The sequence below is a fragment of the Streptomyces sp. MNU89 genome, from assembly GCF_020982505.1.
GTDB lineage: Bacteria > Actinomycetota > Actinomycetes > Streptomycetales > Streptomycetaceae > Streptomyces > Streptomyces xinghaiensis.
Genome location: NZ_JAJKLL010000001.1, coordinates 6884248 through 6940979, shown reverse-complemented (window position 1 = coordinate 6940979; position 56732 = coordinate 6884248). Strand labels below are relative to the sequence as shown.

The following is a 56732-nucleotide window of genomic DNA, read 5'->3' as shown; positions in this document are numbered from 1 at the left end:
GCCGCGCGGAGGTGTCGTTCTACGACTACAAGGACGACCAGCTCGTCCTGAAGACCGTCAATCTGTCGACCGGGGAGGTCGAGAAGACGGAGACCCGCGAGGGCGAGCAGCCGCCGCCCACCCGCGCGGAGGCCGTGGAGGCCGTCGAGGTGCTGCTGGCGGACCCGCTCGGCGCGGGGCTGAAGCAGGACTACAAGGCCGCCACCGGCAAGGCGCTCACCGGGCCGGGGCAGCTCACCACCACCGCGATGATCTACCGGGTGGACGGGGAGAACGCGGGGCCCGACCGGGTGCGCGCCTGCGGGGAGCACCGCTGCGTGCGGCTGTTCACCAAGGTCACGGACGGCCCGTGGATCGACGTCCGGCATCTGGTGATCGATCTCAGCGCCGGCACCGTCAGCCGGATCGGCTGACCTCCCCCCTCACCGACTTCACCGGGTGCCGGCCGGCCCCGGCAGACCAGAAAGCAGTCATCACGCATGTCGACACGACGACTCAGCCCTGCCCGTCAGCGCGCCCGGGCGGCCCTCGCCCTGACGGCCCTGGTGGGCGGCGCCGCGGCCGCCGCCGGCCCGGTGGCCAACGCGGCCGGCACCGCGCCGCAGGCGCCCTCCGCACCGCAGGCGGCGCCCTGCAGCGCGGCCTACACGATCGAGAAGAAGCTCTCGGGCGGCACCACCTGGCGGATGTGCTGGCACTACACGACCAAGGCCGGTCTGGTCCTGGACAAGATCACCTATCAGCCGAAGGGGGAGCCGCGGCCGATCCCGGTGCTCACCACCGCCAAGCTCGCCCAGATCCACGTCCCCTACGACGACGGCCGGGCCGAGTACGACGACCTCACCGGCTACTCCTTCGGCGAGGGCGTGGCGAACCTCGGCACCAAGGAGTGCCCGGGCGGCACCCTGAAGAAGGTCACGTTGCCGGACGTGCCCGCCGTCAACGGGGTGTGCGTCACCACCCGCGCCCGCGGCCACGCCTACCGGCTGGCGTCCGACGACGGCAGCAGCGTGTCGACCGCCCAGGGCACGGACCTGCTGGTCTACACCGTCAACAAGGTCGCCTACTACGAGTACATCACCGAGTGGCGGTTCTCCGACGACGGCACCATCTCCACCCAGGTCGGCGCGACCGGCGAGCTGTCCCCCGGTGACTACGACGCGGCCGACGGCTACGGCATGCCGCTCGGCAAGAACAGCAGGGACCGCGCGCTGAGCCACAGTCACAACGTCTTCTGGCGGCTCAACTTCGGTCTCGACGGCTCCCCGAAGGCCAAGGTGGAGCAGTTCGACTCCACGACGACCCCGGTGGCCGGCGGCACGCCGCGGACCAAGACCAAGCGCACCACGGTCACCAAGGAGCTCGCGGGCAACGCGGCGGACCAGCGCTGGTGGCGCGTCGTCAGCACCGCCGGCAAGAACAAGGACAACCACCCGCGCAGCTACGAACTCGCCCTCGGGCACGGCAGCAAGTACCCCGGGCGTCCGTACACCAAGAAGGACGTGTTCTTCACCCAGTACGACGCCTGCGAGCAGTTCGCCAGCCACAACCGCTCCTGCCCCGGCAAGAGCGTGGACAAGTGGGTGAACGGCGAGACCCTCAAGCACCCCATCACCTGGGTCAACGTCGGCTTCCACCACCACGCGCGGGACGAGGACCAGGCCCCGATGCCCGTCCACTGGCAGGGCTTCCAGATCGTGCCCCGTGATGTGACGGCGATGAGCCCGCTCACCCCGCCGGACTTCGCCGGGCACAACGGCGCACCGCACTGACCCACAGCCCCCCGCGGTCCGCGGTCCGCGGTCCGCGGTCCGCGGACCCGCCACGCCCCGGCCGGCGTCCGGCCGGGCACCGACCGCCCCGGGCCACCGGAAAACCCCCTTCCGGTGGCCCGGGGCTCCGCCGTCACCCGCGTTCCACCCGGTTCGCCCCGTCCGCCCGTCCGCCCCGTTTCCGCCCTCGAACACCCCCGTGCCTCCCGGCGGATTGCCACGTCCGGACCCTGGCCGGTCAACCCGCTTATCGGCCAAGGTGGTTGGGTGGGCGGAAACACCGAGTCGCGGCTCCGCTGCGGCTACGATTCCGAACACGATCGATCACCTGATTGAAGGGGCGCACATGGGCGGCAACATCCAACCCGGCGGACGGACCCGGCCGGAGGGCACAGGCCGTGACCTGGGCCTGGACCGCCATCACAGCGCACGCATCTACGACTACTTCCTGGGCGGCAAGACCCACTACCCGCCGGACCGGGAGGTCGCCGAGAAGCTGCTCCAGGCCTTCCCCGGTTTCCGCACCGCGGCCCGCACCAACCGCTCCTTCATGCACCGGGCGGCCCGCTACCTCGCCGAACGCGGCATACGCCAGTTCCTCGACATCGGCACCGGCATACCCACCAGTCCCAATCTGCACGAGGTCGTGCAGGCAGTGGCGCCGGAGTCCCGGGTCGTCTACGCCGACAACGACCCGATCGTGCTCACCCATGCCCGCGGTCTGCTCAGCAGCACCCCGGAGGGCCGCACCGCCTATGTCGAGGCGGACATCACCGACCCGCGCTCGATCCTCGAATCGGCCGAACTCCGCGACACCCTCGACCTGGAGCAGCCGGTCGCGCTGAGCCTCGTCGGCCTCTTCCACTACATCACCGACGACCAGGACCCGCACGGCATCGTCAAGCACCTGCTGGAGCCACTCGTCCCCGGCTCGTACCTGATCTTCACCCAGTGCACGCCGGACTTCGCCCCGGAGGAGTGGGAACAGGCCATCAACGTCTACAAGGCCGACGGCGGCAACGCCCAGGTGCGCAGCAAGGCGGAGGTGGAGCGGTTCTTCACCGGACTGGAGCTGGTGGAGCCGGGCCTGGAGGTGCCGCACCGCTGGCACCCGGACGAGGAGACCGAGGAACTGGTCAGGCTGGGCGAGCTGACCGACGCGGCCGTCAGCCTCTGGGCCGGAGTGGCCGTCAAGCGCTGAGGGTCGTCACACCGGTGGTGCGGCAGAACCCTCTTCCGCACCACCGGAAACGCGCGTGCCCGGCCCCGGGAGGACCGCCTACCGTGCGGGCATGACGACGACCATGACAGCAGGGGCCGCGGGCCACGGCGGCTCCGGCATCGAAGTCCGCCTCGTCGGCGAGAGCGAGGGGCCCGAGTGGCAGCGCGCCCTCCACACCGGTTTCCTCCGGCACGGGCCCGGGGCGGAGCCGTCCGCCGACTGGTGGCGCCGGCACCACGAGCCGGGGCGCTTCCTCGGCGCCTGGGACGGCGAGCGGTGCGTGGGCACCTTCCGCAGCATCCCGATGGAGCTGACGGTTCCCGGGGGCGCCGTGCTGCCCGCCGACGGGATCGCCGACGTCACCGTCACCTCCACCCACCGCCGGCGCGGGCTGCTCACCCGGATGATGCGGCGCGATCTCGCGCTCGCCCGGGAGCGCGGCGATGTCTTCGCGCTCCTCACGGCCGCCGAGTACGGCATCTACGGGCGGTTCGGCTTCGGCCGGGCGACCCGGTTCGGCGGCTGGACCATCGACGTACCGCGCTCCGGCGGTCTGCGGCCCGGCATCGGCGAACTGGACCCGGGAGCCCGGATCGAGCTGATCGGGATGGCCGAACTGCGCCGCGTGGCACCGGAGTTGTACGACCGCTACCGGCGTACCCGGCACGGCGCGATCAGCCGTCCGCCGGACCACTGGGAGGAGATCACGGGTGAGGCGGCCCTCGCCGGCGGCCCGCCCGTCCCGTTCTTCGCCGCCGCCCACCGGGACGGGGACGGGCGCGTCACCGGACTGCTCACCTACCACGTCGAGCAGCGCACCACCGGCGGCGACCCGGACGCCACCCTCACGGTCCTCGACCACGTCGCCCCCGGCCCCGCGGCCGCCGCCGCGCTGTGGCGGTACGCCCTGGAGACCGATCTGGTGCGCCGGATCGCGATCGGCAATATCGCCCCGGACGACCCGCTGCCGCTGTGGCTGGTCAATCCGCGCGCCGCGGTGCGGACCGAGCGGCCGGGCGACGATCTGTGGGTCCGCGTCCTCGACGGGCCGCGCGCCTTCGCCGCCCGCCGCTACGACGTGCCCGGCCGCACCGTGCTCGACGTCTCCGACCCGGAGGGCCATCTCGCCGGGCGCTGGCTGCTGGAGACCTCGGAGGACGGCACCGGCCGCCTCTCCCCCACCACCGCCGAGCCCGAACTGCGCCTGGACGCTGCCGCGCTGGGCGCCGTCCACCTGGGCGGGGTGACCGTGCCACAGCTGGCGGCGGCCGGCCTGGTGACGGAGCTGCGGCCCGGCGCCGCCGCCCGCGCCGGTCTCCAGCTCCGCACGACGACGGAACCCTGGTGCCCGGACCGGTTCTGAGCGGACCCCGGCTCATTCCTTGCGGACGGCGGCCGGGGGGACGTGCACGACCGCGCCCGGCGGGGCGTGGTGGCCCTCGCGCCCGGCCGTCGACCGTCCGGAATGTTTCCGAAAATTTTCGATGACGTCGACCGGGTCCCTGGCCACTGATCGGGCATCAGATGAACTGCCGTCACCACGAAGCACACCATTGGAGCCCTGACCAGGCACAATGCCGTCTGCGGAACTTCCCTATCAGGACAGTGTTTCCGCAATGCTTCCGGAAACTGTTGACAACATGACAGCCCGGCTCAACACTATCGGCATCGACGGGCCCAGCCCCGCCGATCCGGCTCACCCGCGCGACCCGGTCCTCCCCGGTCGCCGACCGCAGGACGACCGGCCGATCCCGCGCGTGCCGCCCGACCCCGGCGCACGCGGTCGGCGCCGCCCCGGCCACCGACGGGCCCGCCGGGTCGTATCACGCTGCCTGGCCTCCGCCAGCCCCCACCAGGAGGAATCATGCACAAGGACAACACCCCCGGCCGCCCGCTCAGCCGCAGGGGTTTCATCGGCGGCACCGGCGCCCTGGCGCTGGCCACGTCCGGACTGGTGCTGCCCGGGACCGCCCAAGCCCGCGCCCTCCAGACCATCACCACCAACCAGACCGGCAACCACAACGGCTACTTCTTCTCCTTCTGGACCGACGCCAACAACACGGTCTCCATGACCATGGGCTCCGGTGGCAACTACAGCACCCAGTGGCGCAACACCGGCAACTTCGTCTGCGGCAAGGGCTGGAGCAACGGCAGCCGCCGGACGGTGCAGTACTCGGGCAGCTTCAACCCGTCCGGCAACGGCTACCTGTGCCTCTACGGGTGGACCTCGAACCCCCTCGTCGAGTACTACATCGTCGACAACTGGGGCACCTACCGGCCCACCGGCGAGCACCGGGGCACCGTCTCCAGCGACGGCGGCACGTACGACATCTATAAGACGACGCGGTACAACGCCCCCTCCATCGAGGGCGACAACAAGACCTTCGACCAGTACTGGAGCACGCGGCAGCAGAAAAAGACCGGCGGGACCATCACCACCGGCAACCACTTCGACGCCTGGTCCCGTGCGGGACTGCGGCTGGGCAGCTTCAACTACTACATGATCCTGGCGACCGAGGGCTACCAGAGCAGCGGCAACTCCAACATCTACATGAGCTGACCAGCGCTCCGGCGGACTGGTCCCCGGACGGCACCCTCACGTACCGCACCTGTGGCGCGGCGGCCCCGGCCGCCGCGCCGCACTGCGTCCCGGCAGTGGCCCCGTCCGCTTCCTCCGACCCTTTTCCCAACCGCTTGTCGAACCCCGGCCCGGACGCATAGCCTGGCGCTTCGCCGGGGAGGGCGAGGGCGCGAGGGGCGGAGGGCCACGCCGTGAGACGTACGTCCCGGGACATCCGCACCGCGAACCGTTACGGGGTGCTGCGGCAGATCATCGCCCACTCCCCCGTCTCCCGGCAGGAACTGGCCGCCGCCACCGGTCTCAGCCTGGCGACCGTCGCCAACCTCGTCGGGGAGCTGCTGGCGCTCGGGCTGCTCACCGAGGTGGGCTTCGAGGATTCCGCGGGGGGCCGGCCGCGCGGCCTGGTCGCCGTCAACACCTCCGGCGGCGCGCTGGTCGGGGTCGACGTGGCCGAGACCTACGTCCATGTGGAGCTGTTCGACCTGGCGTTGAACGTCCTTGCCCGGGCCGACGAGGAGCTGCGCCCCGGCGAGAGCGGGCCCGATCAGGTCGTCGGCCACATCGCGGCGGCCGTCGAGTCGGTGACGGGGCGGGCCGGGAACGGGGCCGGAGCCGGGGCGGGCCGGATCCTCGGCGTCGGCGTCAGCGTGCCCGGCCAGGTCGACCGCGAGGGCGGCGTCTCGGTCTACGCGCCCAACTGGGACTGGCACGACGTCCCGTTGCTGAGCCTGCTGGCCGGTTATCTGCCCCACCCGCTCCACCTCGACAACCCGCTCCGCGCCTGCACGGTGGCCGAGTTGTGGTTCGGCGCCGCACGGGACCGGGGCGACGCCGTCGTCGTCAACCTCGGTACGGGGGTGGGGGCCGGGCTCGCGCTCGGCGGCTCGCTCCACCGGGGTGTCACCAACAGCGCCGGCGAGTGGGGCCACACCACCCTGGTCCTGGACGGCCACCCGTGCCACTGCGGCAACCGCGGCTGCGTGGAGACCTATGTCGGCGCGCCCGGCATCATGCGCCGGCTGCGGGATCTCGACCCGGGCAGCCCACTGCTGCGCCCGGGCGACCAGACCGCCACCATCGCGGCGCTCGCGCGGGCGGCGGCGGAGGGCGATCCGGTGGCGGTCGCGGCGGTCCGCGAGACGGCCCGCTTCCTCGGCGCCGGCATCGCCGACCTCGTCAACCTGCTCAATCCGGAAGTGATCGTGCTCAGCAGCTGGGTCGCGTCCCTGCTCGGGGAACCCCTGCTCACCGGGGTGCGGGAGGTGGTGGCCCGGCACGCGCTGGCCCGGCCGCTGGCCGGCACCGAGATCGTCCTCAGCCCGATCCCCACCAACCCCGTCAGCCTCGGCGCCGCGACCTTCGCCCTGGAGGGCTTCCTCGCCTCCGTCGGCCGCAGGACGCCGGGGCCGGACGCGCCGCCCCTCCTCCCGGGCCCCGCCGGCGGCACGGACGCGGCCGCCCGCTGAGCACCCGGCACCGCCCGGAACTCTCGTACCGCTGCGCCGTGGTGACCCCGCGCCGGGTGGGCCGGGGCGCCGGCGTCCCGGGCCGCCGCCGTCCGCTCGTCCGGGATCCCGAACCGCCCGTGCTGATCCGCGTCCCTCCGGCACACCCCGGCGAGAAGACTTCTTCCAACCCCTTGCCGAACCCCTGGACGATGGCTAGCGTCCCGCACCACGACGGCAGTACCGCACCACGGCACCACCTCGACCGCACCTGAACGCGCGTCGGGAAGAAGTGAGTTGAGCCGCTACAGACGGGACGTCACATGCCGGCCATCAGCAGCAGAGAGTGGGACCGCCGCGATGTCCTCCGCGCCGCCGGGGGGATCGCAGCCCTGGGCGCGCTGACCGCCTGCGGCTCGAACACCGGCCGCGGCGGCGGGGGATCCGGCCGGTCGATCAAGCAGATGTACCACGCCTACGGCGAGCCGGGCACGCAGCAGGCCGCCCAGAAGTTCGCCAAGGCGTACAAGGACGCGGACGTCTCGGTGCAGTGGATACCGGGCGAGTACGAGAAGAAGCTGTTCACCGCACTGCTCTCCTCCGACGGGCCGGACGTCTTCGAGTTCCACCCGCAGATCCACATGGCGCACGAGCGGCAGATCGTGCCGCTCGACGACATCCTCGAAGACGTCAAGGACGACTACAACGAGGCGGACATCGCCTCCCACACCATCGACGGCAAGGTCTACGGCGTGCGGATGATCGACGATCCGCAGTTCCTGTACTACCGCAAGTCCCTGCTGGAGAAGGCCGGGATCGAGCCGCCGGACACCCTGGACGCGCTGATCGAGGCGGCCGAGAAGCTCACCACGGACAAGGTGAAGGGCCTCTACCTCGGGCAGACCCTGCAGCCCATCCAGAACCCGCTGATCTGGTCCACCGGCGCCGAACTCCTCACCCCGGACAACGAAATCGCGTACCACACCGATGAGGTGGTCGAGGCGCTGCGCAAGCTGCGCCGGCTGTACGCGGGCAAGGCGCTGCTCAAGGGGGCACCCACCGAGCACTGGGACCCGGCCTCCTTCAACCAGGGCCTGTGCGCCATGCAGTGGTGCGGCATGTGGGCGATGCCGCAGATCCTGGAGGCCCACGGCGACGACGTCGGCATCATGCCCTGGCCGTCCTCCGGCGATCCGAAGGGCCGCCCGGCGGTCTACAACGGCGGCTGGTCGGCGTTCGTCTCGGCGAAGGCGAAGGACGTCGACGCGGCCAAGGCGTTCGTCAAGTGGCTGTGGATCGACCAGAAGGAGTTCCAGCGCGAGTGGTGCCTGGACTACGGCTTCCACATCCCGCCGCGCAGATCGGTGGCCGCCGGTGCGGAAGAGCTCAAGTCGGGGCTGGCGGCGGAGGGGGTCGAACTCTTCAACACCGCCGGCATCTTCGACAACCCGTCCTGGACCCAGTCGATGATCACCACTCTCACCGACGTGATGGCCAACGCCGTGCGGGACGATGCCGATCCGGAACGCGAACTCGACAAGGCGGACAAGAAGATCCGGCGCGATCTCGACAAGATCTTCGGCTAGGGGGCGGGGCCACCACCATGGCGACGCCCCTGTACCGGCCCGCCCGCCGCGGCCGGCGCCCCGTACCGGACCGCAGCGGGCCGGCCGGTCCGGCACGGTCGGGGACGGGGCGCACGGCGGAGCGCGGACACGCCCTCGCCTTCTGGCTGTTCACCGGGCCCTTCCTGGCCGGACTGCTCGTCTTCGTCTACCTCCCGATCGGCTGGAGCCTGTGGCTCAGCCTCTTCGAGGCGCGCTCCACCGTGACCCCCACGGAGTTCGTGGGGCTCGACAACTACCTGACGATGCTCTCCGACGGCGACTTCGTGCGGAGCCTCGGCACCTTCACGGTGTTCGCCCTCTTCGCCGTCCCGCTCACCTTCGCCCTGTCGCTGGGGCTGGCGCTGCTGGTGCACCGCATCCGCTTCATGCGGGCGTTCTTCCGGTCCGCGTTCTTCCTCCCGACGGCGTGCAGTTATGTGGCCGCCTCACTGGTGTGGAAGATGTCGATCTTCAACGGGGTGCGCTTCGGACTGGCCAACACCGTCCTGGGATGGCTCGGGGTGGACTCCGTCGCCTGGCTGGCCTCCCCCGATCCGCCGTGGTACTGGCTGGTGATCGTCACCGTGCGGCTGTGGCTGCAGTCCGGCTTCTACATGATCCTCTTCCTGGCGGCGCTGCAGAACATCCCGCGGGTCCTCTACGAGGCGGCGGCCATCGACGGCGCGCGGCCCGGCTGGCAGACCTTCCGGTACATCACGCTGCCGCAGCTGCGCACCACGTCCAGCGCGGTGATCCTGCTTCTCCTCATCGCCGCCTACCAGGCGTTCGACGAGTTCTACAACCTGCTGGACAAGGCGACCTGGGGCCGGCCGCCCCTGGTCTACCTGTACAACCTGGCGCTCGGCGAGAACCAGGACTACGGCCTCGGCAGCGCCGGCGCCCTGCTGCTGGCCCTGCTCATCTGCCTGGTCACCCTCCTCCAGGGGCGGTTCCTGGGCTTCGGACGGGAGAGGGACACATGAGCGCGGCGGCGGGAACCGGCCGGACGGCGCGGGGCGCCCGCACCACCCTCGGCAGCGCGGGGCTGTACGCGGCGCTGGTGGTCGCCACCGTCCTCTTCCTCGTCCCCTTCTATCTGATCGCACGCAACGCGCTCTCCACGGACGCCGACATCACCGGGGAGACCTGGACGTTCTTCCCCACCGACCTCCAGTGGGGCAATGTCCGGGAGCTGTTCGACGACCCGGCCGTGCCCTTCGCCCGGGCGCTGTGGAACTCGCTGGTCGTCGGGGTGCTGCACACCGCGGGCACCCTGCTGCTCTGCTCCACCGCCGGCTACGGGCTGGCCCGCATCCCGTACCGGCACGCGCAGAAGGTCTTCTATCTGGTGCTGGGCACGCTGATGGTCCCGGCGGCCGTCACCTTCGTCCCGACGTTCGTCCTCGTCTCGTCGCTGGGCTGGGTCTCCAGCCTGCGGGGGCTGATCATCCCGGGGCTGTTCAGCGGCTTCACCGCCTTCCTCTTCCGCCAGTACTTCCTGGGATTCCCCCGGGAGCTGGAGGAGGCGGCGCGGGTGGACGGGCTGAACCACTGGGGCGCGTACTGGCGGGTGGTGGTGCCCAACTCGCTGAACTTCTTCGCGGCGATCGCCGTGATCACCTTCATCGGCGGCTGGAACGCCTTCCTGTGGCCGCTGGTCATCGGCCAGGACCAGGAGTCCTGGACGGTGCAGGTGGCGCTGTCGTCCTATCTCACCGCACAAACCGTCAACCTGCACTTGATCTTCATGGCCGCGGCGATATCCATCCTGCCCCTGATCCTCGTCTTCGTCGTTCTGCAGCGCTGGCTGGTGCAGGGCGTGGCGCAGACGGGGATCAAGGGCTGACCGAGGGGACGCATGAGCACACCTCAGGACCCGCTCCGGAACGCGCACGACCACACGGCCCGGGAAGCCCCGGGGGCCCCGGCGGGCCGCCCTCCCGCCCCGGCGCATCCGGCGATGCGGAGGGCCCGTCCTCCGCGGGCGCCCATCCCTTCCGTACTACGAGGACAGAGCGCCCGGGCGCGGCACCCTCCCGCCCCGCGCCTGGTACGCGGCCTCCGACGCCCGCCGGCTCGATCTGGGCGGCGAGTGGCGCTTCCGGCTCTCCCCCACGGCCGGCGCCGAGGACGACTCCTTCGCCCGCCCCGGCCACGACGCGAGCGGGTGGGACCGGCTCGCCGTCCCCGGCCACTGGGTGCTCCAGGGCCACGGCGCGCCCGCGTACACCAACACCCGCTACCCCTTCCCCGTGGACCCGCCCCGGGTCCCGCACGAGAATCCCACCGGCGACCATCTGCGCCACTTCGAGCTCCCGGACGACTGGCCGCTCGCGGCGGGCTCCGGCGACACCGTGCTGCGGTTCGACGGTGTCGAATCCTGCGCCCGGGTCTGGCTCAACGGCGCCGAGCTGGGCGTCTTCCAGGGCAGCCGGCTGCCGCACGAGTTCCCGGTCGGGGCGCTGCTCCGGCCCGGCGGCAATGTGCTGGCCGTCCGCGTGCACCAGTGGTCGGCCGGGAGCTATCTGGAGGACCAGGACCAGTGGTGGCTGCCCGGCATCTTCCGTGACGTGACGCTGCTGCACCGGCCGCCCGGCGCGGTGGACGACTTCACCGTCCACGCTTCGTACGACCACCGCGCCGGAACGGGGACCCTGCGGGTGGACTGCCGGACCGGCGGGGGCGGTGCGGGCGGCGGTGAAGGCCCCGGCTCCGGCCCGGACGGGGGCGCGGTTCCCGTCCGGATCACCGTCCCCGAACTGGGCCTGGACCTCGCGGCGGGCGAGAGCGCGACCGTGCCCGTGGAGCCGTGGACCGCCGAGACTCCGCGGCTGTACGAGGCCGAACTGGCCGCGTCAGGGGAGCGGATCGCGCTGCGCGTCGGCTTCCGCTCCGTCGCGGTGGAGGACGGCGTCCTCAAGGTCAACGGCCGCCGGATCCTGTTCCGGGGCGTGAACCGGCACGAGTTCCACCCGGAGACCGGGCGGACCGTCGACGCGGACACCATGCGGCGGGACCTGCTGCTGATGAAGCGGCACAACATCAACGCCGTCCGCACCAGCCACTATCCGCCGCACCCGGCCTTCCTCGATCTCTGCGACGAACTCGGCCTCTGGGTCGTCGACGAGTGCGACCTGGAGACCCACGGCTTCGCCGACACCGGCTGGCGGAACAACCCCGTCCGGGACGAACGCTGGTTCCCCGCCCTGCTGGACCGCGCCGCGCGGATGGTGGAGCGCGACAAGAACCATCCGTCCGTCATCATCTGGTCGCTCGGCAACGAGTGCGACACCGGCCCCGGGCTGACGGCCATGGCCGGGTGGATCCGCGCCCGGGACCCCGGCCGGCTGCTGCACTACGAGGGCGACCCCTCCTGCGCGGACACCGACGTCTACTCCCGCATGTACGCCCCGCACGCCGAGGTGGAGCTGATCGGCCGGCGCGCCGAGGAGCCGCTGAACGACCCGGAGCTGGACGCGCGCCGCCGCGAACTCCCGTTCGTCCTCTGCGAGTACGCCCACGCAATGGGCAACGGCCCCGGCGGCCTCGGCGAGTACCAGCGCCTCTTCGAGCGGTACGAGCGCTGCCAGGGCGGCTTCGTCTGGGAGTGGACCGACCACGGGATCGCCCGCCGCACGGCGGACGGCACCCCGTACTTCGCGTACGGCGGAGACTTCGGGGAGGAGGTCCACGACGGCAACTTCGTCTGCGACGGGCTGCTCTTCCCCGACCGCACGCCCTCGCCCGGTCTCGCCGAGTACAAGAAGGTCGTCGAGCCGGTCCGCATCGAGGGCGACGGCGCGGCGGGCACCGTCCGCGTCACCAACACCTATGACTTCTCCGGTCTGTCGCACCTGGCCTTCACCTGGTCGTACGAAGCCGGTGGCGAGCAGGTGGCGGCCGGCACCCTGCCCGTGCCGGCCCTGGCCCCCGGCGAGAGCGCGGAGGTGAAGCTGCCGGCACCGCCGCGGCTCGCGGTGGGCGGGGGTGCCGGTGCCGGTCGTGACCGTGACCGTCCGGGTGCCGGCGAACGCCAGTGGACCGTACGAGCCGTCCTCGCCGCGGACACCGCCTGGGCGCCGAAGGGCCACCTCGTGGCCTGGGCGCAGCTCCCCGCCGGCCGCCGGCCGTCCCCGCCGCCCGCGACGGGCGAACCGGCCCGCCGGGACGGGCGGTTGATCACCCTCGGCCCGGCGGTGTTCGACGCCGCGACCGGCATGCTCCGGCGCCTGGACGGCATCCCGGTCACGGATCTCCGGCTGGACGTCTGGCGCGCCCCGACCGACAACGACGAGGGCGCGCCGTGGCAGCCGGACCTGCGCCACGGCCCGCTCTGGCGGGCGCTCGGCCTGCACCGGATGCGGCACCGCCCGGACGCGGTCGAGGTCGAGGGCGACGCCCTGACCGTACGGACGAGGGTGGCCCCCGCCGCCACCGATCTGGCCCTGCGCGCCGACTACCGCTGGACGGCGGACGGCGGACGGCTGGGGCTGACGGTCGCGGTCACCCCGGAGGGCGACTGGCCGTGCGCCCTCCCCCGCCTGGGCATCCGCTTCGGCATCCCGGCCCGCCACGGTTCGGCCCGCTGGTTCGGCGGCGGCCCGGGCGAGGCGTATCCGGACACCCGGGCCGCCGCGATGACCGGCCTCTGGTCGATGACGGTCGACGAACTGCAGACCCCCTATGTCCGCCCGCAGGAGAACGGCGCCCGCGCGGACGTCCGCTGGGCCGAGCTCACCGACAGCACCGGAGCCGGCCTCTGCGCCGAAAGCGGCGGCCCCGGTGACCTCTTCTGGTTCACCGCCCGCCGCTGGACCACCGAGCAACTGGACGCGGCCCGCCACATTCCGGACCTGACGCCGGGTCCCCTGGTCTGGGTCAACCTGGACCACGCCCAGCAGGGCATCGGCTCCCAGTCCTGCGGGCCGGGCGTCCTCCCCGCGTACCAACTGGAGGCGGCGCCCGCGCAGTTCTCGTTCACCTTCTCGGCGGTGGGCCGGACCTGACGGTCCCGGCACACCCCCGCGTGCCGGCTGCCGGGCCGGACCCCGGCAGCCGCGGACCGCGCCGCCCGCCACTCCCCGGGCGGGCGGCGCGGTCCCCCTACGGCCCCGGTCAGTCCGCCACGGGCCGGTTGAACCCGGTGCGCCCGTCCCGTCCGGTCAGTGGCCGCGCGGCGCGTACATGATGACGGCCATCCCGGCGAGGCAGACCAGGGCGCCGATGACGTCGAAACGGTCGGGCCGGTAACCGTCGGCGATCATGCCCCAGGCGATCGACCCGGCCACGAAGACACCGCCGTACGCGGCGAGGATGCGGCCGAAGTTCTCATCGCTCTGGAAGGTGGCCACCACCCCGTACAGCCCGAGGGCGATGACACCGGCCCCGGTCCAGGCCCACCCCCGGTGCTCGCGGATGCCCTGCCAGACCAGCCAGGCACCGCCGATCTCGAAGAGGGCGGCGACGGCGAACAGGGCCACGGAGCGGGCGACGAGCACGGCGGGACCTTCTGCCGGAGGAGACACGGGGCGGCACCAGCAAAGCATGCCGGGGACGGGGCCCGGCGCGGCCCACCCGCACCCGGCTGCCCCGCCCCGCCCCGGCCGGCGGCTCAACGGCCGCTCATCAGGAAGAGCGCTACGACAAGAATTCCGAGCCCGATGCCGCCCCACCACCACATGACGGCGTGCGGTCTGTTCATTCCGTACGAACGTTGGTCGGACCCGTCCTTTCCCGGCCTCACGGTGTCGATGACCTCTCTTGCTCCTGCGTTGTTTCCGTGTGCCGCGAGGACCGCCGCTGCTCCGGAAGGGAGCGGTCACGCCGGAAGAGGCATGACGCTCCCGCCGTACGGAGCGTCGGCCCGCGGTCGGCATTCCGTCTTCCCCCGGCCCTCCGGATCATGCGATTCCCCTGGTGGGGCGCCCGGGCACGGGTTACCGGGGCAACTCCGGCGGCGCAGCGCCAGGGCCCCCTGGCACTCGGGGTCGCGGTGAGCCCGCACCCGAGCTGCCAGGAGGCCCTTCCTTCATTTCTCTGCCCTGTGCGCCCTCCGGCTCACGCGGTCCAGGGCTCCGGTGGGAGCGGTGCGGCCGCGCAAGCGGAGGGAGAACAGCCGGTCAGGCGCAGTCCGGCACGTTGGACAGATGAGCCTCCCCCCGGATGTAGACGTTGCTCACCCAGCCCCAGGTCCCGTTGGGCGCCTGCAGGAAGGTCCACCACCTGCTGGAGTAGCCACTGTCGTTGATGGTCTCTCCCGGCGTCTGGCACCAGGCGTTGACCCAGGTTGCCGAGACACGCGTGACCGTCGCGCAGTTGGCACGCGACGGGTAGTTGTCGCACGTCGAGCTGTAGCTGTTGCGGACGTTCACATTGGTGGCCCACACGTACACGCTGACGTCGGCCCGTTCCGGTGCCGCGGAGGCGCTGGGCGCAGCCGCCACGGAAGCGGCGAGTACGCCCGCAACGGCCAGAGCCCCGAGTGAATGCCGTGCGTTCACCGACGGAAGCACGCTTTTCCGGATCATGTTTCCCCCTATCGTTGCGACTGGTGTGCACTGGCCGGTCATTTCAGGTCTTGGTCTCCGGCTCATGCGACTGCCAGTCCCCCGTCCGGACGGGTGCGGGTGCGCCTCGCCCGGTTTCCACGTGCACCATGCCAAGAAACGCGGAAGCGATACGAGACCTTTAAGGCATTTCGAAAAATCGCTGACCGGGAGGGCTTGGTGCGATGTGGCCGTCCAGGAGGGCGGCCCCGAGCGGCGTCAGCGTATGGAGAACGCAAGCACCGACGCGCTGGCTGTGGACCAGGCGGGCACGACCCAACGCATGAACGTGCTGGCTGGCCGCGGCGGCTGAGATCCGCAACCGCAGGGCCAGTTCACCCGTGGTGGCACCATCGCGCAAGGCCCGGAGGATTCCGGCCCGGGTGCGCCCGACCACGCCCCCCAGCGGATCAACCGGGCGCTCGGCCGGTTTCGGGACGCTGCGGTTGACGGGGTAGACCAGGACCGGGCGAAGCCGCGCGTCCGCGAGGGCGATGGGGACACGGGAACAGAAACGGGAGGGAATCAGGCGCAGCCCCCGGCCCGCCAGGTGGAGATCACGCTCGACGGGATAGTTCACGTGCAGCACGGGCGGATCCCACCGCACGGCCGCTCCCAGCGAGTCGAGCAGGAGATCGATGCCACCGTCCCGCAGGGCGCGGGCACGCAGTGCACGGTCGGCCTCCACGTGTGTGTGCAACTGCGTCCAGTCCGGGGCGATGACGGACTCGTACACCTCGCGAAGTGCCTCCGCCAGCTCTGTCATGCGATGCGGGTCGGCTTCGGCGAGCCGACGCATCACCGGTGGGACCCCGCCGGAGTACCGGCCGGCCGCAAGCAGCCGTAACTCTGTGCACAACCGGCCACGCGGGGTGTCGCGCACGGCCGCGAGCCCTTGGCGCAGGCCCCCGGCCGCTTCAGCCGGAGTGAGAAAGTCCGGTACGTATCCCTTCTGTGGGATGAACGCCCCTAAATAGCGCACCTGGCCCCTCAGATTCCGCTGCCCGACCACGGCGCGCGCTCGCCGCGACCAGTCCCGGAATGCGAGGGAACTCCGCCCTCCGGATACCAGCTGCTGCATTCCCAGAATCGTTTCCCATAAGGGGTCCGGTCCGGTCGCGACATGTGTCCGCGCCAGATCTTCAACTGTAAAGCGGATGCGTAGCATGGCACATCCATTCCCCCGCTCCGACGTTTATCGTCATATCACTGCTCATCTTATCGAAGCAGCACAGCGTGGATGAACGGTGAACGACAAAAAAGAAGGCACCTCGAGAGGACACGGACTCTCACACCCGGCCGCGCCGACGGACGGCTCGGGCAGAGGCGCCGGACCGGCCCGGGGCACAAGCACGTGCGGCGACGGTGATGATCTCCGGACTCGACTCGGTGAGCGGGCCCCCGGACCAGTCCCCGTACTGCTCGGTGATCGCCAGCCCGGCATCGGTGAGGAGGTCTTCCAGCGCAGGCGCGTCCAAAAACCTCAGCGTGCTCCGGCTCACCCGCGGACCGTCCCAGGCAGGGCTCGTGAAGGTCTGTGTGAAGCTCACGAGACCGCCCTCGACCGGTGTCTCGGCCTCCGACCGGAGGCGCACTACGGCACCGGTGTCATCGGCCGCCTCGACCACGTGCTCGGGGGTCCACCGTTCCCACTCGCGGGCCGACGGGTTGCGAGTTTCGAACACCAGCCGACCGCCCTCCGTCAGGGCCGACCGCATCGCGGCCAGGGCCGTGCGCACGTCGTCGTCCGTGACGAGGACCTGGAAGGCGTGACCGGTCATGACGACCAAGTCGAACTCCCGGTCCCAGCCGACCGCGGCCAGGTCGCCGAGGACCCATTCAATGTCCGTCCGGTGCCGGGCGGCTCGGCCGAGCATCTCCTCGGCGGGGTCGAGTCCGCACAGGCGCCCGGTGTGCCCGGCTCCTCTGGCCCTGCGCAGCAACTCACCCGTTCCGCACCCGACATCGAGCACGGACTCCGCGGACAGGACGAGGGGCAGGTAGAAGCCGAAGTCCTCTCTCCCGGCACAGAGTCGGTCGTACAGCCGGGCAAGGCGCTCATCGGAGAACAGGCGGTCGACCACAGCTCCGGTCTACCCGCGCGGCTCCCGGGCCGCGAGCGGATTTTCCGTCCGCAGGCGGAATCCAGCCGTCGCGGCCGGCGCACCTGCCTGTCCGGAGTCAGCCTGACGGGGCGGTCTCCCCCGGGGCCGTGCCCGGCGCCGGGGCCGGGGCCGGGCGGTGTTCGGCCTGCGCCGTTCCGGCGGTCAGGTGTACGCGGTGTTCCGTGCCGTCCCGCCAGCGGACCGTCACCGTGTGCGCCGCGCCGTCGCCGCTCACCTCGACCCGTACCAGGTCGCCCAGCGGCGCGGGCCGGGGTTCGGCCGTGAGCCGGGCGGCACATACGAACACGCTCGCCGCCCCGCCGGTCCGCCCGGACACGGCGGGGGTCACGGCCCGCGCCGTGTACGCCGTCGCGACCGGGGGCAGCGACGGGGCGGCCACCAGTCCGTGCAGCGGCAGGAGTTCGGAGCGCGGGACCGGCCCCGCGGCCCAGCCGGTGAGGCGCACGGGGGTATCCGGCGGCGCGTTCGTCACGGCGTGGACGCGTACCTCCGCCGCGCCGTGCGCGAGGACGACGCTCACGACCCGGGCCGTGCCCACGCCGTGCCGGGACGCCGCCCAGCCCTCGCCCGCGCCCAGCGGTTCCAGGCCGTGGCGCGGGGAGACTGCGCCGTCCTCGCCGAGCAGGCCGAAGTGGTTGTCGGGTTCCGCTCCGGGCGGGGCCGGGCCGGTGGCGGTGGAGTAGGCGAGGCGCGTGTAGTGCGGGTCGTAGCGGGCGTCCTCGCTGCCGTGGTTGTGCAGCCGTACGAGCCCGTCGGCGGACGTCGACTGGAGCAGCCAGTTCGGTGCGGGCAGCGCCGTGACCGCGTCCGCGCGCTCGGCCGGGCCCGGCTCCTCGGGGGCCGTCCACACCGGGTGGTCCGGCGGGATGAGCAGGCCGAGAAACGCCTTGGCCGCCCAGTACGGGGAAGCGGGGCCGGAGTAGCGCTGGAGGACACCCTCGTACGGGCCGTACCAGCCGAGCGAGAGCAGTCCGGTCGCCGGGTCGGCCGCTCCCCGGTCGAGGAAGTGGCGGAGGGTGCCGGAGGCCAGGCGGCGGGTGGTGCCGGGGCTCAGCGGGGTGCGGCCGGTGAGGGCGCCGAGCCAGAGCGGGGCGGTGGTCGCCATGCGGTAGGTGAGCGAGCGGCCCTGGTGCACCGGCGCACCGTCGGCCCCGAACAGGCGGGCGTAGTCGGCGAGATGGGTCTCCAGCCGGGAGCCGTGCCGGTCCAGGAGCCGGGCGTCGGCGGAGAGGTGGGCCTCCAGGACGGGGTAGAGGTGCATCGCCCAGCCGTTGTAGTAGTCGAAGGCGCGGCCGGGGCCGTCGGTGTACCAGCCGTCCCCCGCGTACCAGGTCTCGATCCGGGCGAGGCCGCGTTCGCGGGCGGCCCGCGCGGCTTCGGTGGCGTGGCCCGTCGCGGCGAGGAAGCCGCCGACCGTGACGGGGAACAACTCCCAGTTGCAGGGCCAGGGTTCGGCGGTGAGGGCGTCCGCCAGCCAGGCCGCGGCGCGGTCCCGCACCGCCGGGTCCAGCCGGTCCCACAGCCAGGGGCGGGTGAGGCGGAGCGCCAGGGCTATGGAGGCCGCCTCGACCAGCGGCTGGCTCCGGTCGGTGATCCGCGGCCAGTCCTCCGGGCCGTCGCCGCCGGGCCGGCGGGTGCCCGCCGCGAGGCCGTCGGCGTACCGGCCGAGGAGTCCGTGCGGGTCGGCTCCGCCGGCGCCCGCGATCCGGAAAGCGGCGAGGAGGAACGTGCGGGCGTAGCCCTCCAGTCCGTCGGAGCGGTGGCCGGAGAAGCTCGGGCGGCCGCCGGGGACGTGGTAGAGCGCCCGGCCGGGGGTGGCGTACGGGGTGACGGCCGCGAGCAGCCCGTCGGCGGCGGCCTCCCAGTGCGCCCGGGTCCAGCCGGTACGGGGGCTGAGGGCGCGGTCCTCGGGCGGCAGGGGAACGGGGCCGGGCCGCCGGCCTCGTCGCGGAGGGGGCCGGGTGCTGGTCGCACGGAGGGTGCTCCTTCGTTCGGAGGACGGTGCTTCCGGGCGGGGTGCGGGCCTGGCCCGCTGGACCGGAAACGCGCCGGGTCACGCGGCCGGGCCGCAGGGAAGCAGATCGCGGACAGTGACTGGTCCCCGTGCGTCTCCGGTCCACTGGCGGTCGATACGGCGCCTCGTCATCGCCGCGGGCGCAGCCCAGGGGTGGCCGTGCGGCACCCGCATCCGGGTTTCCGGCGCCGGGGGCCCACCCCCCACGGCAGCAGCCGGTTCGCCCCCGGATACGCGCGGGGCACGGTCAAGTACCGCGGCGCCACTGCTGGTTGCCGGCGCCCGAGCAGGCGTAGGTGATGATCTCGGCGGAGTCGGCGGTGGCCCCGTTCGACACGTCGAGGCATTCGCCGCTGGCGCGGGACACCAGCCGGACGTATCCGCCGCCCGCGTCCTGGACCTGCCACTGCTGCTGCGCCGCGTCCGAACACGCCTGCTGCTGTACGGCGGAGCTGGTCTCGGTGAGGCAGAGGGAGCTGTGCCGGGCCATCAGCTGGACGTGGCCGCCCCCGGCGTCCTTGAACCAGAACTTCTGGTTGCCGCCGCCGTTGCACCCGTACTGCTTGAGCAGCGCCCCGGCGCGGAGCGACTGGCTGGTCACATCGGCGCACCGGCCGCTGTGCCGGGCGGTGAGGGTCTCGAACGGCCCGCCGCGGCCGGTGACCGTCCCGGCGTCGGTGTCGATGACGAGCTCCGGGTGGTAGTCCATGGTCATGCTGGTGGCGGACGGGAAGGACAGCGGGGCCCACACGTACCGGGAGTCGTTGACCGTGCCGCCGAAGGAGTTGCCCCAGCGGTCGCCCATGTAGAGGTACGAGGTCTGTCCGCTGCCCTGCACCGGCAGGACGTAGGTGGTCTGGGAGCCGTAGGTGGTGGAGTCGCCGACGTCGCGCATCTCGCTCCAGGGGCCGGAGATGCTGGTGGCGGTGGCGTATTTCTGCTGGTTGGGACTCCAGCCGGTGGCGCCGGAGGTCAGCATGAAGTAGACGCCGCCGCGCTTGAAGAGGGCCGGTGCCTCGCGGTGGCCGCCGGGCCAGGGGTTGGCGACGAGGGAGGCGACGCCGGTGTAGTCGTCGGTGAGCCGGTAGATGTGCAGGTCGTAGTTCTCCCGGGCGGCCGAGACCATGTAGCCGGTGCCGTCGCTGTCCGTGAAGACGGTGATGTCCCGCGACATGTGCTGCCCCAGCGGCCGGAAGCTGCCGCGCCAGGTGTAGTTCCCGTCGACGGTGGAGGAGGTGGCGACGGCGGCGCGGGCCTCGCTGTAGTCGGAGCCGTTCTCCTTGTGGGCCCACAGGACGTACTGGCCGGTGCGCTGGTTGTAGATCACCTTGGGGCGCTCGATGTTGGCGCGCTGCAGCTCGGGGTCGCTGGCCTGGGTGAGGATGTGGTTGCGGAACTCCCAGTTCTTCAGGTCGGTGGAACGGTAGGCGGAGACGTAGCGGAAGGTGTTGTCCGCGTTGCGGTTCTCGCCGAACCAGTAGTAGTACGCGCCGACTTTCAGCACTCCGCCGCCGTGGGCCTGCAGCGGGGCGCCCGAGGTGTCGGTGAACTGGGTGGCGTTGAGCACGGTGACCGGGGCGGCCTGTGCGGTGCCGGCCGGTAGCAGGGCGCCGGTGAGGCCGAGGAAGAGGCAGAGGGCGAGCAGCGCGGCTCGCAGGCGGTGGCGGTTCAACTCGGGCACGCTCCTTGGTGGGGTGAACGCGGTCGGGGCGGCCGCCGGGCGTCCCGGCCGGCGGTGGCGGGCGGGGCGCGGACCGGACGCCGGTCACCCGGCCGGGCGCCGGACGCCTGCTAGCGGGTGTCGGCCACCGGAATCCCGAAGTCGGGTGTCCCGTCCGGTTTCCACCCCAGTTCCTGGAGGCGGGTGTGCCGGTTCGGGTCGTTCAGCGGGTCGCCGCTGATCTCCTTGTACTGCCGCGCGTGGTAGACGAGGACGTCGGTGCGGCCGTCCTCGGCGACGGTGAAGGAGTTGTGGCCGGGGCCGTACTGGCCGGTGGCGTCGCTGCTGGTGAACACCGGCCGCGGCGATTTGCTCCAGGAGGCGGGGGCGAGCAGGTCGGCGGTGTCGTCGGCGGTCAGCAGGCCGAGGCAGTAGTTGCTGTCGGTCGCGCTGGCCGAATAGGCCAGGAAGACGCGGCCGTTGCGCTGGATGACGGCGGGGCCCTCGTTGACCTTGTGGCCGACGGTCTCCCAGGCGTACTCGGGGGTCGTCAGCCGCACCTGGGGGCCGGTCAGCGTCCACGGGCCCGCCATCTCGGAGAGGAAGACGGCGGTGTTGTTGTCCATGCCGGGCTCGTGCTGTGCCCAGGCGAGATAGCGGGTGCCCCGGTGGACGAAGGTGGTGGCGTCCAGGGAGAAGGTGTCCCAGGCGGTGGTGATCCGCCCGCGCTCCGTCCAGGTGCCGGAGAAGGGGTCGGCGTTCCGGTTCTCCAGGACCCACATCCGGATGCGCCAGACGTCGTCCGTGCGTCCGGCGGCGAAGTAGATGTACCAGGCGCCGTCGATGTGGTGGATCTCGGGGGCCCAGATGTGGGCTCCCATGTCACCGCTGCCGTGCCGCCGCCAGATCACCGTCTCCCCGGCCCCGGCCAGCCCGGCGAGGGTCGGGGAGCGGCGCAGCACGATGCGGTCGTACTCGGGGACGGTGGCCGTGTAGTAGTAGTGGCCGTCGGTGTGCCGGTGGATGTGCGGGTCCGCGCGGTTGCGGATCAGCGGGTTGGCGTACGAGGCGGCGGGGCGGGGCTCGGCCGCGCGGGAGCCGGCCCGGCGGGAACCGGCGGCGGCCTGGGCCGCACCCGGTGTGGCGGCGAGGGCACCGAGGGCGCCCAGCCCCGCCGCCGTTCGGAGCACGAGTCTGCGATCGGGCGCGGCACCACGGCTCATCCGGATCTCCTGTGGGGGAGGGGCCTGTGCGTTCGGGCCCGCAACTGGTCGAATTTGTTGGGATGTTAAGGCTTCTGGTGATTCCGGGGCAGCCCTCGGGAGGGCGGCGAAAGTTTCGGAGCGCCGTCCCCCGCGGCACCGCGGGAGCCTCCGCCACGGTCCGTCTCATCCCGTGGGACATCGGTCTTCTGCGGTGACGCGGCGCGATCTACAGTGGTGGCCGGCCGCTGCCCGGCCGGTACCGCGGGGGACTCGGGCTGTCCTGGGTGTGATCCGCGAGGCCGCGGAGCGGAAGGGGAAGGCGATGGCTCGTACCGGGAGCGCCGCGGGCCCGACCCTGGCGGTGATCGCCCGCGAGGCCGGGGTGTCCGTGCCGACCGCCTCCAAGGTGCTCAACGGCCGCGCGGACGTGGCCCCCGACACCCGCCGCCGCGTCACCGAGGTGCTGGAGCGCCTGGGTTATGTGCGCCGTCCGCGCGCCGGGGCGCCGAAGCCGCGGCCCGCGATGGTCGACCTGGTGGTGCGCTCGCCCGACAGCCCCCGCGCGGGCGCGGTGCTGCACGGCGTCATGGAGGCCGCCCACGAGGCGGGCCTGGACGTGGTGGTCTCGGTCGCGGCCGGGCCCGGCGGGCCGGGGGGACGGCGGACGGGCCCCGGCTGGCCGGAGAAGCTGGCGGCCCGCGGCTCCGCCGGGGTCCTGTTCCATCTGCCCGGGCTCAGCCCCGGCCAGTACGCGTGGCTGGACGGCCACCGCGTCCCGTACGTCCTCATCGACCCCGCGCGCCGGCCGCCGCCCGGCACACCGTCCGTCGGCGCGGACGACCACCGGGGCGGGTCGGTGGCGACCGGCCATCTGCTGGCGCTGGGCCACCGCCGGATCGCGGTGCTCGCCGGCCGCCCCGGCACCCCGCGCGGTGACGCCCGGCTGGCAGGCCACCGCGAGGCCCTGGCGGCGGCGGGTATCGCGCCCCGGCCGGAGTACGTGCGCCACGGCGACTCCGAGCGGGCCTGCGCCCGGCGCCGGACGCTCGCCCTCCTCGGTCTGCCGGAGCCGCCCACCGCGCTGTTCGCCTGCTCGGACGTCATGGCCCTCGGGGCGTACGAGGCCCTGGCCGCACGGGGGTTACGGGTCCCCGCGGACATCAGCGTGATCGGCTTCGGCGATCTGCCCGAGGCCGGCTGGGCGTCCCCGGCCCTGACCACGGTGCGCCGGCCGCTCTCCGAGATGGCCGCGACGGCGCTGCGGCTGCTGGCCCGGACGATGTCCGGGGAGCAGCCGGAGAACCCCCGCACCGAGCTGTTCACGCGGCTCGTCCCCCGCCACAGCACGGCCCCGGTGGCCACCCGGCCGCTGCGGGCCGTGCGTGCCGCCGCCGGGGCGGCCGGCGATCCCGCGGCGGGCCGGGTGGACGGAACGGCCGGCGGCACCGGGCCTGTACCCCGGGCGTCCGCCGTGGCACAGTGAACCCGGCCGCTGGGACCGCTCCCATCCGGGCCGTCGCGCCCCACCGCGCCCGGGCCCGCCGGCGGACCACGCGACAGCATGCCGTCACCAGGAATCCCCCACCTCTTCCCAGGAGTCGCTATGCCCCGAGGAAAGCGGATCAGCCGGTTACTGCTCGCCCTGACGCTGACCGCCGCCGTGGCGCCGGTCAGCCGGGCGGCGGAGTCACGGTTCGGTGAGCGGGACCCCGGCCCGGGCGTCGCGGCCGCCGCCGAGGCGGCACCGCTGGAGGACCTGACCGTCACCACCACCCAGGTGGCCTCCGGTCTGCGGCGCCCCACCGCCATCGCCTCCCCCGACGACGCCACCGGCCGGCTGTTCATCACCGAGAAGGCCGGCACCGTGCGCGTCTACCACCCGGACACCGGCCTGGCCACCGAGCCGCTGCTCGACCTGACCGGCCGCGTCAACGCGAACGACAACGAGCGCGGACTGCTGGGCATCGCCCCGGCGCCCGACTTCGAGGAGAGCCAGCTCCTCTACGTCGCCTACACCCGCCGCTCGGACGACGCCGTCACCCTCGCCCGGGTCGACGTCCGCGAGGGCGGCGTGGAGGAGCTCCTGACCCAGGAGCACGCCCAGTACTCCAACCACAACGGCGGCCACCTGGCCTTCGGCCCCGACGGCTACCTGTACTGGAGCATCGGGGACGGCGGCGGCTCCGGCGACCCGTTCGACAGCGGACAGCGCCTGGACACCCTGCTGGGGAAGATCCTGCGGCTGGACGTCGGCCCCGGGTGCCGCGCCGGCTCGGGGTCCTCCTGTGTACCGGCGGACAACCCCTTCGTGGACCGCCCGGGCGCCCGGCCCGAGATCTGGGCCTACGGCCTGCGCAACCCCTGGCGCTTCTCCCTCGACGAGGCCGACGGCTCGCTGTGGATCGGCGACGTGGGCCAGGGCAGCTGGGAGGAGGTGGACCATCTGGCCGCCGACGAGGGCGGGGCGAACCTCGGCTGGTCCTGCATGGAGGGACCGGAGGTCCTCAACGCGGACCAGTGCGACCCGGACGCCGACTACACCGACCCGGTGTTCAGCTACCCCTCCTCCGTCGGCGGCTGCTCCGTGATCGGCGGCCCGGTCTACCGGGGCGAGGAGTTCGCCGAGCTGGCCGGCGGCACCTACCTGGCCACCGACTACTGCTCCTCCACCGTCTGGGGCATCCGGCCCGGCCCCGACGGCTACGCCAACGCCGAGATCGGGGAGTTCCCGACCCAGGTCACGAGCTTCGGCGAGGACGAGACCGGCGAGCTGTACGTCGCCAACGACCTTCCCGGAGGGCTGCACCGGGTCTCGTTCGGGACGCGCTGACGCGCCGCGGCGGCAGCGGCCGCCGGGATCCGGCCGGCCCGCCACGACCCAGCGGCCGGGCGGCCGGACCCTTGATACGAGCTCCACAGGGGTCCGGCCGCCCGGGAGCGCGGGCCCGGCCGGGCCCGCCCTCCGTACCGCGCGCCGCCGTCAGCCGGCCGGGAGCTCCGCCCCCGTCAGTTCCGCGCAGGCGGCGAGCAGTCCGTCCTGCACGCCGTGGTCGTACGCGGCGGGGTTGGCCCGCAGCTCCTGCCGCCGCTTGAAGTACCGGCCCGTCACCCTGGCCGCCGGGTCCTCACCGGTGGCCAGCCAGACCTGGGTCTCCGCGCCCTCCGGCAGGCCGCCGGTGGCGTTCGGCCCGCCCATCCGTGTCCGGATCCACCCCGGGTCCACGGCGTTGCTGAGGGTGCCGGGCCAGCGGCGCGCCACCGCGAACGCCAGGACGACGTCGAGGAGTTTGGAGTCGGAGTACGCCCGCATGCCGTCCCACGGCCGGCGCTCGTACTGCAGGTCGCCGAGGTCGACGGTGCCCTCCGCCTCCAGTCCGGAGGTCAGGTAGACCAGCCGGCGGGGCCTCGGCATCAGGGCGGTGAGCAGGTAGGGGGCCAGCACGTTCGTCTGGAAGATGCGCTCCAGCTTGTCCTCGGTGACGCTGCGCCAGGCCGCTCCCCCGCCGACACCCGCGTTGTGGATCACCACGTCGAAGGGCCCCGCCGCGGCCGCCGCCTCCGCCAGCTCCCGGGTGCCCGCCAGCGAGGCGAGATCACCGGCGACGACCCCGGCGGCCCGCGGCACCGCCGCGCGGGCCTCCTCCGCGCGCACCGCGTTGCGGGCGTGCAGGACCACCCGGTGTCCCGCGGCGGCCAGCGTCGCCGCCGTCTCGCGCCCGATGCCGTCTGCCGACCCGGTGACGAACACGCTGATGCCGGCGCCCTTGTCGTCCATGGTGTCTCCTCTTCCTCGGCGGTCGTCCCGGCCGGTGGCGGCCGGGTCCGCGGGGGTGGAATGGCTTGGCGTTGCGGGAACGACGGTACGACGGGCAGCCCGTGCGCGGGGCGGCGCCCCGGCCGATCCGGCGCGGCGGAGCTCCACCGGGCCGTCGCGGCCCGCCCCGCCGGCCCGGCCGGACCCCCGGCGCGCGGAGGGGCCGCCCGCGGCCGGGCGGCCCCTCGCGGATCTCCGGGACGCGGCTAGGAACAGGTGTCCCGGCTCGTGTTGACGAGGTTGAGGTTGCGGTAGGTGATGTTCGAGCCGCAGGGGCTCTCCCTGAGGGCCGAGTTGGTGACCGTCAGGTTCTGCAGGGTGATGTCGCGGGTGTTGGCGAACTCGGATCGGGCGGCGATCCGGATGTCGCCCGGCCCGGAGACGGTGCCGCTCTGGGCCGCGATGTTCACGTTGTAGCAGTTCTCGATGAGGATGGCGTTGCTCCCGGTGTTCGCGATGTCCACCCGGTCGATGACGGCGCCGCCGCTCTCCGAGACGCAGAAGACGCCGCGTCCGCCGCCGCGCGCGATGACCTGGCCCACCCGGACGTTGACCGGGTAGTTGTCGCCGATCCGGCCGTTGCGGTTGGCCATCCGGAAGGCGGCATAGCCGGTGCCGGTCCCGGCGCCGTCGGCGTCCACCTTCTCGACGGTGGCGTTGATCGTGTCGTTCAGCAGCAGTCCGGAGTAGCCGGTGTTGCGGGCCGTGACCGTGCCGATGGTGAGCCCGTCCACGCCGTAGGTCTCCACGCCGTGAGCGCCGGTGCCGGAGACGTAGACGTTGTCGACGCGGATATTGCGGGAGCGCACCGAGCGGTCTCCGTGGTTGTCGATGCGGATGCCCAGACCGCCGGAGAGGCGCATGTCGATCTGGCCGAGCGTGACGTTCTCGACGTTCCGCATGAAGATGCCGTACAGCGGGGCGCCGGTGAGGGTCAGGTGCTGGACCTCCACGTCCCGGGCGCCGCGGGCGTAGACCGGGGCCTGGTCGCCGGAGCCCGAGCCGGTCACGTTGATGGTCCCGCAGACGTCGAGCACGGTGTAACTCGGCAGCGAGAGCCGGGAGCCGGCGCTCATCGAGCCCGAGCCCCGGACCACGACCCGCTGCTTGGAGGTGCGTCCGGGCGACAGGCTGCCGACGGCCGCGCGCATCGCCGAGAGCATGTCGGTGCCGCTGTAGCCGGGAGCCGTCCAGGTGTTGCCGTTGCGGACGGCCTCGGCCTGGTAGCTGCCGGTGCCGCAGTCGGCGGCCGGGGCGGCAGCGGCGGCGGGGGCGGCGCTCCCCGCCGCCGCGGCGGCACCGGCCTCGCGGGCCTGTCCGGGTGCGGCCAGCAGCAGGCTGACCAGTCCGGCCAGGGCCGTTCCGGCGGCGGCCAGAGCTGTTCCGCGTCGTCCTCGCGGTGTGGAAGACATACCTCGTCTCCTTTCGGAGCGGGTGAGAGATGGGTGGGGGGTGAGAGAGCGTCGGCGTGGGGCCGAGGAAGCGCTTTCACGCCGCCCCGGAACGTAGCAAGCGGACACCGGAGCGTCAATCAGCCCTATCGGCCGCGCAGTTGACGAGGCTTTCCGGATATGTGCCTGATGTCCCCCCGCACCCAGGAGGCTCCTCCCCGGGCGGGACAGGAGGACAGAAAGCGTTTACTACCCTCGTCCGCCCGTACCGGGGACGGAAGCGCTCCGCGCCGCGCCGTGAACCGCCGTGCCCCCCGGGCGCACCGGTCCCCGTCTTACGGTGTCCCCGGGCGGAGGTCGGTCCGCCCGCCGGCGATCCGCCCGCCCCGGGCCGCCGACCCGTCACCGGAAGCCGGTGAGGTCCTCCGGAAGCGCCCCTGTTCCACGGTCCGACCGGGATTCCCCCGCGCTCCCGGGGGCACCCAACCAGGAGCGCCGGGCAGGCCGGCGCCGGGGGGAACCGCCGACACATCGTCAACAGACCACCAACGGAGGACGGGCGCATGGCACCAACGGGCGGTCGCACCACCGGTTCCACGAACGTCCGGCCCTCCGGGCCACCGTCCGGAGGCCCCGCGCCCGTCCTGCCCCGCCCGGCGCCACCCGGCCCCGTACGGGTCCCGGCAGCCGGGCGCACCCACCGGACCGCCGTACCCGAGGAGTGGTCTTCGCCGTGCTCGTCCTCGTAATCGCTCACGCCGGGCTGGCGGCGGCGCTTCCGTGCTGGGGCCGCCGCACCGGGCGCGCCGTCTGGGTGATCGCGGCCCTGCCGCTCCTGGCGGCCCTGGTGTGGAGCGCCGTCCGGGCACCGGACGTGCTGCGCGGGGCACCCGTGCGGGAGAGCCTGGCCTGGGCGCCCTCCCTGGGGCTCAGCCTCGATCTGCGACTCGACGCCCTGTCCCTGCTCATGGTGTGGGTCATCAGCGGGGTGGGGGCGGCGGTCCTGGCCTACAGCGCGTACTACACCGAACGGGACACCGGCCGGGAGGCCGGGCTGCTCCTGGCCTTCGCCGGGGCCATGACCGGCCTGGTCCTCGCGGACAACCTCTTCGTGCTCTACGTCTTCTGGGAACTGACCACGCTCGCGTCCTACTTCCTCATCGCCGGCCCGGAGCGTTCCCGGGAGCGCCGCCGGGCGGCGGAGCAGGCACTGCTGACCACCGTCGCGGGCGGGCTCGCCCTGCTGGCGGGCCTCGTCGTGCTCGGGGAGACCGCGGGCACCTACCGGATCTCCGGCATCCTCGCCGACCCGCCGCGCGGCGCCGCGGTGACGGTGGCCATGGTGCTGCTGCTCCTCGGCGCGTTCGCCAAGTCCGCCCAGATGCCGCTGCACGGCTGGCTGCCCGCCGCCATGGTGGCGCCCACTCCGGTGAGCGCCTATCTGCACGCCGCCACGATGGTCAAGGCGGGGGTGTACCTGGTGGCACGATTCGCGCCCGGTTTCGCCGATGTCCCCCCGTGGCGGCCCGCGGTGTTCGCCGTCGGGCTGGTGAGCATGGTCCTGGGCGCCTGGCGGGCGCTCCGGGAGACGGACCTGAAGAGGCTGCTCGCCTACGGCACCATCAGTGAACTGGGCATGCTGATGGTGCTGTTCGGCGCCGGCACCCGGACGGCCGCGATGGCCGGGGCCGTGATGCTGGCCGCCCACGCCGCCTTCAAGGCCACGCTCTTCCTCGTGACCGGCATCCTCGACCACCAGGCCGGCACCCGGGACGTGCGCGAACTGTCCGGTGCGGGCCGCCGGATGCCCGGGGTCTTCGCCGCGGCTCTGCTCGCCGCCCTGTCCATGGCGGGCGTGCCACCGCTGCTCGGCTTCCTCGGCAAGGAGGCCGGCTACGAGGCGTTCCTGCACGGCACGGGGATCGGCGGCCGTCTCCCGGTGCTGGCCGGACTGGTCCTGGGCTCCGTCCTCACCGTCGCGTACGCGGGCCGCTTCCTGTGGGGGGCCTTCGCCCGCAAGCCCTGGGCGGAGCCGGGTACGCCGGAACCGCCTGCCCGGGGCTTCCTCGCCCCGGCCGCTCTGCTCTCGGCGGCGGGACTGGTGCTGGGCCTCTGGTACCAGGGCATGGCGGCCCCCGCACGCGCCTACGCGGACCGCTACCCGGCCGGCCCGGAGGGCCCGTACGAGCTCGCCCTCTGGCACGGCCTCACCCCGGTGCTCGGACTGTCCGTGCTGACGCTCCTGATGGGAGCCGCGCTGTACGCGGCTCACCGCGAGCGGGCCGACGGGACCGGCCCGTGGTGGAAGACCCTCGTCCGGCTGCCGGACTCGCAGCGCGCGTACCGGCGGACCGTCCGCGCGACCGACCTGCTGGCGCTGCGGCTGGCACGCGGCACCCAGGTCGGCTCGCTCCCCGTCTACCTGGCGGTGCTCCTGTGCGCCGTACTGGCCCTGCCGGGAGCCGCCCTGGCCGTCACCGGCACGGGACCCGCCGGGACCCGGCTGTGGACCTCTTCCGTCCAGTTGCCGCTCGTCCTGGTCATTTTGGCCGCGGCCGTGGCGGTGACGGCGACCCGGCACCGGCTGACCGGCGTCCTGCTGGTGGGGGCGGTCGGCTACGGCGTGGCGGGGCTGTTCCTGCTCCGCGGCGCTCCGGATCTGGCCCTCACCCAGTTCCTGGTGGAGACGCTGACGCTGGTGATCGTCGTGTTCGTGCTGCGCCGGATGCCGGCCCGTTTCTCGCCCGAGAAGGCGGCTCCGCGCACCCGGATCCTGCAGGGCGCGCTGGCCGGGGCGATCGGTGTCCTCGTCGGTGTCTTCACCCTGGCCGCCGCCGGTGCCCGCCGGGCTCCGGCGGTCTCGGAGGACTACTTCCGCCTGCTGCCGGAGACCGGGGCCCACAACGCCGTCAACGCGATCGTCGTGGACTTCCGGGCCCTGGACACCCTGGGGGAGATCGCCGTGCTGCTGGTCGCCGCACTCGGCGTGGTGAGCCTGGCCGGGGTCCGGCGGCGGGGCGGGGACGAGGCCGGGCCCGCCCGCACCGGGAACGGCACGACCGGTGCCGGCGGGGAGCCGGGCGACCGGGCGGCCCTCTCGCCGACGGCGCAGTGGGATGAGCCGCGCGAGTGCTGGCTGCCCGGCGGCAGCGAACGGCCGGGCGGGGAGCGCTCGTTGCTGCTGGAGGTCAGCACCTGGATGGCCTTCCCCTCCCTCATGGTGGTCTCCGTGTTCCTGCTGTTCTCCGGACATTCCCACCCCGGCGGCGGCTTCTCGGGCGGCCTGGTGGCGGGGCTCGCGTGCGTGCTGCGCTATCTCGTGGGCGGCCGGGACGGCCTGGGAACGACCGCACCCGTCGATCCCGGCCTGCTCGCGGGCGGAGGGCTGGCGCTGGCCGCCGGAACCGGTCTGGTGCCGGCCCTCTTCGGAGCCGAGCCCCTGTCGGGCGTCCTGGTGGAGGCACACCACCTGCCTGTCATCGGGACGCTGAAGTTCTCCACCACCCTCTTCTTCGACATGGGCGTCTACCTGCTGGTGATCGGGGTCGCGCTCAAGCTGCTGTCGGCCCTGGGCACGAACCTCGCTCCCGCCCCGCGGAGAACACGGACACCGGCGGAAGGGGACCTCACACGGTGAGAACGCCCGACATCACCCTCGCCGTCGTGGTCGGCGGTCTGTACGCCGTGGGCTTCCTGCTGATGATGCAGCGGTCGCTGATACGGATCGTGCTCGGCTTCGTCCTCCTGGGACACGGCACGAATCTGCTGCTGCTCTCGGCGGGACGCCCGGGAGACCCCCCCTTGACGGGCGGGGGCACCGCGGAACCCGGCCGGTACGCCGATCCGCTGCCCCAGGCCATGGCGCTCACCTCCGTCGTGATCACCTTCGGGCTCACGGCCTTCCTGCTCGCCCTGGCCTACCGGTCCTGGTGGCTGACCGGTCACGACGAGGTACGGGACGACGTGGAGGACCGGCGGATCGGCACCGCCCGGGAACGCGCCGAGTCGGCGGAACGGGGAACCGGGGCACGGTCCGTCGAGGCGGGCGAACCGGAGGGCACGGACGACTCGGACGACGCTGCGCATGCCCCGCCGGAGGAGAACCGATGAACCTGCTGCTCGCCCTGCCGGTGATCCTGCCGCTCCTGGCGGCGGGGCTGTCCATCGCCCTGCGGCGCCACCTGTGGGCCCAGCGGTCGCTGAGCACCGCGGTGCTCGTCACCGTCCTCACCGTCGCCTTCCTGCTGCTGGTCCTGGCCGACCGGCGGGGTCCCCTGGTGCTGCCGGTGGGCGGCTGGGAGGCGCCCGCGGGCATCACCCTGGTGGCGGACCGCCTGTCGGCGCTGCTGCTGACCGTCTCGCTGCTGGTCGCGCTCGCCGTCCTGCTCTTCTCCATGGGCCAGGGCACGGCCGAGCGGCGCGGCCGGGTGGCGACCGCGTTCCATCCGGCGTACCTGCTGCTGGCCGGCGGGGTGGGGCTGGCCTTCCTCACCGGGGACCTGTTCAACCTGTTCGTGGCCTTCGAGGTGATGCTCGGCGCCTCGTACGTGCTGATCACGCTGAACGCCGGGACGCAGCGGACCCGGGCCGGCATGACGTACGTCCTCGTCAGCCTGACGTCCTCACTGCTGTTCATCACGGCGATCGCCCTGGTCTACGCGGCCACCGGCACCGTGAACCTGGCTCAGCTCGGCGAGCGGACGGCCGCGCTCCCCGACGGGCTGCGGAGCGCCCTCGGCCTGCTGCTGCTCGTGGTCTTCGGCGTCAAATCGGCCATGGTGCCGCTGCACTTCTGGCTGCCGGACAGCTATCCCACGGCTCCCGCGCCGATCACGGCGGTCTTCGCGGCGCTGCTCACCAAGGTCGGGGTGTACGCGATGGTGCGCACCCAGACCCTGCTGTTCCCCCGGGAGGAGACCTGGGTTCTGCTGGCCGTTCTCGCGGTCGCCACCATGCTGCTGGGCATCCTGGGCGCGCTGGCCCAGGACGACATCAACCGGCTGCTGTCCTTCACCCTGGTCAGCCACATCGGCTTCATGCTGTTCGGGCTGGCGCTGTTCGACGTCGCCGGGCTGACCGGCACGATCCTGTACATCGTCCACCACATCGTCGTCCAGGCGACGCTGTTCCTGGTCGCCGGGCTGATCGTGCGGGGGGCGGGCACCCCGGCCCTGCGCCGGATGGAGGGCCGCGCTCCCCCGCCGGCGCTGCTCGCCCTGCTGTTCCTCGTGCCGGCGCTGAGCCTGTCCGGCATCCCGCCGCTGTCGGGATTCGTGGCCAAGCTGGCGCTGCTGCGGGCCGGGGCCGCGGACGGGGGCGCCGCCGCATACGTGCTGGTCGCCGCCGCGCTGCTGACCAGCCTGCTCACTCTGGCGGCGATGGCGCGCCTCGGCCGCAGCGCCTTCTCCGGGGCGCCCCGGCCGGACCCGCGCACTCCCCCGGCGCCGGACGCCCCGCGCCGGCCGGCCCGGCTGATGGCGGCCACCACCGCGGGCATGGCCCTGGCCGGGGTGACCCTCGTCGTGCTCGCCGGCCCGCTCGCACGGATCAGCGAACGGGCCGCCGAGGACCTCTTGCACCGGGACCCCTACCGGTCCGCCGTACTCGTCACGGAGGCGAAGCCTTGACCGTCCCACGCTTCCTGTACCGCACCCGGGACCATCTGCCACTGTTCTGCTGGCTGCTGGCGCTGTGGACGATCCTCTGGGGATCGCCCCGGCCGGCGGTCCTGCTCAGCGGTGTGCCGCTGGCCGCCGCGGTCGTGCGCGGCTTCGCCCGTCCGCCGCTGCTCCCCCGGGTCGCCGTCCGGCCGTGGCGGCTGGTGCTCCTGCTCGGTTTCATGCTCGCCGACCTCCTCCAGTCCGGGATCACCGTGGCCTGGCAGGCCCTCCGGCACGGTCCGCGCACCAGGGCGGCGGTCGTGGAGGTACCGCTCCGGGCCGACACCGACCTGCTGATCGCCGCGACGGCCACCCTGACCACGCTGACGCCCGGCACCCTCGTCCTGGAAATCGACCGCGACCGCCGACTGCTGTACGTCCACGCGCTGCCCGCCGGCAGTCCGCGCCAGGCCGAGCGGCGGCGGCGCGAGGTGCTGCGGGCCGAGCGCCATGTGACCTGGGCGCTGGCACGGGCCGGGGCGGCCGGCCCCGACGACGGGCCGCGACCGGCTGAGGGGGCGTCATGACCACGGTGTACACCGTCACCACGGCCCTGCTGTCGGCCGCCGCGCTGCTGGTCCTCGTCCGGCTGCTCCGCGGCCCCGTCGCGCTCGACCGCATCGTGGCCCTGGACGTCCTGCTGTCGCTGATCGTCGCGGGCGCGGCCCTGGGGGTCGCGGCCCGGAAGGAGGGCTCCTTCCTCCCCGTCATCCTGGTACTGGCCATCCTGGCCTTCATCGGATCGGTCACCGCGGCCCATCTGATCGAGCGGCGGGAGGGGATGCGGTGAGCACCGTCCTCGCCATCCTCTCCGCCGTCTTCCTGCTGTCCGGCGCCGCCTTCTCCCTCCTCGGCGCGATCGGGCTGCTGCGGTTCGCGGACACCGCCTCCCGGCTGCACGCGGCGTCCAAGACCCAGACCCTGGGCCTGCTGCTCATCCTGCTGGGAACCGCCCTCCAGGTGCCCGTGAAGTACGGCCTAATCCTTCTGCTGCTCGCCCTCTTCCAGCTGGTCACCGTGCCGGTGACCGGGCAGATCGTCGGCCGCACCGCCTACCGCACGGGAGCCGTGCGCCGGGGCCACCTGGTCGTGGACGAACTCGGCCGGCGGCTGGAACGGGAGGAGGCCGGGTCGCCGGACTGACCGCCGCGCCCCGCGTCCGCGGAAGGCGACCCAGCGGCCGCGCCCGTACCGGACCGTCGCCGGACCCGCTCCGGGCCGCCGCTCCTCCCGGCGGTACGCTGATCCGCGCCGAGCCGATCAAGGAGTGGGTGCCGTGCTGCTCGCCTTCGCCGTGGTGCTGCTGATCGCCGTGCTGGTGTCCAGCCTGGCGCACCGCACCATCCTGTCCACCGCCGCGCTGTTCCTGATCGCCGGCTTCCTCCTGGGCAAGGAGACCACCGGTGCGCTCCAGCTGACGGCAGACTCCGCGCTGGTCGAGCACTTCGCCGAACTGGCCCTCTTCGCGGTGCTGTTCACCGACGGCATGCGGGTGGGCTGGACCGATCTGCGGTCCGCCTGGCGGCTGCCCGGCCGGGCCCTGGGCTGGGGCCTGCCGCTGACTCTCGCCCTCACCGCCCTCCTCGCCCACTACATCGTGGGCCTGGACTGGCCCGAGGCCCTGCTGCTCGGCGCGATCCTGGCCCCCACCGACCCGGTCTTCGCCGCCGCGCTCGTCGGCAACAAGCGGGTCCCCGGGCGGCTCCGGCATCTGCTGAACGTCGAGTCGGGCATCAACGACGGGCTGGCGCTGCCGTTCGTCATCCTCTTCCTCGGCATCTCCGAGGGCTCCGGCGATCTCCACCTGGACGAACTGGCGACCGAACTAGCCCTGGGCGTCCTCATCGGCGTCGCCGTTCCCTGGCTGGCCATCAAGCTGGAGCAGACACGTTTCTTCGCCGCCTCGGCCGCCTACGAACCGCTCAACGCCTTCGCCATCGGCCTGGTCGTGCTCGGGCTGGGGCAGGTCCTGCACGCCAACCTCTTCCTGGCCGCGTTCGCCGCGGGCGTGACCGTGGCCACCTTCGGCCCCCGGCAGCGGAAGGCCTTCGACGAGTTCGGCGAGCTCGTCGCCGAACTGCTGAAACTGGCCGCCCTGCTGGTCTTCGGCGCGCTGATCTCGGTGGAGTTCCTGGGCGAGATCTCCTGGAGCGGGTGGGTGTTCGCCGTCCTCGCCCTGGTGCTGGTCCGGCCGGTGGCCCTGGCCATCGCCTTCGCCCGCTCCCACCTGAGCCGGCGCGAACAGGCGGCGGCCATGTGGTTCGGTCCCAAGGGCTTCGCCTCGGTGGTCTACGCGCTGCTGGTGCTCAAGTCCGGGATTGCCGAGGCCGATCTCGTCTTCCACCTGGTGGCCCTCACCATCGTGCTCTCGATCCTCGCCCACTCCTCCACCGACATCGTGGTCGCGCGCTCCTTCGACGAACCGGAGGAGACGCCCAACTGGCAGGATCCCGAGGAGAGCCGGGAGACCGAGGAGCGCCCGGAGGGACGGGAAGCGGAGCGGACGGAGAAACCGCGGACCGGGACCGGCGGCGACGACCGGGCGGCGGGCGGCGGCACGGCGGAGAGCTGAGCCCCCGCCGATCCCCTCGCCCCGGCCCGGGGGACGTCAGGGGCCCCGTCGCGGATGCGGCCGGCCCGTCAGCTCATCGGTTCGCTGAGTTCGATCGTCCGCGGCGCGGCGGCGAGGGCTTCGACGGCCATCGGGGCGTGGCTGCTCAGCCGTCCGGCCCGTTCGGGGCCGGTGGCGTGCAGTCGTTCCAGCGCTTCGTCCAGGGAGCCGGCGTCGTTCACGGGCATGACGCCGGATCAGCGGCCCTGGAGGCGTGCCGGTCTGCGGTCCTGGGCCCGGAGCCGTAGGGAGGGGCCCGGGTGCGGTGGGCCGGGCGCCGGACGGGCCGGGCCGCGACGCGGGTGATGACGTGGGCGCCACGCGGGCCGGCCGTGTTCCCGGCGCCGGGGCGGGGCAGAAGGAGGGCTGTGCCGGTCCGGCCGCGCCGACGGAGCGTGTGGGGTTGCCCCGCCGACGGACGCAGCGGGCGGGATATCGACGAGGGCGGGAGGTGAGGGCCGTGTTCGAGGACTTCGAGGCCACCCGGGTGCGGGCCGGTGAGGCATCGGTGTTCGTCCGACACGGCGGGGAGGGCCCGCCCGTGGTGCTGCTGCACGGCCATCCCCGGACTTCCGCGACCTGGCATCGCGTGGCCCCGCTTCTCGTCCGCCGCGGTTTCACCGTCGTCTGTCCCGATCTTCGGGGGTACGGCCGGTCCACCGGTCCGGAGCCCACCGCTGACCATGCCGGGTACTCCAAGCGGGCCGTCGCCGCTGATGTGGTCGCGGTGATGCGCTCGCTCGGCCATGCCCGTTTCGCGCTCGCCGGGCACGACCGCGGAGGCGCTGTCGCGCTGCGCCTCGCGCTCGATCATCCTGCAGCGGTCTCGCGGGCGGCCCTGATCGACTGCCTGCCCATCAGCGAACACCTGTCACGCATCACGACCGAGTTCGCCACGCAGTGGTGGCACTGGTTCTTCTTCGCCCAGCCGGAGGTGCCCGAGCGGGTCATCAACGCCGACCCGGAGAGCTGGTACCGGGGCGATCCGCAGAGCATGGGGCAGGAGAACTACGAGGAGTGGCGCGCGGCCACCGGAAATCCCGGCGTGGTGCGGGCCATGCTGGAGGACTACCGCGCCGGCCTCACCATCGACCGGCGGCACGAGGAGGAGGACCGTGCCGCCGGGCTGCGGATCCGGTGCCCGGCGCTCATCCTGTGGTCGCTCCGGGACGACCTCGAAGACCTCTACGGAGACCCGCTGGAGATCTGGCGGCACTGGGCGGCGGACGTGCGCGGCCACGGCATCGACTCCGGGCACCACATGGCCGAAGAGGCCCCGGAGGCGCTCGCCTCCGCCCTGGCGGGCTTCTTCACCGGGCGGTCCGGCTGAGAGACCGCGACCGCGCCCCGGCCCGTGCGCGGTGCCCGCACTTCCGCGGTCCGAAGGGCCGGCCGCCCGGGGGCTTGGTGCCCTCGGCGCCCGCCCGGCAGGTGTTCCGCCGGGCGCGCTGCGGTGCTCACGGTCGGACCGCTGAACGCCATGACGCGGTGGAGCCGGAGAGCCGCGCCGGTTCCCGGACAGGTGTGCGGCGGGGCTGCCCCCGGTGAGTTCCCGTCAGGGACGGTGCGCCGCCCGGGAGTCCGCCCCCGCGCGTCACACCCGCCGCGCCCGCCGCTCACACCGAGGGGGTTGACAAGGTTGTCATGACCCTCAACCATGGGAGCGCTCCCACCACCCCTCACCGTACTCCGCCTGACGGTCCGCCCCCGACCGTCAGGCGGTTCGACCGGAGTTCACCGCACCGCGGGGCGCGCGGCCTCCTCGCGCGTCCCGCGCGCGCTCGTGCCCGAGGCGCGGCACGCGGCCCGGCACGGTTCCCGGGCGGAACCGCACCGGACGCCCCGCCCGTTCCGCACCGTCCCCCACGGAACAGCAGGAGGCACCACCACCATGCGCAGAACCCCCCTCCGGGCGGTCGTGGCCGGGTCGGCCCTGGCCCTCGCGCTCGTCCTCACCCCGCCGGCCGGCGCCGCGGCCTCCGCCGCATCCGCGGACGCGGCCGCCGCGTCGTCCCCGGCCCCCGCGGGCGGGGAGACGGCGGCCGCCGCCACCAGGATCATGCCGCTGGGCGACTCCATCACCGGCTCGCCCGGCTGCTGGCGCTCCGTCCTCTGGAACCGGCTGCAGGACACCGGCCACACCTCGGTCGACTTCGTGGGCACGCTCGGCCCCCAGGGCTGCGGGCAGCCCTACGACGGGGAGAACGAGGGACACGGCGGGGCCCTGGTCACCCGGGTCGCCGACGGGAACCAGCTGCCCGGCTGGCTCTCCGCGACCCGGCCGGACATCGTGATGATGCACTTCGGCACCAACGACGTCTGGAGCAACATCGCTCCCGACCGCATCCTGGCCGCGTACACCGAGCTCGTCCGGCAGATGCGGGAGAGCAACCCGGGGATGAAGGTGCTCGTCGCCCAGATCATCCCGATGGACCCGAGCAGCTGCCCCGAGTGCGCCCAGCGGGTGCGGGACCTCAACGACCGTATCCCGCAGTGGGCTTCGGGTATCAGCACCCCGGAGTCGCCCGTGGTCGCGGTGGACCAGTGGACCGGTTTCGACACCGGGGCCGACACCTATGACGGCGTGCACCCCAGCTCCTCCGGCGACAACAAGATCGCTTCCCGCTGGTACCCGGCGCTGACCGGGTTCCTCACCCCGGGCGTCTCCGGCTCCTGACCCGGCGGACGCGGCCGGCCGCCGGAGCGGTGACCGGGGATCTGGTCACCTGGCGGCAGCGGCGAGTTCGTCGTCGAGCCGGCGGCGGGCCTCCGCCAGGGCCTGGTCGATGTCACGGGCCCCGGTGGAGACGCACAGCGTGTAGGCGGTGTCCTGCATCTGACGATGGATGTGCGGAGCGACGACCTGCTCCTTCGCCAGCGCCCGCAGGGCTTCGTAGTGTTCGAGCAGATTCCGCAGCACGGTCGGGTGCGCCATCAGCATCCGGCATCTCCTCCACACCTTCTCGGGACAAGGGACGAGCAAGGCGGTCGGCACTCCGAACGCCCCTACCCCCGTGCACACACCGGTTGCCCACCGGAAGCGGGCCGCATGCGGTGCTGTTATACGGACGTTACCTCAGCCGGTCCCCTCACCGAACCCCCCTGCGCGTAACGCCTCTGTTTCGCGACGGCGGGCGGCACCGGCGCCCGGGAGGTCCTCCCGCCCCGCGCCCTCCCCTCGCCCGGGGCCGGCCCGGACCGTTCCGCCAGGCTGCGGTCCACGGCATCGGCGAAGGCGCGCGCGAGCGGGCTCAGGGCCTCCCACTGCCGCACGGCCCAGCCGACCCACAGCGGGGCAGCGCCGGGACGGGGACGAGGCGGACGCGCCCGGGGCGGCGGGCCGGGCATCGCCGGCACCAGCGCGTGGCCGAGCCCCAGTTCGGCCAGGAGGACGGCCGTGTCCCAGTCGGCCACGCTGGTCGCGGAGGCCGACGGCACGCCGAGCCGGGGCAGTTGGCTGTCCAGCCGGGAGCCGGAGGTGGAGTTCCCGGGGAGCCGGATGTGCTGGATGCCCGCCAGGTCGCCCGGGCCGACGGCACTCTTCTCGGCCAGCGGGTCCTCGTCCCGGACGGCCAGCACCCAGGGGAGTTCGGCGACGGGCCGCTGCTCGATGCCGCGCACGGGGGGACCGATGGTGATCCACGCCAGATCGGCGTCGTCCGCCGCCAGGGCGGCGAAACAGCCGCGGCTGGAGTTCTCGGTCTGGAACTCCAGGCTGACCCCCGGATAGCGCTCCCGGTAGGCCACGACGGCCTCGGCCATGAAGTGCCGGACGGTGGTCGCGCCGGTGGTGATCCGCAGCGAGCCCGTCTCCCCGTCCAGCAGTTCGCGGAGCCGGCGCAGCGCCAGGTCGATGCCCCCGATGCCCTCGGCGGCGGCCGCGTAGAGGATGCGCCCGGCGTGGGTGGGGGTGACGCCGCGCGGACGGCGCTCCAGCAGGCCGAGCCCCAGCTCCCGTTCCAGCCGTCTGACGTGCTGGCTCACCGCCGGCTGCGTGCGGCGCTGTTCGCGGGCCACGGCACTGAGGCTGCCCGCCTCGCAGACCGCGACGAAGGTGCGGAGGTCGTCGAGCGTCACACCACCCAAGCTAGACCTGGGACCTCTCCAAGGAAACCCTAGGATTGACTTGGGAGTTGCCCCGCCCGACGATGGTTCCGGGCCCCGGGCGGCAACCCGCCCCGCACCGCGCAGACCTTCCTCCGGAACGCTGCGACAGCCGGGGGACGGGTGCCGACCCGCCGCCCTCCGAACGGGGAAAGGGGACCGGCATGCCCGTCCTGAGCGGTGCCACCCATGCGATGACCCTGCTCCGCGCGCTGGGCGCCGGGGAGATCGAGCATCCCGGCGGATCCCTGCTGGAGCACGTCCGCCGCGTCGGTGAGCTCCTCGGCGACTGGGACGCCCGGCCCGCCCTCCGGCTCGCCGGACTCTGCCACGCCCTCTACGGGACGGACGGCTTTCCCTCCGCGCTGCTGCCCCTCGCCCGCCGCCCGCAACTCGCGGCGGCCATCGGCGCGGAGGCCGAGGCGCTGGTGTACTTCTACGCGAGTTGCGACCGGAAGGTGTCGTATCCGGCGCTCCTGGACGATCCGCCGCTCTTCCGGGACCGGTTCTCCGGCCGCGTCCTCCATCCCGGCCCGCAGCGGCTCCGGGACTTCGCGGAGCTGACGGCCGCCAATGAACTGGACATCGCCCGGGTGAGCCCGGAGTTCCGCCGGCGGCGGGGCGAGGAACTGAGGGCGCTCCTCACCCGGCTCCGCCCGCTGCTGAGCGAGGCCGCGTGGGCGGAGTGCCGCGCGGTGCTGTTCTGAGCCGGGGCGCCCGCCGCTCCGGTGGACGGCCGGTGGACGGCCGGCGGACCGGGGGCCCGGACGGAGCGCGCGGTTGTTGGCGCGCTCCGGTCCGCCCCGGCGTCCGCCCCGCCGCACGGCGCTCGCCCGGGGCGGGGCGGACCGGAGCCGGGCCGGGCCGGGCACGGCCGGGCCGGCGGGGGCCCGGCCGGCCCGGAGCGGATCGCCGGACCGCCTCCGGCCGGCGTTCCGCGGCGGTACGGGGCGGAACGATTCAGCCCCAGATCTCCCCGGCCCACTCCGGGTGGTCGATGAACGGGTTCCGGTTGTGCTGGAAGTCGGCGTATATGACCTCGTTGCGGTTCTTCTCGAAGGCGTCCGGCGGGTCCTGCTCGTGCCACTCCAGCAGCATGGACACCCGGCCCATCAGGGGATTCGACCCGTTGCCCACCCTGTCGTTGAGTTCGAGGTCGGCGAAGCCGTCACCGCCCTCGTACCGCACCGCCATGTAGAAGATCATCCGGGCCACGTCGCCCTTGACCCGGTCGCGCGGCTCCCAGGAGTCGCTGTCGGTGTAGTTGCCGGGGGCCTCGCCGACCTCGGAGCCGCCCTCGTCGAAGTCCTTGTTGCCGCGCGCGCTGTTGACGGTGACATCGGTCGGACGGAGGTGATGGATGTCGGTGCCCGGGCCCGTCGCGGTGCCGAAGTCCCCGTGCGACTTGGCCCAGACGTGCTCGCGGTTCCACTCGTCGGCGGCGCCGCCGTTCTCGGACTTGCTCTGTGAGCGTCCGCTGTAGAGCAGGACCACCCGGGACGGGTCGGCCGGGTCCTCGTCGGTGGCCTTCAGCGCGGCCCAGACCTGGGAGTAGGACAGCTTCGTCTGCTCGCTGACGATGCCGTGCAGCGCGTCCTTGAGCGCCGGGCCGGTCCGGCCGAGCGCGTCCTGGTAGTACGAGTCGTCGTACGCGGTGCCGCCGGCCGCCGTGAGCGCTGTGGCGGCACCGGTGCCGGGGCCGGAGGGGCGACGGCCGCGGTGGCGTGGGGGCGGCGAGGGCGATCGAGAGGCCGCCGGCCAGCAGCGCCAGCTGCTTCCAGCGGGTGACACGGGTGGGGGACATATCCGGTCCTCTGCTCGGGGTCCGTGCCGGCCGCCGATGCGCAACGCGCGTAGACTTCCGACACGCCCGAACCTGCGTTCGGGTGCCCAGGAGTCTCCTCGTGATAGATCACTATGGCGTGAACATGGCGGGGAGGTCCGGCGAAGAGGGTGCGACCACGGAGCCCTCACCGGCCCGGGCCCCCCGTCGTCGACACGCACCGCCGGCATCACCATCTGTGCATGCCCGGCGAAACCCGAATATGGAAAAAATCACACATGATGCGTTAAAAGGGACACCTTCCTGGTGGCAAGGTGGACCGGACAGTATTGTCCAGCAGACATAGAGGCAGCCCGGCTGGGCGGAGGGTGGGGGTTGTGAGCGGTACGAAGGATGTGCCGAGTCCTCGTCCGGAGCCCGGCAACGGCGCGGGCGGAGTGACCACCGACATGCTCGGCACCGCCGGGATGTCGCGGCCGCGCTGGCGCGGCGACCCGGAGTCCCTCCTCCTGGTGGAGGACGACGCGGGCGACGCCCTGCTGGTCGAGGAACTTCTCGCGGACAGCGACATCCGCACCGAGCTGACGTGGGTGCGGTCCCTGGCCGAGGCCCAGGAGTGGCTGGCCGGGGCGCGGCTGATGCCCGGCTGCATCCTGCTCGACCTGCACCTCCCGGACGCCGACGGCGTGACCGCCGTCACCAGGATCCTCAACGCCGCCCCGAGCACGGCCGTCGTGGTGCTGACCGGCCGCGCCGAGGGCGAGGCCGGCCTCGCCGCCGTGGCCGCGGGCGCACAGGACTACCTGGTCAAGGGCGCACTGGAGTCCGAACTCTTCGGCCGCGCCATCCGCTACGCCGTCCAGCGCAAGCAGGTCGAGCAGACCGCGGCGGATCTGCAGGCCGGCCGGCTCCGGGCACAGGAGAACGCCCGCCTGGAGCGCGGCCTGCTGCCCACGCCGCTGCTGCACACCGACGACCTCACCATCGCGGCCCGCTACGAACCCGGCCGCGCCCAGGCCCTCCTCGGCGGCGACTTCTACGACGTGGTGCAGACGCCGGACGGCACGGTGCGCGCCGTGATCGGTGACGTCTCGGGGCACGGCGCCGCCGAGGCGGCCCTGGGCGTCTGCCTGCGGGTCGCCTGGCGCACGGCCGTGCTGTGCGGCACCGAGGGCAGCGACCTGGCGGAGCTCCTGGAGAAGATCACCGTCGCGGAGCGGGCCGACTCCCCCGTCTTCGTCACCTTCACCTCGCTCACGCTCCCGCCCGACCGGCGCAGCCTGCGCGTGGTCCGCGCCGGCCACCCGGGCCTGCTGATCCGCACCCAGGGCGAGGTGGAGCTGGTGGAGCCGCCGGGCGGGCCCGCGCTGGGCCTGGGTCTGGGCACGGTCGGCTGGCCGGAGACGGAACTCCCGCTGCCCGACGAGGCCGAGGTGGTCATGTTCACGGACGGACTGTTCGAGGGACGGACCGGTCCCGGCCGCGAGCGCCTCGGCGAGGACGGGCTCTGCGAGCTCGCGGCGGGCGAGGCCTGCGCGGGTCTCGGCCCGCAGGACTTCGTGGACGCCCTGGTGGACGGGGCGGAACTGGCCGCGGCCGACTACGGGGGCCTGGCCGACGATGTCGCGGTCGTCAGCGTCGGATGGAGGAAGCCCCGGTGACCCACTCGTCCCTTCCGCGGGCCCCCCGGCCGGGCGGCTCGGCCTTCACCGGCCGCAGGCTGACCGTGCAGGGCTGGTTCCAGCTCATCCTCTCGCTCATGCTGCTGTTCGTCCTGGGCGGCGCCGTCGTCGGCGCGCAGCTGCTGTCGAGCACCGTGCGGCAGTCCAACGACCTGGTCGAGCGCATCCAGCCGGCCCGCGCCGAGATGTACCAGCTCCAGAGCGCCCTGCTCAACCAGGAGACGGGGGTCCGCGGGTACGTCCTCACCGGGGACGACCGGTTCCTCGAGCCCTACACCGACGGCCGGGCCCAGGAGCGGAGGTCCGTCGCGCGGCTGCGGTCGCTCGTCGGGCCGGACCAGGTGATGTCCGAGGACCTCTCCGCCATCGAACAGGCGGCCGATGGCTGGCGCTCCACCCATGCCGTACCGCTCATCGAGCGCACCAGCTCCGGGGAGCAGGAGACCGGCGACACCCCGGAGCTGGAGAAGAGCAGGGAGTCCTTCGACGGGCTGCGGGCGCTGTTCACCAAGCAGAACGAGCACATAGCCGAGGCCAAGGCCGAGGCCCGTGCCGAGCTCATCTCCACCCGCACCACCCGGGACTGGGTCTACGGGCTGATGATCATCAGCTTCGTGCTGGCCGCCATCGCCCTGACGGTGCTGCTGCGCCGCACGGTGGGCGGACCGCTGCTGGCCCTGCGGGAGTCGTCCCAGCGGGTCGCCGACGGCGAATTCGACCACCGCATCAGCGCGGCCGGGCCCGCCGACGTGCGCGCCGTCGCCCTGGCCGTGGAGGCGATGCGGCACCGGATCGTGGAGGAGCTGGAGGCCACCCGGAACCGCGAGGCCCGGCTCACCCAGCAGACCGGCGACCTCGACGCCCAGGCCGTCGAGCTGCGGCGCTCCAATGCCGAGCTGGAGCAGTTCGCCTATGTGGCCTCGCACGATCTGCAGGAACCACTGCGGAAGGTGGCCTCCTTCTGCCAGCTGCTGGAGAAACGGTACGGCGACGAACTGGACGACCGGGGCAAGCAGTACATCGCCTTCGCCGTCGACGGGGCGAAGCGGATGCAGATCCTCATCAACGATCTGCTGACGTTCTCCCGGGTCGGCCGGGTCAACGACGACCGCAGGCCCGTGGCGCTCGACGAGACGCTGGACCGCGCCCTGGCCAACCTCTCGACCGCGATCGAGGAGTCCGGTGCCCGCGTCGAGCGCCCGGAGACGCTGCCCGAGGTGACGGGCGACCCGACCACCCTGGCGATGCTCTGGCAGAACCTCGTCGGCAACGCCGTGAAGTTCCGCTCCCCCGACCGCGTCCCCGAGGTGACCATCACCGCCGAGCAGTCCGGGGAGGACGGGAGCTGGCGGTTCTGCGTGACCGACAACGGGATCGGCATCCCGCCGGAGTTCAGCGAGAAGGTCTTCATCATCTTCCAGCGGCTGCACGGCCGGGAGACGTACACCGGAACCGGCATCGGTCTGGCACTCTGCAAGAAGATCGTCGAGCATCACGGCGGTCAGATCACCCTGGACACCGACCTGGCCGAGGGCACCCGCATCTGCTTCACGCTGCCCGGCCGGGCGGTTCCGCACTCTGTCACCGCCCATGAGGAAGCCACCACATGAACACCCCCCGCCCGATCGAGGTCCTGCTCGTCGAGGACGACCCCGGCGATGTCCTGATGACCCGCGAGGCCTTCGAGGACAAGATCGGCAACACCCTGCACGTCGTCCAGGACGGTGAGGAGGCGCTGGACTTCCTGTACCAGCGCGGAGCCCACGCCGGGGCGCCCCGGCCCGACCTTGTCCTGCTGGACCTCAACCTCCCCAAGTACGACGGGCGGCAGGTCCTGGAGCAGATCAAGTCGGACTCGGAGCTGTCCACCATCCCGGTGGTGGTCCTGACCACCTCCGCGGCCGAGGAGGACATCCTCCGCAGCTACAAGCTGCACGCCAACGCGTACGTCACCAAGCCGGTGGACCTCGACGCGTTCATCTCGGCGATCCGGCAGATCGACGAGTTCTTCCTGACGGTGGTCCGGCTGCCGAACCGCTGACCGCTCCCGCCCCGCTCAGCGGTCCCCGGCACCGGTCCCGGCGCCGCAGGGCACACGGCCGCCGTCCCGGCCGGCCGGGGCTCTCGCGGCGAGGTGGGCCGCCGTCCCGGTGCGCCCGGGGGCGACGTCCCCGCGCAGCACGGAGTCCCGGTCGTACTCCCCGCCCGCCTCACGGCGGAACGGGATCGGCTCGGTGTCCGGCAGGGTGCGCAGCCGTTCGCGCAGCCCGGCGGCGGCGGCCGCGTACCCGGCGGGGTCCAGGCGGTCCGCGTCGTACACGGCGAAGGGCGGGACGGCTTCCATGCCGGTGTACCAGAACGTGCCGTGGTGCAGCGGGAAGAGCAGGCTGTCGAGGTCGCCGTTGATGCCGCGCGGGCCGAAGGCCGGCGCGGCGCCGCCGGTGGTGACGACGGCCATCGCGCGCCGGCCGGCGAGGCCGCCGTCACCGTAGCGCAGGGTGCGGCCGCCGTCCGCCGGGTCCTTGACGCCGTAGGCGAAGCCTTTGACGAAGACCCGGTCGAACCAGCCCTTGAGGATGGCCGGCGGGCCGAACCACCAGAGCGGGAACTGCACGATCAGGGTGTCGGCCCAGCGGATCTTCTCCTGCTCGGCGCGGATGTCGGGGCTCAGCCGCCCGGAGAGGTGGGCCGCCTTGGAGGCGGTGGAGACGACCAGGCGGCGCTCCGGCTCGTGGTCCGGGAAGTCGCGGCGGCCGACGACGGGGTCCCAGCCCATGGCGTAGAGGTCGCTCTGCCGGTGTTCGTGGCCGGACTCGCGCAGGGCGCGGAGGCCCTCGTCGCGGAGGGCGGCGCTCAGGGAGTGCGGTTCGGGGTGGGCGTGGATCCACAGCACGCGCATGTGACGGTCCCTTTCCGGTCTTGCGGATTCTCGGCCGGGGCGGCTCCGCCCCGGCCTCGGTGGAGATTCTTCGGGCCGGGCGCCGCCGGAACGAGTGGCCGGACGGCCGCTATGTGCAAGGATCGCGCCATGGCCGTCTTCCGGTACCCGGACCGTCATCCGGTCGCCGTCCTCGTCCGGCACGGGCTGATTCCCATGGAACTCGGCGTGGTGCACCAGTTGTTCGGGCGGGCCCGGTCGGCGGACGGGGAACCGCTGTACGAGGTGGTGACCTGTGCGCCCGAGCCGGGCGACATCCGCACGGATGCCGACTTCCCGGTCCGGGTCGGATGCGGTCCCGAGGCGCTGGACGAGGCCCGCACCGTGATCGTCCCGGCCGCGCGGGACGACGACGAGGTTCACGCCACGGGATACCTCTCCCCCGCCACCGCCGCGGCCCTGGCCCGGATCGGGCCCGGGACGCGGATCGCCTCCGTGTGCACGGGCGCCTTCGTGCTCGCCGCCGCCGGACTTCTCAAAGGCCGCCCGGCGACGACCCACTGGAAGTCCGCGGCGCGGTTCCGGGAGCTCTTCCCCGACGTCGTCCTCGATCCCTGCGTGCTCTACACCGACGACGGGGACGTCCTGACCTCGGCGGGCGAGGCGGCGGGGATCGATCTGTGCCTCCACATGATCCGCCGCGACCACGGTGCGGCGGTGGCGGCCTCGCTCGCCCGGCACACCGTCGTACCGCCGCACCGCGAGGGCGGCCAGGCCCAGTACGTGCCGCGCCCCGTCCCGGAACCGCGGCTCTCCTCCACGGCGCCGGCCCGGGCCTGGGCCGAGGAACAGCTCGGCCGGCCGATCGCGCTCCGTGAGCTGGCCGCGCACTCCTCGATGAGCGTGCGGACGTTCAGCCGCCGGTTCCGGGAGGAGACCGGGCTGACGCCGGTGCAGTGGCTGACGAGGCGCCGGGTGGAGCGGGCCCAGGAGCTGCTGGAGGAGACGGATCTGCCCGTGGACAGGATCGCGGCGGAGGCGGGCTTCGGTACGGGCGCCTCACTGCGGCAGCATCTGCGGGCCGCGCTGGGCGTCTCGCCGAGCGCCTACCGCGCCACCTTCCGGGTCCCCTGATCCGCCGCCCCTCGCGCCGGCGGAGCGGCCGGCGCCCCGGCGGCGGGTCCGCCGGGCGGGACGGGCGGGAGCGGCACAAGGCGCCGGGACCCCTCAAGAGGCCCGAGAGGCCGGTGGGCCAGGTTTCCGGGCACGGGGCACGGGCACTCCGGGCATGAGGCACGTGCTCGCCCGCGTGCCGGCGGAGCGAAGCGACCAGCGAGAGCCCGCGAGAGAGGGACACGCTATGCGGATCGGAATCATCGGCGCCGGGCACATCGGTTCCGCCTTGGCCCAGCACTTCACCCGGGTCGGCTACGAGGTGGCCGTCAGCAACTCACGGGGTCCGGACACCCTCCGGGACCTGGTGGCGGAGCTCGGCCCCCGGGCCCGGGCCCTGACGGCCGAGGAGACCGCGCGCTTCGGTGACGTGGTCGTGGTGTCCATCCCGTTCGGGAGGTACCACGAGCTGCCGTCCGACTCGCTCAGCAGGAAGATCGTCATCGACACCTGCAACTACTTCCCGGAGCGGGACGGGCACGACCCCGATCTCGACCGGGACCGCATCACCTCCAGCCAGAAGATCCGCGCCCACACCGGATCCAACCTGGTGAAGGCGTTCAACGCCGTCTACTGGGAGAACCTGCGGGCGGGCAGCCGCCCCAAGGGCGCGCCGGACCGGCTCGCCATCCCCATTTCGGGCAGTGACGAGGACGCCAAGGCCGTGGTCGCGGGCCTGATCCGCGACATCGGCTTCGACCCGGTCGACGCCGGGAATCTCGGCCAGGGCGGCCGCCGGCACCAGCCCGGCACCAGGGTCTTCGGGGCGAAGCTGACGGCCGAGGAGATGAGCGGGCTCTTCCACGCGGTCCGCCGCTGAAGAACGCGCCCGCCGCGTCCCGCCGCGTCCTCCGGTGGCCCGGCGCCCGCACCGGGACGCGGCACGTATGGTCACACCGCTCTCCCGGCCCGGGCCGGCCCAGGGTCCTCCCGGGCCAGAGGGTCAGAGGAAGCGGCGGAGGGGGGCGGTCAGCGCCTCCCGCGCCCGCTGGGCCACGGGCCGCCTCTTCCAGCGGCCGGCCACCATGCGTTCGCTCGCCTTCAGGTCCTCGTCGAAGTCGGCGTTCAGCCGGCCGGTGAAGGTCTCGTCGAGCACGGTGAGCATCACTTCCTCGTCGTGTTCGAGGGAGCGGCGGTTGAAGTTGGTGGAGCCGATCAGGGAGGCGACCCCGTCGACGGTGATCACCTTGGCGTGCATCATCGTCGGCTGGTACTGCCAGATCCGCACCCCGCAGGCCAGCAGATCCTCGTAGTGGCGCTGGCCGGCGAGCTGGCACACCCGCTGGTCGGTGTGCGGCCCGGGCAGCAGGACGTCGATCGCGACCCCGCGCCGTGCGGTGGCGCACAGCAGGTCGACGAAGTACTCGTCCGGGGCGAAGTAGGCCGTGGCCAGCCGGACGTGCTCCTCCGCCGACTCCAGGACCACCCGGACCAGGGTCTGCATGTCCTGCCAGCCGTAGCCGGCGGATCCGCGCACGACCTGCACCACCGCGCCGCCCGGGGCGTCCTGCGCGGTGAACCGGTCGTGCTCGTCGAAGAGCAGGTCGTGGCACTCCGCCCAGTTCTGGGAGAAGGCCGCGGCGATGCCGTCCACAGCGGGGCCGGCGATCCGCACGTGGGTGTCGCGCCACTCGTTCTCGTTGCGGGCGTCGCCGCACCACTCCTCGGCGATGCCCACACCGCCGGTGAACGCGGTCCGCTCGTCGACGATCAGGGCCTTGCGGTGGCAGCGGTGGTTCTGCTTGAACGGCGAGATCCACAGCGGCTTGCGGAACCACGCCACCTGCGCGCCCGCCTCGTCCATCATCTCCAGGAGGTCTTTCTCGATGGGCCGGCTGCCGAATCCGTCGAGCAGCAGCCGCACCCGCACACCGGCCCGGGCCCGCTCGGAGAGCGCCTCCGCGAACTGGCGGGCGATCTCCCCGCGCCAGTAGACGAACGTCATCATGTCGACGGTGTGCTCCGCGGAGCGGATGGCCTCCAGCATCGCCGGGAAGATCCGGTCACCGTTCCGCAGCGGAACCAGTTCGTTGCCCTCGGTGGCGGCGATGCCCAGCAGCCGCTCCAGCCTGCGGCGTATCCGCTGCTTGCGGTCCGCCGTCCCGCGGTTCTCCGCGCCGGGGAGTGCGGGTTCGGGTCTGTCCTGGACGGTGCTCATGGTGTGGCCTCGGTGCTGGTCGGGGGCCGGGGGTTCCAGCCGACTGTACCGAACAGCTGCCCGAATCCGGCCGGTCCAATACGGGCGGCCCGCCGTTCGCGGTCCCGCCCGATACCGCCGCGGCGGGAGCCGGGACCGGCCCGTTCCACCGCCCGGCCCTACCGTTCGGGGATGATGTCGTGCGGTGTTGCTGCGCGGCGGGCCGGCCGTTTTGCAGAATGGTCCGATGGACAACACCACTTACGGTCAGTGGATGAGCACGGACCAGCCGGGGCTGACGGTACGGCGCGGCCCCGAAGGGCTGGTCTGCCTGAGCACCCCGGACGGGGAGTGCGCCACGCTCCGCCATCTGCTGGAGTCGATCGCGGACGGCCTGGCCCGGGGTGAGGGTGCCCTGGAGGGCGTCACCTCCCAGCAGGCCCGGTCCGCGCTCCAGGCGCTGCGCCTCGCCTGACCGGGGCCGTCGCCGGGCCGCTCCCCCGGTCCGGCGGCGGCCCCGGGTGCGGCTTCCGGCCCCGGACGCCGGACGGCCCCGGACGGCCCCACGGCCGGGCTCCGAGCCCGGCCCGGGTTCCGGGGCCCCTTTCCGTGTGCGGACGAACACGGCGTACGCATCCCCCGTCCCACCCGCGTCTCTCCGCGCGTCTCCGCGCCGCCCTGCGTGCGCCGCCTCGTCCCGGCCCGGCGCCCGCCTCCGCCTCCTCACGCCCGGGCCGTGCCCGGCCCGGGCTCCCGTCCGTGTCCGCGGCCGAGGCATGGGGCGGCGCCCGGCGGACACCCGTCGGTCAGGGGCCGGCGCGGGCTCCGGTGATGCGCCGGCGTCCGGGCGGCCACCCGCAGAGGCGGGGGCGGCAGCAACGGACCGCCGCCCCGTGACGACAGGGAACCCGCGGAAAGGATCACATGTGATCACCCAGGAGCATGTCCGGGACCTGCTCCGGTCACCGGACCGGCAACCCGTGCTCGTCCTGCTGGAGGGCCGGGAGCAGATCGTGCCCGCCGCCGAGCTGGACGGCGACCGCTACCGGGGAGCCGTGGAGATCGTCTCGCGGGACGACCTCACCGCGCTCATCACGGACGGGGACGCCCCCTCCGACCACGAGCTGGCGGAGATCGCGAGCCGCCTGCAGACCCTGGCGGCCGAGCGCGGCGCCTGACGCGCCGGGGACACATGAGCGTCCCGGCCCCGGGTACCCGGGCGCGTCACGACATCCGGTGGCTGCCGGGCCCCGGCCGGGCGGCCACCGGGAGAGCCGGGCCGCCAGGACACAGACGAATGAGGAGAACAGATGACCACCCCCGAGGAAAGCCAGGAGAAGACCACGTCCACCGACGACGTGCTGGGCGCGTCCGCGGAGGAGGCGAGGGACCGCACCCGCGACGGGGCGGGCCGCAACATGCGGGAGGCCCTGGAGGAAGCCGGTGTCTCCCCGGAGGACTACCGGGAGGAAGGCTGAGCCCGCGCCCACCGGCGCCGGACGCGTGCGAACCACCGCGGAACGCCGCGGCGGGGTTGGGACACGGAGCGCGGGTACCCGTCACGCATGAGTGACGACAACCGGCCCCTGGCCGTGGTGACGGGTGCCTCCAGCGGCATCGGATTCGAACTGGCCCGGCAGTTCGCCGCGAACGGCTTCGACCTTCTGCTCAACGCCGAGGACGAACGCCTGGCCGGGGCGGTGGACCGGCTGCGGTCGGCCGTCCCGGCCGCGGACATCCGCGCGGTCCGGGCCGACCTGCGGACGTACGACGGGGTGGAGCGGCTGTACGCGGAGACCGCCGCGGCCGGGCGGCCGGTGAGCGCCGCGGCGCTCAACGCCGGAGTCGGCCGCGGCGGCCCGTTCCTGGAGACGGACCTGGCCGACGAGGCCGAGATCATCGACCTCAACATCTCCTCGACCGTCCATCTGGCGAAGCGGCTGCTGCGCGGCATGGCCGCCCGGGGAGAGGGCCGGCTGCTCATCACCTCGTCCGTCGCCTCGACGATGCCCGGCCCGTACCAGGCCGTCTACAACGCCTCCAAGTCCTTCCTCCAGTCGTTCGCGGAGGCGCTGGCGGACGAGCTGAGGGACACCGGGGTCACGGTCACCTCGGTGATGCCGGGCCCGACGGACACCGATTTCTTCCGCCGCGCCGGCATGGAGGACACCCGGATCGCGCAGGGGCCGAAGGACGATCCGGCGCAGGTGGCCGAGCAGGCCTTCGCCGCGCTGATGAAGGGGAAGCCGAAGGCCGTCACGGGCTCGGCGCGGACGAAGGTGCAGGAGGCCGCGAGCGGAGTGCTGCCCGACTCGGTCAAGGCGGCGGCGCACCGGCTGATGGCCCGGCCCGGCTCGGGCACCGAGGAGGGGCCCGGCCGGGGCTGACATGCCCGCGCGGGCCACGCGGCTTGCGGCGGTCCGGAGGCGGGACACGGAACAAGGCCCGGCAGGCACGGTATCCGCCCGCCGGGCCTCACACTGGCCCGGCGGGCGGTCCGCCGTTCGCGTCCGGGGTCAGCCGGACCTGCCGTCGTCCTTCGCCATGACGTCGCGGAGGGTGTCACGAGTGCGGTCGACGATGGCCGCCAGCGGTCCGAGCGCCATGTTCCTGGCGGCGGACTCCACCCCGGGTGCGGGTGGGTGGGCGCGGTGGCCTCCGCCATCCTCAGCGCGCGGGCCATGCTCGCCAGCTTGGCGGGGTCGTTCAGCCGGCGCAGCCGGGCGAACTCGTAGCGCTCCTCGGCCCGGGCATGCCGCATCACGTCCATGCGGAGAGCCAGCAGGGCGGGCAGGAAGCCCGGGTCGCCGGTGTCCATGTCCTCCAGCCGGGCCAGTTGCTCCTTGGCCTCGCGCTCCTCCTCCAGCCGCTCCGCGACGACGCCCTCACCGCCCGGTACGGAGCGTTTGACGAAGGGATGGACGATCTCCTCCTCGGCCGTCTCGTGCACCGCGAGCATCCGTACGAGACGGTGGAAGGCGTCGCGGCGGGCGTCGCCCTCGCTCCGTTCCACCTCGTCGAAGAGGTTGCGGATCTCGCCGTGCTGCTGCATGAGCAGCGCCACGACGTCCTTCTCGGCGTCGGGGGCATCGGGGATGCCGGCGGGTGTCGTCTGGCTCATTGCTTCTCCCCCTCAGCTCTGGCGCAGTTCGGGGACCGGGTGCTCGCCCTCGGTCTCCATGCGGTAGTCGCGGCCGAACCGGTCGCTGTGTTCGGCCAGGACCTGGTCGCTCGGCGCGCCGCCGTCGGTGTGGATGTTCTGCTGCATCTGTTCGAAACGTTCGTGTGCGTCGCGGACGTAGCCGGTGCCCAGGGTGGTCAGGTCCAGCTGGGTGGCGATGAGTTCCCTGATGTATGCCTTGTTCGGTTCGAACGTGAGCACGTTGGGCAGCTCGGGGGCCAGGACTTCGGCCGGGTCCCGGCCGTCGTGCCGCCGCATCAGGTCACACGCGATGTGCAGATGTTCGAGCTCCATGTTGAGGTGGAGTTCCCAGATGGCCTTCACCTTGCGGTCGGTCTCCTGCTCCATGAAGGAGTGGTAGAGGTAGCACTCGTTGTACTCGTGGTTGACGAGCTGCTCCCACCAGGTCTCCCCCGGGTCGACCAGGGATTCGTAGTGGGTGACGTGTTCCTCCTCGATGAGCCCGATCTCCTGGTAGAGGCGGCGGGCGATCGGCTCCATGTACGTCGGGCCGACGTTCATGTAGAAGTTCATCGTCTGCTGCTCGGCCGACATGATGGTCAGCGCGTGCAGTTTGGAGAGCGGGTCGGTGCGCGTCTTGTCGTACGGCTCCCGCACGTTGTCGACCGGGTTGCGGTGGTGCATCGGGGTGGGGCGGCCGGGCATGACCTCCGTCAGGCCGTCGACGATCTCCTCGGCCTTGCGGTGCTCGATCATCTCGTACAGGTTGGCGTACCGGTACAGGTGGTCGAAGTCCTCCAGCACGCCGAACTGGTAGGCCTGCTGGAGATAGGGGTCCGGCTCCATCCGCGCGACCCAGGCGGTGAGGTCGACGGCCACCTGCTCGTAGGCGATGGTCGTCTCCAGGACCGAGGAGACGCCGGGCAGCAGCCAGTTGACCGCCTTCTGCTGCTGTGCCTCGATGTAGCGGGTCCGGGCGAGCTGCTGCTTCACCTGTGGGTCCGGGCAGTGCCGGGCGAACTGGTGGCTGAAGAGGATCGCCTCCACCTCGATCCCGTTCATGGTGATGATCCGGCAGCGGGTGTACGGGTCGGTGTGGTCGGGGTCGATCGGTTCCACGTCCAGTTCGCGCCAGGTGCGGAGCTGGCGGTCCAGGGGAATGCCGCGCTGCTCCAGGGGATTGAAGGACATCGGACCTCCGGTTGCGGGGAGTGACGAGAGTGCTGGGTACCCCGGGCTCGTCGCCGCAAAAGGGGAATCCGCGCCGTGTTCCCCGGTCGGCCCAAGGCTGCCGGGCCCGGATTGCCCCGGGCGGGCGCCGGGTAACCGATAGCGTCATGGCGTCAGCAGAGCTTCCGGTCTTCACCTCGCTCCACCGGTTGGCGGATCTCGTCGAGCGCGTCGATCCGGTCTTCGTCCGCTGGTCGCGCGGCCCGCAGACGGATCTGCGGGGGCACGGCGGGGTGAGCAGGGACAGCCTGACGGGTGTTCCGCTGGCCGGGCTGTCGGCCAATCCGCTGCGGGTGGAGGCGTGGTGGGGGGACCGGCCGACGCTGCTGTGGGTGGCACGGCGGCTGTACGACTACAGTCATCTGCGGGAGGCCGAGGGACCTCGGGTGCGCCCCTGGGTCCTCACGGGCGAGGAGGCCGGGCGGGGTCCGGACAACGAGCCGCTGGTGGCGCGGGTCCGTCCGGTCGCGTGGATCGCCGCCGAGGTCATCGCGGAGGCACGGGCCGAGGTGGCGCGGCAGCGGGGCCCGTGGGGGCCGCTGCGCAGACCGCACGACTTCATGGACGGGGGCGCGGACCGCGCCCCGGGCGATGCCCCCGGCGCGGCACGGAACAGTGCCCGGCCGCGGACCGGCCGGAACGACCGGGGGGAGTGACCGGGCGCCATGCCACAGGTCCTGGAAGCCGGCTGGTGGGGCCTGGTCGCCGGTTCCGCGCTGCTGATCGGCGCGCTCATCGGCTACACCCTGCGGGTTCCCCGGCTCCTCATCGCCTCGGTGATGGCGTTCGGCGCCGGTGTGCTGCTGTCCGCGGTCTCGTTCGAGCTGGTGGGCGAGGCGTACCAACTGGCCGGGCTGGCCCCGGCCGTCATCGGCACCACCGGCGGCGCGGTCGCGTACACCGCGGGCAACGTGGTGCTGGCGCGCCGGGGCGCGCGGCACCGCAAGAGGTCCGGCCACCACCGGCTGCAGCCCTCGGAGGCGGAGCAGGCGGGGTCCGGCCGGGCGCTGGCGCTGGGGGCGCTGCTCGACGGGGTGCCGGAGTCGGCCGTCATCGGGGTGGGCCTGCTGGAGGGCGGGACGGTCAGCCTCGTCACCGTGACGGCGGTCTTCCTCAGCAATCTGCCGGAGGGGCTGTCGAGCGCGGCCGGAATGAGGGAGGCCGGGCGCGGCAGGGGCTATGTGTTCGGTGTGTGGGGCGCGATCGCGGCCGCGAGCACGGTCTCGGCGGTCCTCGGCTACACGGTGGTGGGCGGCCTGTCCACCGCGGTGGTGGCCGCGGTGACGGCGGTCGCGGCGGGCGCGATACTGGCGATGATCGCCGACACGATGATCCCGGAGGCGTTCGACCGGGCGCATCTGGCGATCGGGCTGATCCTGGTGTGCGGCTTCCTGGTGTCCTTCACGCTGTCGCACATCTGATCGCCGTCCGGGCGCGTTGCGCTGCCCGCCCCCGCGCCCGGACGGGCTCAGGGCGCCTTCCCGGGTCCGGGTCCCCTCCCGTCCCCGGCTCGGCGCCCGCGCCCGTCGCCGCTCCGGCCTCGGCGTGCTCCGGCCGGGACTCCGGCGTCCCGGGGGCGGCGGTGCCCTGCGACGGGCCTCCGTCCTCCGCCCCGTCCTCCGCCCCGCCCCGCGCGCCCGTCCCGGGCGCCGTCCGCGCTCCCGGCGGCGTCTCCGGCGCGGCACCGGGCCGGCCGGGGAACGCCCAGTCCAGTGTCGGTTCGACGACCGGGCGGAAGGCGCGGCGCACGGGGGGCGAGGTGAGCACCAGGGCGAGGCCGACACCGAACACCGTGACCAGCAGTTCGCCGGCAGGGGTGTGCCAGAACCGCGGCTCGTACCAGCCCTCCCAGGCGGCGGTGCGGATGATCAGACCGTGCAGCAGATACGCCACCAGCGTCCCGGCGCCGAAGGCGGTGAACCAGTGCTGCCGGCGCGGCACCCAGGCGAGGAAGGACGCGGCGAGCAGCAGCGAGCAGACCAGCAGGGCCAGGCTCATGGCGACGCCGGCCGGCCAGTCCGCGCCGAGCTGCTCCCAGGTCTTGCTGCGCACCGCCCACTCGGAGGTCACCCGGCCCCGGGCCCAGTAGGCCGTGACCGCGCCCGCCGCGAACACGGGGAGGGAGACGATCCGCATCCACCGGGACCGGACGAGGTCCCAGTGCTCCGGGCGCATCAGCAGACCGAGCACGAAGAACGGCAGGAACTGCAGGACCCGGTCGAGATTGAGGACGGGGTCCGCGTCGAAGGCCGCGCCGAGCAGGGCGATCACGACGGACAACCCGATGGCCAGGGACGGGCGGAGCACCAGCCACAGCGGTGCGGTGAGCCGCCAGACGAAGAGGGCGATCAGAAACCAGGTCAGGTACCAGGGCGTCAGCAGGCTGATGTCGTTGCCGCGGTCGTCGACGGCGTTGCCGTAGAGGGTGTAGACGGTCTCGAAGACCGCGTACGGCACGAGGACGGCCGCGACGAGCCGCTGCACCTGCCGGGGCCGGCCGCGGAAGGTGCGCGAGAAGTAGCCGGAGAGCAGGATGAAGACCGGCATGTGGAAGGTGTAGAGGAAGAAGTACGCGGCCCAGACGGCGCGGCTGTCCTTGAGCGGCTGCCAGGCGTGGCCCACCACCACCAGCACCATCGCCAGCAGTTTCGCGTTGTCGAAGAAGGGGTCCCGTTCGGAGCCCCCGGAGCCGGGTGCGGCCGTCGGACCGGGCTCCGACCGGCCGGCCCCCCGCGCGTCCCGGTGGTCCTCCACCGGGGTCTGCGGCACTCCCGACATCCGTGCACCTCCAGTGCTGTGTCTTCCCGCGGTCGGCGGCGGGCCCTTCCCCGCACCGTACAGACCCTCGCGCCGCCGTCCGGCCGTATCGGCACGGCGGGGCGCGGTGACGGGCCGCGGCACCGGGCGGGAGCGGGGTGCGGGGCGGCCGGGCCGGGGCTGAGAGCGCGGG

At 73.1% G+C, this 56732-nt stretch carries 49 protein-coding genes and 2 pseudogenes (1 of these 51 running past the window's edge); 33 read left to right on the top strand and 18 right to left on the bottom strand.

Annotation, left to right across the window (positions count from 1 at the left end; genetic code table 11):
- The 10 genes from E4N63_RS29820 to E4N63_RS29775 form a co-directional block, all read left to right on the top strand.
- Window positions 1-413 carry the 3' portion of a Tat pathway signal sequence domain protein gene (locus E4N63_RS29820; protein WP_308188762.1) on the top strand. 187 nt of this gene lie to the left of the window's left edge, so only the last 413 of its 600 coding nucleotides appear in the window; the start codon falls outside the window, past its left edge; its stop codon occupies window positions 411-413.
- A gap of 66 nt (window positions 414-479) precedes the next feature.
- Window positions 480-1772: a copper amine oxidase gene (locus tag E4N63_RS29815; RefSeq protein WP_230242206.1), complete on the top strand. Its 1293-nt coding sequence runs from the start codon at window positions 480-482 to the stop codon at window positions 1770-1772.
- A 346-nt stretch (window positions 1773-2118) separates the two neighbouring features.
- On the top strand, window positions 2119-2973 hold the full coding sequence (locus E4N63_RS29810) for an SAM-dependent methyltransferase (RefSeq protein WP_230242204.1): 855 nt from the start codon (window positions 2119-2121) through the stop codon (window positions 2971-2973).
- Window positions 2974-3064: 91 nt separating this feature from the next.
- Window positions 3065-4357, top strand: a complete 1293-nt coding sequence (locus E4N63_RS29805; protein WP_230242201.1) for a GNAT family N-acetyltransferase — start codon at window positions 3065-3067, stop codon at window positions 4355-4357.
- Window positions 4358-4858: 501 nt separating this feature from the next.
- Entirely contained in the window at window positions 4859-5554 is a 696-nt protein-coding gene (locus E4N63_RS29800) for a glycoside hydrolase family 11 protein (RefSeq protein WP_125624059.1), read from the top strand.
- Window positions 5555-5766: 212 nt separating this feature from the next.
- Entirely contained in the window at window positions 5767-7041 is a 1275-nt protein-coding gene (locus E4N63_RS29795) for an ROK family transcriptional regulator (RefSeq protein ID WP_230242200.1), read from the top strand.
- 302 nt (window positions 7042-7343) lie between these two features.
- A complete protein-coding gene (locus E4N63_RS29790; RefSeq protein WP_230242199.1) occupies window positions 7344-8606 on the top strand; it encodes an ABC transporter substrate-binding protein in 1263 nt (420 codons plus the stop codon).
- A 17-nt stretch (window positions 8607-8623) separates the two neighbouring features.
- On the top strand, window positions 8624-9610 hold the full coding sequence (locus E4N63_RS29785; protein ID WP_230242198.1) for a carbohydrate ABC transporter permease: 987 nt from the start codon (window positions 8624-8626) through the stop codon (window positions 9608-9610).
- Window positions 9607-10473, top strand: coding sequence for a carbohydrate ABC transporter permease (locus tag E4N63_RS29780; protein WP_125624063.1), 867 nt, complete (start codon window positions 9607-9609; stop codon window positions 10471-10473). Before E4N63_RS29785 ends, E4N63_RS29780 begins: the two co-directional genes overlap by 4 nt.
- A 106-nt stretch (window positions 10474-10579) precedes the next feature.
- Complete coding sequence (locus E4N63_RS29775) at window positions 10580-13633, top strand: glycoside hydrolase family 2 TIM barrel-domain containing protein (protein WP_230242710.1); 3054 nt, start codon at window positions 10580-10582, stop codon at window positions 13631-13633.
- Window positions 13634-13789: 156 nt separating this feature from the next.
- Here the strand turns inward: E4N63_RS29775 and E4N63_RS29770 are convergent, their stop codons facing one another.
- The 7 genes from E4N63_RS29770 to E4N63_RS29740 form a co-directional block, all read right to left on the bottom strand.
- On the bottom strand, window positions 13790-14125 hold the full coding sequence (locus E4N63_RS29770) for a YnfA family protein (protein ID WP_230242197.1): 336 nt from the start codon (window positions 14123-14125) through the stop codon (window positions 13790-13792).
- Between the two features lie 621 nt (window positions 14126-14746).
- Window positions 14747-15154: a hypothetical protein gene (locus E4N63_RS29765; protein ID WP_125624066.1), complete on the bottom strand. Its 408-nt coding sequence runs from the start codon at window positions 15152-15154 to the stop codon at window positions 14747-14749.
- Window positions 15155-15314: 160 nt separating this feature from the next.
- Window positions 15315-16253 (bottom strand): helix-turn-helix transcriptional regulator, encoded by a 939-nt coding sequence (locus E4N63_RS29760; protein WP_228429639.1) that lies wholly within the window; start codon window positions 16251-16253, stop codon window positions 15315-15317.
- A 208-nt stretch (window positions 16254-16461) separates the two neighbouring features.
- The gene (locus E4N63_RS29755) at window positions 16462-17256 is read right to left on the bottom strand and encodes a trans-aconitate 2-methyltransferase (RefSeq protein WP_230242196.1); all 795 of its coding nucleotides are present in this window, start codon (window positions 17254-17256) and stop codon (window positions 16462-16464) included.
- 97 nt (window positions 17257-17353) lie between these two features.
- Window positions 17354-19216 (bottom strand): DUF2264 domain-containing protein, encoded by a 1863-nt coding sequence (locus tag E4N63_RS29750; protein WP_230242709.1) that lies wholly within the window; start codon window positions 19214-19216, stop codon window positions 17354-17356.
- 343 nt (window positions 19217-19559) lie between these two features.
- The gene (locus tag E4N63_RS29745; RefSeq protein WP_374112852.1) at window positions 19560-20984 is read right to left on the bottom strand and encodes an RICIN domain-containing protein; all 1425 of its coding nucleotides are present in this window, start codon (window positions 20982-20984) and stop codon (window positions 19560-19562) included.
- 119 nt (window positions 20985-21103) lie between these two features.
- Entirely contained in the window at window positions 21104-22195 is a 1092-nt protein-coding gene (locus E4N63_RS29740) for a family 43 glycosylhydrolase (RefSeq protein WP_230242195.1), read from the bottom strand.
- 304 nt (window positions 22196-22499) lie between these two features.
- On the opposite strand from E4N63_RS29740, the gene E4N63_RS29735 reads away from it, so the two are divergent.
- Both E4N63_RS29735 and E4N63_RS29730 read left to right on the top strand, forming a co-directional pair.
- The gene (locus tag E4N63_RS29735) at window positions 22500-23660 is read left to right on the top strand and encodes a LacI family DNA-binding transcriptional regulator (RefSeq protein ID WP_125624070.1); all 1161 of its coding nucleotides are present in this window, start codon (window positions 22500-22502) and stop codon (window positions 23658-23660) included.
- 120 nt (window positions 23661-23780) lie between these two features.
- Window positions 23781-25007 carry a sorbosone dehydrogenase family protein gene (locus E4N63_RS29730; protein WP_125624071.1) on the top strand — a complete coding sequence of 409 codons (1227 nt, stop codon included), beginning with the start codon at window positions 23781-23783 and terminating at the stop codon, window positions 25005-25007.
- 150 nt (window positions 25008-25157) lie between these two features.
- On the opposite strand, the gene E4N63_RS29725 is transcribed toward E4N63_RS29730, so the two are convergent.
- Window positions 25158-25952 (bottom strand): SDR family NAD(P)-dependent oxidoreductase, encoded by a 795-nt coding sequence (locus E4N63_RS29725; RefSeq protein WP_230242193.1) that lies wholly within the window; start codon window positions 25950-25952, stop codon window positions 25158-25160.
- Between the two features lie 245 nt (window positions 25953-26197).
- Window positions 26198-27403: a right-handed parallel beta-helix repeat-containing protein gene (locus tag E4N63_RS29720; RefSeq protein WP_230242192.1), complete on the bottom strand. Its 1206-nt coding sequence runs from the start codon at window positions 27401-27403 to the stop codon at window positions 26198-26200.
- A gap of 712 nt (window positions 27404-28115) precedes the next feature.
- On the opposite strand from E4N63_RS29720, the gene E4N63_RS29715 reads away from it, so the two are divergent.
- From E4N63_RS29715 to E4N63_RS29685, 7 genes are all read left to right on the top strand, one after another.
- On the top strand, window positions 28116-31019 hold the full coding sequence (locus tag E4N63_RS29715; RefSeq protein ID WP_230242191.1) for a Na+/H+ antiporter subunit A: 2904 nt from the start codon (window positions 28116-28118) through the stop codon (window positions 31017-31019).
- The gene (locus E4N63_RS29710) at window positions 31016-31492 is read left to right on the top strand and encodes a Na(+)/H(+) antiporter subunit C (RefSeq protein ID WP_125626076.1); all 477 of its coding nucleotides are present in this window, start codon (window positions 31016-31018) and stop codon (window positions 31490-31492) included. The genes E4N63_RS29715 and E4N63_RS29710 overlap by 4 nt, the downstream gene beginning before the upstream one ends.
- A complete protein-coding gene (locus tag E4N63_RS29705) occupies window positions 31489-33009 on the top strand; it encodes a Na+/H+ antiporter subunit D (RefSeq protein WP_125626077.1) in 1521 nt (506 codons plus the stop codon). Before E4N63_RS29710 ends, E4N63_RS29705 begins: the two co-directional genes overlap by 4 nt.
- Entirely contained in the window at window positions 33006-33569 is a 564-nt protein-coding gene (locus tag E4N63_RS29700; RefSeq protein ID WP_230242190.1) for a Na+/H+ antiporter subunit E, read from the top strand. The genes E4N63_RS29705 and E4N63_RS29700 overlap by 4 nt, the downstream gene beginning before the upstream one ends.
- Entirely contained in the window at window positions 33566-33832 is a 267-nt protein-coding gene (locus E4N63_RS29695) for a monovalent cation/H+ antiporter complex subunit F (RefSeq protein ID WP_230242189.1), read from the top strand. The genes E4N63_RS29700 and E4N63_RS29695 overlap by 4 nt, the downstream gene beginning before the upstream one ends.
- Window positions 33829-34185: a monovalent cation/H(+) antiporter subunit G gene (gene mnhG / locus E4N63_RS29690; RefSeq protein WP_230242188.1), complete on the top strand. Its 357-nt coding sequence runs from the start codon at window positions 33829-33831 to the stop codon at window positions 34183-34185. Before E4N63_RS29695 ends, mnhG begins: the two co-directional genes overlap by 4 nt.
- 133 nt (window positions 34186-34318) lie before the next feature.
- On the top strand, window positions 34319-35614 hold the full coding sequence (locus E4N63_RS29685) for a sodium:proton antiporter (RefSeq protein ID WP_221772670.1): 1296 nt from the start codon (window positions 34319-34321) through the stop codon (window positions 35612-35614).
- A 68-nt stretch (window positions 35615-35682) separates the two neighbouring features.
- Here E4N63_RS29685 and E4N63_RS29680 read toward each other — a convergent pair whose 3' ends face one another.
- Window positions 35683-35841: a hypothetical protein gene (locus E4N63_RS29680; RefSeq protein ID WP_185831348.1), complete on the bottom strand. Its 159-nt coding sequence runs from the start codon at window positions 35839-35841 to the stop codon at window positions 35683-35685.
- Window positions 35842-36113: 272 nt separating this feature from the next.
- Here E4N63_RS29680 and E4N63_RS29675 point away from each other — a divergent pair, with 272 nt between their 5' ends.
- Together E4N63_RS29675 and E4N63_RS29670 are read left to right on the top strand one after the other, a co-directional pair.
- Window positions 36114-36983, top strand: a complete 870-nt coding sequence (locus E4N63_RS29675; protein ID WP_230242186.1) for an alpha/beta fold hydrolase — start codon at window positions 36114-36116, stop codon at window positions 36981-36983.
- 561 nt (window positions 36984-37544) lie between these two features.
- Window positions 37545-38324, top strand: a pseudogene (locus E4N63_RS29670) (SGNH/GDSL hydrolase family protein); the annotation flags it as partial.
- A gap of 51 nt (window positions 38325-38375) precedes the next feature.
- Here the strand turns inward: E4N63_RS29670 and E4N63_RS29665 are convergent.
- Both E4N63_RS29665 and E4N63_RS29660 read right to left on the bottom strand, forming a co-directional pair.
- Window positions 38376-38594, bottom strand: a complete 219-nt coding sequence (locus E4N63_RS29665) for a DUF5133 domain-containing protein (protein WP_125626084.1) — start codon at window positions 38592-38594, stop codon at window positions 38376-38378.
- Between the two features lie 119 nt (window positions 38595-38713).
- Window positions 38714-39730, bottom strand: a complete 1017-nt coding sequence (locus E4N63_RS29660; protein ID WP_230242184.1) for a LysR family transcriptional regulator — start codon at window positions 39728-39730, stop codon at window positions 38714-38716.
- 191 nt (window positions 39731-39921) lie between these two features.
- Here E4N63_RS29660 and E4N63_RS29655 point away from each other — a divergent pair, with 191 nt between their 5' ends.
- Window positions 39922-40464, top strand: coding sequence for a DUF6817 domain-containing protein (locus E4N63_RS29655; RefSeq protein ID WP_228429641.1), 543 nt, complete (start codon window positions 39922-39924; stop codon window positions 40462-40464).
- A gap of 253 nt (window positions 40465-40717) precedes the next feature.
- Here E4N63_RS29655 and E4N63_RS29650 read toward each other — a convergent pair whose 3' ends face one another.
- Complete coding sequence (locus E4N63_RS29650) at window positions 40718-41548, bottom strand: endonuclease I family protein (protein ID WP_230242181.1); 831 nt, start codon at window positions 41546-41548, stop codon at window positions 40718-40720.
- Window positions 41549-41989: 441 nt separating this feature from the next.
- Here E4N63_RS29650 and E4N63_RS29645 point away from each other — a divergent pair, with 441 nt between their 5' ends.
- Genes E4N63_RS29645 through E4N63_RS29635 form a run of 3 tightly spaced genes read left to right on the top strand, consistent with a single transcriptional unit; the run spans window position 41990 to window position 45263 of the window.
- Window positions 41990-43201 (top strand): PP2C family protein-serine/threonine phosphatase, encoded by a 1212-nt coding sequence (locus tag E4N63_RS29645; protein WP_125624689.1) that lies wholly within the window; start codon window positions 41990-41992, stop codon window positions 43199-43201.
- On the top strand, window positions 43183-44832 hold the full coding sequence (locus E4N63_RS29640; protein ID WP_125624674.1) for a sensor histidine kinase: 1650 nt from the start codon (window positions 43183-43185) through the stop codon (window positions 44830-44832). Before E4N63_RS29645 ends, E4N63_RS29640 begins: the two co-directional genes overlap by 19 nt.
- The gene (locus E4N63_RS29635; RefSeq protein WP_019707970.1) at window positions 44829-45263 is read left to right on the top strand and encodes a response regulator; all 435 of its coding nucleotides are present in this window, start codon (window positions 44829-44831) and stop codon (window positions 45261-45263) included. The genes E4N63_RS29640 and E4N63_RS29635 overlap by 4 nt, the downstream gene beginning before the upstream one ends.
- Window positions 45264-45278: 15 nt before the next feature.
- Here E4N63_RS29635 and E4N63_RS29630 read toward each other — a convergent pair whose 3' ends face one another.
- Window positions 45279-46121 (bottom strand): NAD(P)H-dependent oxidoreductase, encoded by an 843-nt coding sequence (locus E4N63_RS29630; RefSeq protein ID WP_125624675.1) that lies wholly within the window; start codon window positions 46119-46121, stop codon window positions 45279-45281.
- Between the two features lie 129 nt (window positions 46122-46250).
- Here E4N63_RS29630 and E4N63_RS29625 point away from each other — a divergent pair, with 129 nt between their 5' ends.
- Together E4N63_RS29625 and E4N63_RS29620 are read left to right on the top strand one after the other, a co-directional pair.
- Window positions 46251-47234 (top strand): GlxA family transcriptional regulator, encoded by a 984-nt coding sequence (locus tag E4N63_RS29625; RefSeq protein WP_230242179.1) that lies wholly within the window; start codon window positions 46251-46253, stop codon window positions 47232-47234.
- Window positions 47235-47388: 154 nt separating this feature from the next.
- Window positions 47389-48093 (top strand): NADPH-dependent F420 reductase, encoded by a 705-nt coding sequence (locus tag E4N63_RS29620; RefSeq protein ID WP_125624677.1) that lies wholly within the window; start codon window positions 47389-47391, stop codon window positions 48091-48093.
- A gap of 123 nt (window positions 48094-48216) precedes the next feature.
- On the opposite strand, the gene E4N63_RS29615 is transcribed toward E4N63_RS29620, so the two are convergent.
- Window positions 48217-49431 carry a phosphatidylserine/phosphatidylglycerophosphate/cardiolipin synthase family protein gene (locus E4N63_RS29615; protein WP_125624678.1) on the bottom strand — a complete coding sequence of 405 codons (1215 nt, stop codon included), beginning with the start codon at window positions 49429-49431 and terminating at the stop codon, window positions 48217-48219.
- Between the two features lie 226 nt (window positions 49432-49657).
- Here E4N63_RS29615 and E4N63_RS29610 point away from each other — a divergent pair, with 226 nt between their 5' ends.
- From E4N63_RS29610 to E4N63_RS29595, 4 genes are all read left to right on the top strand, one after another.
- Complete coding sequence (locus tag E4N63_RS29610; protein ID WP_185831264.1) at window positions 49658-49885, top strand: hypothetical protein; 228 nt, start codon at window positions 49658-49660, stop codon at window positions 49883-49885.
- Window positions 49886-50336: 451 nt separating this feature from the next.
- Window positions 50337-50588, top strand: coding sequence for a hypothetical protein (locus E4N63_RS29605; RefSeq protein WP_125624679.1), 252 nt, complete (start codon window positions 50337-50339; stop codon window positions 50586-50588).
- Between the two features lie 132 nt (window positions 50589-50720).
- Window positions 50721-50888 carry a hypothetical protein gene (locus E4N63_RS29600; RefSeq protein WP_185831265.1) on the top strand — a complete coding sequence of 56 codons (168 nt, stop codon included), beginning with the start codon at window positions 50721-50723 and terminating at the stop codon, window positions 50886-50888.
- 87 nt (window positions 50889-50975) lie between these two features.
- The gene (locus E4N63_RS29595) at window positions 50976-51797 is read left to right on the top strand and encodes an SDR family oxidoreductase (RefSeq protein WP_230242174.1); all 822 of its coding nucleotides are present in this window, start codon (window positions 50976-50978) and stop codon (window positions 51795-51797) included.
- Window positions 51798-51926: 129 nt separating this feature from the next.
- Here the strand turns inward: E4N63_RS29595 and E4N63_RS29590 are convergent.
- A pseudogene (locus tag E4N63_RS29590) lies at window positions 51927-52531 on the bottom strand (hemerythrin domain-containing protein).
- Window positions 52532-52543: 12 nt separating this feature from the next.
- Window positions 52544-53743 (bottom strand): hypothetical protein, encoded by a 1200-nt coding sequence (locus E4N63_RS29585; RefSeq protein ID WP_125624682.1) that lies wholly within the window; start codon window positions 53741-53743, stop codon window positions 52544-52546.
- A 146-nt stretch (window positions 53744-53889) separates the two neighbouring features.
- Here E4N63_RS29585 and E4N63_RS29580 point away from each other — a divergent pair, with 146 nt between their 5' ends.
- Together E4N63_RS29580 and E4N63_RS29575 are read left to right on the top strand one after the other, a co-directional pair.
- The gene (locus E4N63_RS29580) at window positions 53890-54438 is read left to right on the top strand and encodes a DUF6098 family protein (RefSeq protein WP_308188761.1); all 549 of its coding nucleotides are present in this window, start codon (window positions 53890-53892) and stop codon (window positions 54436-54438) included.
- Window positions 54439-54447: 9 nt separating this feature from the next.
- Window positions 54448-55203: a ZIP family metal transporter gene (locus tag E4N63_RS29575; RefSeq protein WP_230242171.1), complete on the top strand. Its 756-nt coding sequence runs from the start codon at window positions 54448-54450 to the stop codon at window positions 55201-55203.
- Here E4N63_RS29575 and E4N63_RS29570 read toward each other — a convergent pair.
- On the bottom strand, window positions 55184-56560 hold the full coding sequence (locus E4N63_RS29570) for an acyltransferase family protein (RefSeq protein ID WP_230242169.1): 1377 nt from the start codon (window positions 56558-56560) through the stop codon (window positions 55184-55186). The two genes, E4N63_RS29575 and E4N63_RS29570, sit on opposite strands and share 20 nt — an antisense overlap.
- Window positions 56561-56732: the final 172 nt, after the last annotated feature.

Coding starts and splice junctions, on each gene's coding strand:
- E4N63_RS29725 (WP_230242193.1), bottom strand. CDS start 25,952: ATGGACGACAAGGGCGCCGGCATCAGCGTGTTCGTCACCGGGTCGGCA.
- E4N63_RS29815 (WP_230242206.1), top strand. CDS start 480: ATGTCGACACGACGACTCAGCCCTGCCCGTCAGCGCGCCCGGGCGGCC.
- E4N63_RS29640 (WP_125624674.1), top strand. CDS start 43,183: ATGGAGGAAGCCCCGGTGACCCACTCGTCCCTTCCGCGGGCCCCCCGG.
- E4N63_RS29810 (WP_230242204.1), top strand. CDS start 2,119: ATGGGCGGCAACATCCAACCCGGCGGACGGACCCGGCCGGAGGGCACA.
- E4N63_RS29695 (WP_230242189.1), top strand. CDS start 33,566: ATGACCACGGTGTACACCGTCACCACGGCCCTGCTGTCGGCCGCCGCG.
- E4N63_RS29615 (WP_125624678.1), bottom strand. CDS start 49,431: ATGAGCACCGTCCAGGACAGACCCGAACCCGCACTCCCCGGCGCGGAG.
- E4N63_RS29645 (WP_125624689.1), top strand. CDS start 41,990: ATGCTCGGCACCGCCGGGATGTCGCGGCCGCGCTGGCGCGGCGACCCG.
- E4N63_RS29705 (WP_125626077.1), top strand. CDS start 31,489: ATGAACCTGCTGCTCGCCCTGCCGGTGATCCTGCCGCTCCTGGCGGCG.
- E4N63_RS29665 (WP_125626084.1), bottom strand. CDS start 38,594: ATGCTGATGGCGCACCCGACCGTGCTGCGGAATCTGCTCGAACACTAC.
- E4N63_RS29655 (WP_228429641.1), top strand. CDS start 39,922: ATGCCCGTCCTGAGCGGTGCCACCCATGCGATGACCCTGCTCCGCGCG.
- E4N63_RS29800 (WP_125624059.1), top strand. CDS start 4,859: ATGCACAAGGACAACACCCCCGGCCGCCCGCTCAGCCGCAGGGGTTTC.
- E4N63_RS29740 (WP_230242195.1), bottom strand. CDS start 22,195: ATGAGCCGTGGTGCCGCGCCCGATCGCAGACTCGTGCTCCGAACGGCG.
- E4N63_RS29735 (WP_125624070.1), top strand. CDS start 22,500: ATGGCTCGTACCGGGAGCGCCGCGGGCCCGACCCTGGCGGTGATCGCC.
- E4N63_RS29630 (WP_125624675.1), bottom strand. CDS start 46,121: ATGCGCGTGCTGTGGATCCACGCCCACCCCGAACCGCACTCCCTGAGC.
- E4N63_RS29765 (WP_125624066.1), bottom strand. CDS start 15,154: ATGATCCGGAAAAGCGTGCTTCCGTCGGTGAACGCACGGCATTCACTC.
- E4N63_RS29595 (WP_230242174.1), top strand. CDS start 50,976: ATGAGTGACGACAACCGGCCCCTGGCCGTGGTGACGGGTGCCTCCAGC.
- E4N63_RS29570 (WP_230242169.1), bottom strand. CDS start 56,560: ATGTCGGGAGTGCCGCAGACCCCGGTGGAGGACCACCGGGACGCGCGG.
- E4N63_RS29805 (WP_230242201.1), top strand. CDS start 3,065: ATGACGACGACCATGACAGCAGGGGCCGCGGGCCACGGCGGCTCCGGC.
- E4N63_RS29620 (WP_125624677.1), top strand. CDS start 47,389: ATGAGGCACGTGCTCGCCCGCGTGCCGGCGGAGCGAAGCGACCAGCGA.
- E4N63_RS29760 (WP_228429639.1), bottom strand. CDS start 16,253: ATGCAGCAGCTGGTATCCGGAGGGCGGAGTTCCCTCGCATTCCGGGAC.
- E4N63_RS29625 (WP_230242179.1), top strand. CDS start 46,251: ATGGCCGTCTTCCGGTACCCGGACCGTCATCCGGTCGCCGTCCTCGTC.
- E4N63_RS29780 (WP_125624063.1), top strand. CDS start 9,607: ATGAGCGCGGCGGCGGGAACCGGCCGGACGGCGCGGGGCGCCCGCACC.
- E4N63_RS29600 (WP_185831265.1), top strand. CDS start 50,721: ATGACCACCCCCGAGGAAAGCCAGGAGAAGACCACGTCCACCGACGAC.
- E4N63_RS29635 (WP_019707970.1), top strand. CDS start 44,829: ATGAACACCCCCCGCCCGATCGAGGTCCTGCTCGTCGAGGACGACCCC.
- E4N63_RS29580 (WP_308188761.1), top strand. CDS start 53,890: ATGGCGTCAGCAGAGCTTCCGGTCTTCACCTCGCTCCACCGGTTGGCG.
- E4N63_RS29575 (WP_230242171.1), top strand. CDS start 54,448: ATGCCACAGGTCCTGGAAGCCGGCTGGTGGGGCCTGGTCGCCGGTTCC.
- E4N63_RS29680 (WP_185831348.1), bottom strand. CDS start 35,841: ATGCCCGTGAACGACGCCGGCTCCCTGGACGAAGCGCTGGAACGACTG.
- E4N63_RS29730 (WP_125624071.1), top strand. CDS start 23,781: ATGCCCCGAGGAAAGCGGATCAGCCGGTTACTGCTCGCCCTGACGCTG.
- E4N63_RS29790 (WP_230242199.1), top strand. CDS start 7,344: ATGCCGGCCATCAGCAGCAGAGAGTGGGACCGCCGCGATGTCCTCCGC.
- E4N63_RS29585 (WP_125624682.1), bottom strand. CDS start 53,743: ATGTCCTTCAATCCCCTGGAGCAGCGCGGCATTCCCCTGGACCGCCAG.
- E4N63_RS29610 (WP_185831264.1), top strand. CDS start 49,658: ATGGACAACACCACTTACGGTCAGTGGATGAGCACGGACCAGCCGGGG.
- E4N63_RS29785 (WP_230242198.1), top strand. CDS start 8,624: ATGGCGACGCCCCTGTACCGGCCCGCCCGCCGCGGCCGGCGCCCCGTA.
- E4N63_RS29720 (WP_230242192.1), bottom strand. CDS start 27,403: ATGTCTTCCACACCGCGAGGACGACGCGGAACAGCTCTGGCCGCCGCC.